General features: G+C 73.4%; 40 protein-coding genes, 1 rRNA gene and 1 other RNA gene (1 of these 42 running past the window's edge). 30 read left to right on the forward strand and 12 right to left on the reverse strand.

The window, feature by feature from the left end:
* A 5S ribosomal RNA gene (gene rrf, locus ACFPP6_RS36675) occupies nucleotides 1-68 on the forward strand; the annotation flags it as partial.
* A 141-nt stretch (nucleotides 69-209) separates the two neighbouring features.
* Here the strand turns inward: rrf and ACFPP6_RS33950 are convergent.
* Entirely contained in the window at nucleotides 210-1,484 is a 1,275-nt protein-coding gene (locus ACFPP6_RS33950; protein ID WP_382050470.1) for a DUF7847 domain-containing protein, read from the reverse strand.
* Nucleotides 1,485-1,644: 160 nt separating this feature from the next.
* Here ACFPP6_RS33950 and mtnA point away from each other — a divergent pair, with 160 nt between their 5' ends.
* From mtnA to ACFPP6_RS33985, 7 genes are all read left to right on the forward strand, one after another.
* A complete protein-coding gene (mtnA, locus tag ACFPP6_RS33955; RefSeq protein WP_382050472.1) occupies nucleotides 1,645-2,799 on the forward strand; it encodes an S-methyl-5-thioribose-1-phosphate isomerase in 1,155 nt (384 codons plus the stop codon).
* A 142-nt stretch (nucleotides 2,800-2,941) separates the two neighbouring features.
* Nucleotides 2,942-3,619 carry a two-component system response regulator MtrA gene (gene mtrA, locus ACFPP6_RS33960; protein ID WP_055539974.1) on the forward strand — a complete coding sequence of 226 codons (678 nt, stop codon included), beginning with the start codon at nucleotides 2,942-2,944 and terminating at the stop codon, nucleotides 3,617-3,619.
* 1 nt (nucleotide 3,620) lies between these two features.
* On the forward strand, nucleotides 3,621-5,648 hold the full coding sequence (mtrB, locus tag ACFPP6_RS33965) for an MtrAB system histidine kinase MtrB (RefSeq protein WP_382050475.1): 2,028 nt from the start codon (nucleotides 3,621-3,623) through the stop codon (nucleotides 5,646-5,648).
* Entirely contained in the window at nucleotides 5,638-7,476 is a 1,839-nt protein-coding gene (locus ACFPP6_RS33970) for an LpqB family beta-propeller domain-containing protein (protein ID WP_382050477.1), read from the forward strand. The genes mtrB and ACFPP6_RS33970 overlap by 11 nt, the downstream gene beginning before the upstream one ends.
* Nucleotides 7,477-7,919: 443 nt before the next feature.
* Nucleotides 7,920-8,324 (forward strand): ComF family protein, encoded by a 405-nt coding sequence (locus tag ACFPP6_RS33975; protein ID WP_382050480.1) that lies wholly within the window; start codon nucleotides 7,920-7,922, stop codon nucleotides 8,322-8,324.
* A gap of 316 nt (nucleotides 8,325-8,640) precedes the next feature.
* Nucleotides 8,641-9,330, forward strand: a complete 690-nt coding sequence (gene hpf, locus ACFPP6_RS33980) for a ribosome hibernation-promoting factor, HPF/YfiA family (protein ID WP_382050482.1) — start codon at nucleotides 8,641-8,643, stop codon at nucleotides 9,328-9,330.
* 243 nt (nucleotides 9,331-9,573) lie between these two features.
* On the forward strand, nucleotides 9,574-10,314 hold the full coding sequence (locus ACFPP6_RS33985; protein WP_058044204.1) for a response regulator: 741 nt from the start codon (nucleotides 9,574-9,576) through the stop codon (nucleotides 10,312-10,314).
* Here the strand turns inward: ACFPP6_RS33985 and ACFPP6_RS33990 are convergent, their stop codons facing one another.
* On the reverse strand, nucleotides 10,315-11,526 hold the full coding sequence (locus ACFPP6_RS33990; protein ID WP_382050485.1) for a winged helix-turn-helix domain-containing protein: 1,212 nt from the start codon (nucleotides 11,524-11,526) through the stop codon (nucleotides 10,315-10,317).
* A 45-nt stretch (nucleotides 11,527-11,571) separates the two neighbouring features.
* Nucleotides 11,572-12,165 carry a GNAT family N-acetyltransferase gene (locus ACFPP6_RS33995; protein ID WP_382050487.1) on the reverse strand — a complete coding sequence of 198 codons (594 nt, stop codon included), beginning with the start codon at nucleotides 12,163-12,165 and terminating at the stop codon, nucleotides 11,572-11,574.
* Nucleotides 12,166-12,400: 235 nt separating this feature from the next.
* Here ACFPP6_RS33995 and secA point away from each other — a divergent pair, with 235 nt between their 5' ends.
* Complete coding sequence (secA, locus tag ACFPP6_RS34000; protein ID WP_382050490.1) at nucleotides 12,401-15,217, forward strand: preprotein translocase subunit SecA; 2,817 nt, start codon at nucleotides 12,401-12,403, stop codon at nucleotides 15,215-15,217.
* A 108-nt stretch (nucleotides 15,218-15,325) separates the two neighbouring features.
* Here the strand turns inward: secA and ACFPP6_RS34005 are convergent, their stop codons facing one another.
* Entirely contained in the window at nucleotides 15,326-15,793 is a 468-nt protein-coding gene (locus ACFPP6_RS34005; RefSeq protein ID WP_382050492.1) for an Rv3235 family protein, read from the reverse strand.
* Nucleotides 15,794-16,095: 302 nt separating this feature from the next.
* Between ACFPP6_RS34005 and ACFPP6_RS34010 the strand changes: the two genes are divergently transcribed.
* The 4 genes from ACFPP6_RS34010 to ACFPP6_RS34025 all read left to right on the forward strand — a co-directional run bounded on the left by ACFPP6_RS34010 (nucleotide 16,096) and on the right by ACFPP6_RS34025 (nucleotide 24,002).
* On the forward strand, nucleotides 16,096-16,599 hold the full coding sequence (locus tag ACFPP6_RS34010) for a DUF6912 family protein (RefSeq protein WP_168096513.1): 504 nt from the start codon (nucleotides 16,096-16,098) through the stop codon (nucleotides 16,597-16,599).
* Nucleotides 16,600-16,652: 53 nt separating this feature from the next.
* A complete protein-coding gene (locus ACFPP6_RS34015; protein ID WP_382050494.1) occupies nucleotides 16,653-17,321 on the forward strand; it encodes an HAD family hydrolase in 669 nt (222 codons plus the stop codon).
* Nucleotides 17,322-17,647: 326 nt separating this feature from the next.
* On the forward strand, nucleotides 17,648-22,639 hold the full coding sequence (locus ACFPP6_RS34020; protein WP_382050496.1) for an NAD-glutamate dehydrogenase: 4,992 nt from the start codon (nucleotides 17,648-17,650) through the stop codon (nucleotides 22,637-22,639).
* Between the two features lie 145 nt (nucleotides 22,640-22,784).
* Nucleotides 22,785-24,002, forward strand: a complete 1,218-nt coding sequence (locus ACFPP6_RS34025; protein ID WP_382050498.1) for a hypothetical protein — start codon at nucleotides 22,785-22,787, stop codon at nucleotides 24,000-24,002.
* Here ACFPP6_RS34025 and ACFPP6_RS34030 read toward each other — a convergent pair.
* A complete protein-coding gene (locus tag ACFPP6_RS34030) occupies nucleotides 23,930-24,454 on the reverse strand; it encodes a GtrA family protein (protein WP_382050500.1) in 525 nt (174 codons plus the stop codon). The genes ACFPP6_RS34025 and ACFPP6_RS34030 overlap by 73 nt on opposite strands.
* 130 nt (nucleotides 24,455-24,584) lie before the next feature.
* Here ACFPP6_RS34030 and manB point away from each other — a divergent pair, with 130 nt between their 5' ends.
* The 6 genes from manB (at nucleotide 24,585) to ACFPP6_RS34060 (ending at nucleotide 33,338) form a co-directional block, all read left to right on the forward strand.
* Nucleotides 24,585-25,664 (forward strand): mannose-1-phosphate guanylyltransferase, encoded by a 1,080-nt coding sequence (gene manB / locus ACFPP6_RS34035; protein WP_382050502.1) that lies wholly within the window; start codon nucleotides 24,585-24,587, stop codon nucleotides 25,662-25,664.
* Between the two features lie 104 nt (nucleotides 25,665-25,768).
* A complete protein-coding gene (locus ACFPP6_RS34040; RefSeq protein ID WP_382050504.1) occupies nucleotides 25,769-26,578 on the forward strand; it encodes a polyprenol monophosphomannose synthase in 810 nt (269 codons plus the stop codon).
* Entirely contained in the window at nucleotides 26,553-28,088 is a 1,536-nt protein-coding gene (locus tag ACFPP6_RS34045; RefSeq protein ID WP_382050506.1) for a hypothetical protein, read from the forward strand. Before ACFPP6_RS34040 ends, ACFPP6_RS34045 begins: the two co-directional genes overlap by 26 nt.
* A complete protein-coding gene (locus ACFPP6_RS34050) occupies nucleotides 28,085-29,359 on the forward strand; it encodes a glycosyltransferase family 87 protein (RefSeq protein WP_382050508.1) in 1,275 nt (424 codons plus the stop codon). Before ACFPP6_RS34045 ends, ACFPP6_RS34050 begins: the two co-directional genes overlap by 4 nt.
* Nucleotides 29,360-29,361: 2 nt before the next feature.
* Nucleotides 29,362-32,199, forward strand: a complete 2,838-nt coding sequence (locus ACFPP6_RS34055) for a bifunctional glycosyltransferase/CDP-glycerol:glycerophosphate glycerophosphotransferase (RefSeq protein WP_382050510.1) — start codon at nucleotides 29,362-29,364, stop codon at nucleotides 32,197-32,199.
* Entirely contained in the window at nucleotides 32,196-33,338 is a 1,143-nt protein-coding gene (locus ACFPP6_RS34060; protein ID WP_382050512.1) for a glycosyltransferase, read from the forward strand. The genes ACFPP6_RS34055 and ACFPP6_RS34060 overlap by 4 nt, the downstream gene beginning before the upstream one ends.
* 105 nt (nucleotides 33,339-33,443) lie before the next feature.
* On the opposite strand, the gene ACFPP6_RS34065 is transcribed toward ACFPP6_RS34060, so the two are convergent.
* On the reverse strand, nucleotides 33,444-35,054 hold the full coding sequence (locus ACFPP6_RS34065) for a glycosyltransferase family 2 protein (RefSeq protein ID WP_382050514.1): 1,611 nt from the start codon (nucleotides 35,052-35,054) through the stop codon (nucleotides 33,444-33,446).
* A gap of 160 nt (nucleotides 35,055-35,214) precedes the next feature.
* On the opposite strand from ACFPP6_RS34065, the gene ACFPP6_RS34070 reads away from it, so the two are divergent.
* Nucleotides 35,215-37,041 carry a glycosyltransferase family 39 protein gene (locus tag ACFPP6_RS34070; protein ID WP_382050516.1) on the forward strand — a complete coding sequence of 609 codons (1,827 nt, stop codon included), beginning with the start codon at nucleotides 35,215-35,217 and terminating at the stop codon, nucleotides 37,039-37,041.
* Between the two features lie 220 nt (nucleotides 37,042-37,261).
* Here ACFPP6_RS34070 and ACFPP6_RS34075 read toward each other — a convergent pair whose 3' ends face one another.
* The 4 genes from ACFPP6_RS34075 to ACFPP6_RS34090 form a co-directional block, all read right to left on the reverse strand.
* Entirely contained in the window at nucleotides 37,262-38,143 is an 882-nt protein-coding gene (locus ACFPP6_RS34075) for a carbohydrate ABC transporter permease (RefSeq protein ID WP_382050519.1), read from the reverse strand.
* The gene (locus tag ACFPP6_RS34080) at nucleotides 38,140-39,549 is read right to left on the reverse strand and encodes a carbohydrate ABC transporter permease (protein WP_382050521.1); all 1,410 of its coding nucleotides are present in this window, start codon (nucleotides 39,547-39,549) and stop codon (nucleotides 38,140-38,142) included. Before ACFPP6_RS34080 ends, ACFPP6_RS34075 begins: the two co-directional genes overlap by 4 nt.
* 15 nt (nucleotides 39,550-39,564) lie before the next feature.
* Entirely contained in the window at nucleotides 39,565-40,968 is a 1,404-nt protein-coding gene (locus tag ACFPP6_RS34085; RefSeq protein ID WP_382050524.1) for an ABC transporter substrate-binding protein, read from the reverse strand.
* Between the two features lie 179 nt (nucleotides 40,969-41,147).
* A complete protein-coding gene (locus ACFPP6_RS34090) occupies nucleotides 41,148-45,164 on the reverse strand; it encodes an FtsK/SpoIIIE domain-containing protein (RefSeq protein ID WP_382050526.1) in 4,017 nt (1,338 codons plus the stop codon).
* Nucleotides 45,165-45,729: 565 nt separating this feature from the next.
* On the opposite strand from ACFPP6_RS34090, the gene ACFPP6_RS34095 reads away from it, so the two are divergent.
* The 4 genes from ACFPP6_RS34095 (at nucleotide 45,730) to ACFPP6_RS34110 (ending at nucleotide 51,680) form a co-directional block, all read left to right on the forward strand.
* Nucleotides 45,730-47,556 carry a serine/threonine-protein kinase gene (locus ACFPP6_RS34095; protein ID WP_382050528.1) on the forward strand — a complete coding sequence of 609 codons (1,827 nt, stop codon included), beginning with the start codon at nucleotides 45,730-45,732 and terminating at the stop codon, nucleotides 47,554-47,556.
* Between the two features lie 189 nt (nucleotides 47,557-47,745).
* Nucleotides 47,746-49,011, forward strand: a complete 1,266-nt coding sequence (locus ACFPP6_RS34100) for a serine/threonine-protein kinase (protein ID WP_382050530.1) — start codon at nucleotides 47,746-47,748, stop codon at nucleotides 49,009-49,011.
* Between the two features lie 183 nt (nucleotides 49,012-49,194).
* Complete coding sequence (gene prfB, locus ACFPP6_RS34105) at nucleotides 49,195-50,301, forward strand: peptide chain release factor 2 (RefSeq protein WP_168094863.1); 1,107 nt, start codon at nucleotides 49,195-49,197, stop codon at nucleotides 50,299-50,301.
* A gap of 242 nt (nucleotides 50,302-50,543) precedes the next feature.
* Nucleotides 50,544-51,680, forward strand: a complete 1,137-nt coding sequence (locus tag ACFPP6_RS34110; protein ID WP_382050533.1) for a hypothetical protein — start codon at nucleotides 50,544-50,546, stop codon at nucleotides 51,678-51,680.
* Nucleotides 51,681-51,787: 107 nt separating this feature from the next.
* Here ACFPP6_RS34110 and ACFPP6_RS34115 read toward each other — a convergent pair whose 3' ends face one another.
* Nucleotides 51,788-51,982 (reverse strand): hypothetical protein, encoded by a 195-nt coding sequence (locus tag ACFPP6_RS34115; RefSeq protein WP_382050535.1) that lies wholly within the window; start codon nucleotides 51,980-51,982, stop codon nucleotides 51,788-51,790.
* A gap of 256 nt (nucleotides 51,983-52,238) precedes the next feature.
* Between ACFPP6_RS34115 and ftsE the strand changes: the two genes are divergently transcribed.
* From ftsE to ACFPP6_RS34145, 6 genes are all read left to right on the forward strand, one after another.
* On the forward strand, nucleotides 52,239-52,928 hold the full coding sequence (ftsE, locus tag ACFPP6_RS34120; RefSeq protein ID WP_058044227.1) for a cell division ATP-binding protein FtsE: 690 nt from the start codon (nucleotides 52,239-52,241) through the stop codon (nucleotides 52,926-52,928).
* Nucleotides 52,929-52,937: 9 nt separating this feature from the next.
* Nucleotides 52,938-53,852: a permease-like cell division protein FtsX gene (ftsX, locus tag ACFPP6_RS34125; protein ID WP_382050537.1), complete on the forward strand. Its 915-nt coding sequence runs from the start codon at nucleotides 52,938-52,940 to the stop codon at nucleotides 53,850-53,852.
* A gap of 67 nt (nucleotides 53,853-53,919) precedes the next feature.
* Nucleotides 53,920-55,161 (forward strand): S41 family peptidase, encoded by a 1,242-nt coding sequence (locus ACFPP6_RS34130; RefSeq protein ID WP_382050539.1) that lies wholly within the window; start codon nucleotides 53,920-53,922, stop codon nucleotides 55,159-55,161.
* Between the two features lie 18 nt (nucleotides 55,162-55,179).
* Nucleotides 55,180-55,680 carry an SsrA-binding protein SmpB gene (gene smpB / locus ACFPP6_RS34135; RefSeq protein ID WP_382050541.1) on the forward strand — a complete coding sequence of 167 codons (501 nt, stop codon included), beginning with the start codon at nucleotides 55,180-55,182 and terminating at the stop codon, nucleotides 55,678-55,680.
* Nucleotides 55,681-55,811: 131 nt separating this feature from the next.
* Nucleotides 55,812-56,181, forward strand: a transfer-messenger RNA (tmRNA) gene (ssrA, locus tag ACFPP6_RS34140).
* 139 nt (nucleotides 56,182-56,320) lie between these two features.
* Nucleotides 56,321-57,502: a hypothetical protein gene (locus ACFPP6_RS34145; RefSeq protein WP_382050556.1), complete on the forward strand. Its 1,182-nt coding sequence runs from the start codon at nucleotides 56,321-56,323 to the stop codon at nucleotides 57,500-57,502.
* Here ACFPP6_RS34145 and ACFPP6_RS34150 read toward each other — a convergent pair.
* Nucleotides 57,480-57,671: the end of an MFS transporter gene (locus tag ACFPP6_RS34150; RefSeq protein WP_382050543.1), read on the reverse strand. Its footprint extends 1,038 nt past the window's final position; only the last 192 of its 1,230 coding nucleotides appear in the window; the start codon falls outside the window, past its right edge — the gene reads right to left on this strand; the stop codon is at nucleotides 57,480-57,482. The genes ACFPP6_RS34145 and ACFPP6_RS34150 overlap by 23 nt on opposite strands.

The raw sequence follows: 57,671 nt of genomic DNA on the forward strand, positions 1-57,671 counted from the left end.
AAGCTAAGCCTTTCAGCGCCGATGGTACTGCATGGGGGACCGTGTGGGAGAGTAGGACGCCGCCGAACAAATTTTAAGCCGCAGGCCCTGAGTGATATCACTCAGGGCCTGCGGCATTTTTGCGTTCAGGACACTTTCCTGGACCCCTCTCGCCTGCTCGGCTGTATTCCCTGGGAGGAAATACAGCCGAGCCTCGGCAGTAATTGCTCTTATTCGCCCGCCGCCCGTGCGAGCTCGATGTCGAGGGACTCGCGTCGAATGCGCTGGTCCATGTACAGCAGCGCCGTCATGCCGGCCGTGACCGGAAGAGTGATCGTGGCGCTGATAACCGCCGCTATACCGATGGAAATGAGAGAGGCCCAGTCGGTCGCATCGGCGGCCGACTGTTGTCCGTAACCGTGGATGAGGACGTCGAAGAAGATGACGACGGCCTGGGCCATGAGGCCGACCAGCAGCGTGATCATCACGGACATGAGCTGAATTCCGAAGACCCGCCACCAGGCGCCCTGCACCAGCTTCGCCGACCGCCGCATCGCTCCGAGCACGCTCTGCTTCTCCAGCATCAGCGCCGGGGCGGCGAGGCTGTAACGAATCCAGAGCCAGGTCGCCACGACCATGGACACCAGGCCGCCCAGCGCCATGAGCGACATCCCTGCCTGCTCGGCTCCGAGCGCGGCCGCCAGCAGGCCCCAGACGATACCGACGGCGAACACACCGACCAGGAGCATCGGCACCAGGACCAGCAGGCCCGCCATCCGCGCCAGCTGCGGCCTGGAGCTGCGCCATGCCTCCCGGGCGGTGACCGGGCGACCCAGCACCGCTCGGCTGACGATCACCGTGAGCAGGGCCGCGGCGGTGATGGAGCCGACCAGGCTGAGCAGCCAGGCCACTCCGAGGCTGCCGAGGCCGTTGCCTATGGCGTCGACCAGTTCCTTCGGCGTCTGCGGGGTCTCCCCGCTCAGTGCGTCGAGCTCCTTCGTGCCGCGCGGCCACAACCGCTCGATCACCGTCGCCACGGTCTGCGTACCCACGGCCACCGTCAGGGAGATGCCGACGACGGAGCGCCAGTGAAGGCGCATCGTGCGGATCGAGCCTTCCATGATCTCGCCGGTCTGCAGCGGGCGCAGCGGAATCACCCCGGGCTGGGGCGCCTGCGGCCGGCCCCCCGCCCACTGGTTCCAGCCCGGCTGAGGGCCCGCACCACCGCGGCCTGCCTGGCCGCCCGGGGCGCCCGGTGCGCCCGGCGCCCCGGACCTGCCCGTGGACGCGTTCGCTCGGGCGCGTGTGCGCTGCCGGGGCGGGCTCGGGGGAGAGGTCGACCAGTCACCCGGTGGAGGCTGTTCCTGTGCCCACTGGGTTCTTTCCCGGTCCTTCTCCTTTTCCTTCTCCTGCTCCGGCTGCTTCTGCTGGTCCTGCGTCGCAGCCGGGTCGCGCTCGTCGGACGGGGAGGATCCGGGCGAGGTCCGGCCCGGAGAGTCAGTCATGTGCGTCTCGCTCCTTCTCAGTGCCCGCCCGTCCGCCGGTTCGGCGGCGAGCGACTTCCGGCAATCGTGTCACGGTGATCCGTGCGGCCCGCGAGCTCGTACGAGGGAGTAATCCCAAGGCGACCTTCAATAGTCGGGGTACGAGCGGCAGACTGGATGGATGGCTGATCAGTTCGCGGCATCCATGGCGTCCGTCGAGCCCGGCTCCGTTCCGGCGCTGAGATGGGAGGAGCCGCCGGAGGGGCCCGTGCTCGTTGTTCTGGACCAGCGCCGGCTCCCCGCGGAGGAGGTCGAGCTGGTGTGCACGGACGTGCCGGCGCTGGTCGACGCGGTCCGTACGCTCGCCGTCCGGGGCGCCCCGCTGCTGGGGATCGCCGGGGCGTACGGGGTGGCGCTGGCAGCCGTCCGCGGTTTCGACGTCGTGGAGGCCGCCGATCTGCTCGCGCACGCACGCCCCACGGCCGTGAACCTCGCCTACGGGGTGCGGCGTGCGCTGGGGGCGTACGAGAAGGCCCTGAAGGACGGCAGCGGGCCTGCTCGCGCCGCCGCGGCCACGCTCGCGGAGGCGCGTGCCCTGCACCGTGAGGACGCCGAGGCCAGCGCGCGGATGGCGGCGCACGGGCTGGCTCTGCTGGAGGAGCTGGTGCCGGGCGGCGGGTTCCGGGTTCTCACGCACTGCAACACGGGGGCGCTGGTCTCCGGGGGCGAGGGCACGGCGCTGGCCGTGGCGGGCGCGGCGCACCGTGTGGGGCGGCTGAGGCGCCTGTGGGTGGACGAGACGCGTCCGCTGCTGCAGGGTGCGCGGCTCACGGCGTACGAGGCGGCCCGGGCGGGGATGGCGTACACGCTGCTCGCCGACAACGCGGCGGGTTCGCTGTTCGCCGCGGGCGAGGTGGACGCGGTGCTGATCGGTGCGGACCGGATAGCCGCGGACGGGTCCGTGGCGAACAAGGTCGGCAGCTATCCGCTGGCGGTGCTGGCCCGCTATCACCACGTGCCGTTCCTGGTTGTGGCCCCGGTGACCACCGTGGACCTCGATACGTCCGCGGGCTCGGAGATCGAGGTGGAGCAGCGCCCGGGGCACGAGATCACGGAGTTTACGGTGGTGCCGCCGGGGGCAGGCGCGGAGCCGGGCACGGGGGTGCCGGTGGCTCCCCTGGGGACGCAGGCGTACAACCCTGCGTTCGACGTCACACCACCGGAACTGGTGACTGCCATCGTCACGGAGAACGGAGTGGTCTCGCCGGTGACCCGGGCGGGGCTGGCGGAGCTCTGCGGCAGGTCACAGCGGGGATCCGGGAGTGAGCCGGCCTGATCCGCACGTGTACTGTCCACCCCTGGCGGCGAACGCTTCCGGAGTTCCGGGTCAACGGGACACACCGAAGTCTGTCAGTCGCGCCAGGTGAGCTCCGTCACCCGGCTCTATGGACCGGATGCGAAAATGGGATGATGTCGATATGAAGGGACGCGTCCTTGTCGTCGACGACGACACCGCACTGGCCGAGATGCTCGGCATTGTGCTGCGTGGTGAGGGTTTCGAGCCGTCGTTTGTAGCGGACGGCGACAAGGCACTTGCTGCTTTTCGTGAGGTCAAGCCCGATCTTGTGCTGCTCGATCTGATGCTGCCCGGCCGGGACGGCATCGAGGTCTGCCGGCTCATCCGCGCCGAGTCCGGCGTGCCGATCGTGATGCTGACGGCGAAGAGCGACACGGTCGACGTCGTCGTCGGCCTGGAATCGGGGGCCGACGACTACATCGTCAAGCCGTTCAAGCCGAAGGAGCTCGTGGCGCGGATCCGCGCCCGTCTGCGCCGCTCCGAGGAGCCCGCGCCGGAGCAGCTGGCGATAGGGGACCTGGTCATCGACGTGGCCGGGCACTCCGTCAAGCGCGACGGGCAGTCGATCGCGCTGACGCCGCTCGAGTTCGACCTGCTGGTCGCGCTCGCCCGCAAGCCGTGGCAGGTCTTCACCCGTGAGGTGCTCCTGGAGCAGGTGTGGGGCTACCGTCACGCGGCCGACACCCGCCTCGTCAACGTGCACGTGCAGCGGCTGCGCTCCAAGGTCGAGAAGGACCCGGAGCGGCCGGAGATCGTGGTGACCGTCCGTGGTGTGGGTTACAAGGCCGGGCCGAGCTGACATGTCGCGCAACGGTGCCGCCCCGGAGCGGGGCGTGGGGCGGCCCGTCGAGACGGCGGGCGGCATATCTTTCTTCCGGCGGCTGTGGCGGGCCGGGCGGATGCTGTCCGACGGCGCGGCCGCGGGGCCGGTCCACCCGGTGCTGAGGCTGTACGTGCGCTGGGTGCGCCGTCCGCTGCTGCCCGCGATGCGCCTGTGGCGGCGCAACATCCAGCTGCGCGTCGTCGCGACGACGCTGCTGATGTCGATGGGCGTGGTGCTGCTGCTCGGCGTCGTGGTCATCGGGCAGGTCCGCAACGGCCTGCTGGAGGCGAAGCGGCACGCGTCGCTGAGCCAGGCCGAGGGCGGTTTCAAGGCGGCGCGGGACGCCGCCGACACCGCGGGGGACACCCGCGCGCAGGACGCCCAGTCCGGCAGCCGCGGCGGCACGGACCCCGGGGCCTGGCTGACGGCCCAGGTGCAGCAGCTCTCCAGCGGCGGGCAGGGCGTCTACCACGTGGTGGCGCTCAGCTCCGGCGGCGGCGACCTCGTCTACGGCGACCTGGGGTACAACGACATGACGTCCGCCGGGGCGCGCGGCCCGCGCGCCTCCGGTGACATCGACCCCGAGGCCAGCATCCCCGCCGACCTGCGCAAACAGGTGGACTCCAAGACCGGTGCGCTGTGGAAGTCGGCGTCGGTCAAGCACAACTCCTCCGACGAGGGCGAGCCGGCGCTGGTCGTCGGCAAGCGGATGTACGACCCCAACGGCAAGGCGTACCAGCTGTACTACCTCTTCCCGTACACCCAGGAGGAGAAGTCGCTGAGCCTGGTCAAGGGCACGCTCGCGACGGCCGGGGTGTTCGTGGTCGTGCTGCTCGGGGCCATCGCCTGGCTCGTGGTGCGGCAGATCGTCACGCCCGTGCGGATGGCCGCGAGCATCTCCGAGCGGCTGGCGGCGGGCGTCCTGCAGGAGCGCATGAAGGTCACCGGCGAGGACGACATCGCGCGCCTCGGTGAGGCCTTCAACAAGATGGCGCAGAACCTTCAGGTCAAGATCCAGCAGCTGGAGCAGCTGTCGCGGATGCAGCGCAGGTTCGTCTCGGACGTCTCGCACGAGCTGCGGACGCCGCTGACGACCGTGCGCATGGCCGCCGAGGTCATCCACGAGGCCCGTGAGGACTTCGACCCGGTCACCGCGCGCTCGGCGGAGCTGCTGTACGGGCAGGTCGACCGCTTCGAGTCGCTGCTGGCCGACCTGCTGGAGATCAGCCGGTTCGACGCGGGCGCCGCGGCCCTGGAGGCCGAGCCGGTCGATCTGCGGGACGTCGTCAACCGCGTGATCGAAGGGGCCCTGCCGCTCGCGGAGCGCAAGGGCAGCAAGCTGCTGGTGCAGGGCGCCGAGCAGCCGGTGATCGCGGAGGCGGACTCGCGGCGCGTGGAGCGCGTGCTGCGCAACCTGGTCGTCAACGCGGTGGAGCACGGCGAGGGCCGGGACGTGGTCGTGCGGCTTGCGGCGGCCGGCGGTGCGGTCGCGGTGGCCGTCCGCGACTACGGCGTGGGTCTCAAGCCCGGCGAGGCGGTCCGGGTGTTCAACCGCTTCTGGCGGGCCGATCCCGCGCGCGCCCGCACCACGGGCGGTACGGGTCTGGGCCTGTCGATCGCCGTGGAGGACGCGCGGCTGCACGGTGGCTGGCTGCAGGCCTGGGGCGAGCCGGGCGGCGGCTCGCAGTTCCGGCTGACGCTGCCGGGCACGGCCGGTGAGACCCTGCGCGGATCGCCGATCCCGCTGGAGCCGGAGGACTCCCGGCGCAACCGCGGGCTGAGCGAGGCCGGGGTGCCGGTGGCCGTGGCCGGCCGGTCCGGCGGCGTGCCGCCGCAGGGCGCCGGGCTGACGCCCGTACCCCCGCAGAACAAGAACGTGCCCGCCGTGGATCCCGCGGCGCTGCCGGGCAGTGGTGCCCGTGTGGTGCGCCCGGGGAGCCAGGACGGCGGCAAGCCCGCGGCCGGGGCCGCAGGAGAACGTGAGGGGCGGGCGCGTGGGCGCTGAACGCAATCGTCGCAGACGGGCGAGCAGCCCGCGGCGGCGGACCGCGGGGTTCGGCGCGCTCGCCGTCAGCGCCGCGCTGCTGGCCGGGTGCGCCTCGATGCCGGACAGCGGCGAGGTGACGGCGGTCGACTCGTCGCAGCGCGCCGACGCGGACTCGCAGGTGCGCGTCTACGGCGTGCCGCCGCACAAGGGCGAGCGGCCGCAGGAGCTGGTGACGGGCTTCCTGGAGGCCACCACCAGCGACGATCCGGACTACGGCACGGCCCGCATGTACCTGGCCAAGGGCAAGCAGCGGGAGTGGGACCCCTCGTGGGGGACGGTCGTGCTGGCGGAGCCGCCGCAGGTGCAGGTGGAGCACTCCGGCGACCGGGACCGCGACTACACGATCACCCTGACCGGCAAGCAGGTCGCGAGGATCGACGCCAAGCACGCCTACAAGCCCGAAGAGGGTGCGTACAAGGAGCGGATCCACGTCGCGCGCGAGAGTGGCGAGTGGCGCATCGACAGGCTGCCGGCCGGGCTGGTGCTCGGCCTCGCCGACTTCCAGCGGATCTACCGGTCCGTCAACAAGTACTACTTCGCGGAGCTGGGCACGTCCGGCTCCGGCAAGGGCCGGGACGTGCTCGTCGCCGACCCCGTCTATCTGCGCAAGCGCATAGACCCCGTGACGTCCACGGTCAACGCCCTGCTGGACGGGCCGACCAACTGGCTGGACCCGGTGGCCGCGACGGCGTTCCCGACGGGCACCAAGGTCGTGGACCGGCGGCTGTCCGTGGACGACTCCAACGCCCTCAGGATCCGGCTCAACGGGAAGGCCGCGGGCACCAACCAGGCGCAGTGCCTGCGCATGGCCGCGCAGCTCCTGTACACCGTCCAGGACCAGTCGGCGAAGGTCGGCCAGGTGGTGCTGCAGCGGGACGACGGCTCGCAGCTGTGCTCGCTGGGACGGGAGGACGCCCGCAAGTACGCGCCCGACCAGGCCGCCGGCCGCGGCGCCGACCAGCAGTACTTCGTGGACGCGCAGCACCGGATGGTGAGCCTGGCCGACGGCGACGAGGAGCCGCGGCGGGTGCCGGGGCCCTTCGGGGCCGACGGGGCCGTGCAGCTGAGGTCGGTGGGCGTGGACCGCAGCGAGCACCACGCCGCGGGCGTGGCGGCCAACGGCCAGGGGCTGTACGTCACCCGCCTGGAGACCGGATCGGCGCTGGGCGAGCCCCGGGTGACGGCGCGCGGTGGGGCGAAGGCCGGGCTGACGGCCCCGAGCTGGGACGGTCTCGGCGACCTGTGGGTGGCCGACCAGGACCCGGAGCGGCCGCGGCTGCTGCGGCTGCCCGGCGGAACGGGCAGCCCTGAGGAGGTCCAGGTGCCCCGCCTCGACGGGCGCATCACCGGGCTGCGGGTGGCGGCCGACGGCGTGCGGATCGCGCTGCTGGTGACCAAGGACGACCGTACGAGCCTGAAGCTGGGGCGGGTCGAACGGCACGCGGGCGCGGGGCGGCTGAGCCTGTCGGTGCAGGAACTGCGCTCGGTGGCGCCGCGGTTGGAGCAGGTCGACGCGGTGTCGTGGGCCGGCGGGAGCCGGCTGCTGGTCGCGGGGAACGAGCAGGGCGGGCTGCAGCAGCTGCAGTACATCGACACGGACGGCTCGCTGTCGAACACCTCCGCGCTGCCGGGCATCACGGGAGTGCGGGGCGTAGCGGCCTCGGAGAGCACGGCGAAGGCGCCGGCGCTGGTGGCCGAGCGGGACGGCGGGATCGTACGCCTGCTGCCGGACAGCAACTGGAAGCTGGTGACCAAGGAAGGCTCCGCCCCGGTCTACCCCGGCTAGCCGCCGGGCGCCGGTTGCGCGGCGCAGGGTTTTCCACAGGGGTGGCGGGGTGCCGCGGCCGGCGGGACAGTGGATCTGTGCGCGGGTGGTGGCAGGAGATCACGGGCCTGGTGCTGCCGGGCGAGTGCGCGGGGTGCGGGCGGCCGCGGTCCGTGCTGTGCGCAGCGTGCCGGGCTGCGCTGGGCGGAGGCGCGGTGCCGGGCGCGGGTGCGGCATGGCGCGTCAGGCCGGATCCTGTGCCGGCCGGGCTGCCGCCGGTCCATGCCGCCGCGCGGTACGAGGGCCCGGTGCGCTCGGCCCTGCTCGCGCACAAGGAGCGCGGGGCGCTGGGGCTGGCGGGGCCGCTGGGGGCTGCCCTGGCGGGTGCGGTGCGTGCTGCGGCCAGTTGTCCAGGGGGTGGCGGGTGGGGCGGGGGAGGGGCCCTGGAGGCCGGTGAAAGACCCTTGCTGCTCGTTCCCGTCCCCTCGGCCCGCCGTGCTGTCGCAGCCCGGGGTCACGACGCCGGCCGGCGCCTGGCCCTCGCCGCCGCGCGTGCCCTGCGCGCCGCCGGCCTCCCCGCCCGTGCGGTTCCCGTGCTGCGCCAGTGCAGGGCCGTCGCCGACCAGGCCGGGCTGGGCGCCCGGCAGCGCAGGGCGAATGTGGCCGGTGCACTGGGGGTACGTATGGGAGGAGAGAGGCTCTTGATGCGCGAGGGGCCGGTGGTGCTGGTAGACGATCTGATGACCACGGGGGCTTCGCTCGCCGAGGCCGCCCGTGCCGTCTCCCTCGCGGGCGGAAGCCTGCTGGGCGCCGCCGTCGTGGCCGCGTCCGGAGTTCCCCCGCGCGAGGCCGAAAAGAAGCGGAACTGAAGGGCAACGTCATTCGTTGCTGATGGTAACGGCAGGGAAACACCTGAATGGAGGTACGTCCCGGTAGGGGCTACCGACAGGCGTCCGAGCGAGATATGTTCGGTTGTGAGGAATGGCAGGGGCTATGCCTTGCATTTCCGAATGGCGCGCTTTGCTCGCTTTCACGGAAGCTTGAAGTCGATGGGGTGCAGACCTTGCCGATGGGGGAGGAGGAGGTGAAAACCGCCAAGTCGGTGGCTCCGGGTATCCCCGGAGTCTGATGCAAGAGGGATGCGCTCCGCACCTTCGGCGGGGCGATCCGGGAACGGAGTTCTGCGTGGACATCGTCGTCAAAGGCCGCAAGACCGAGGTGCCCGAGCGCTTTCGCAAGCACGTGGCCGAGAAGCTGAAGCTGGACAAGATCCAGAAGCTCGACGGCAAGGTGATCAGCCTCGACGTCGAGGTGTCCAAGGAGCCCAACCCCAGGCAGGCCGACCGCTCCGACCGGGTGGAGATCACGGTGCGTTCCCGTGGACCGGTGATCCGGGCGGAGGCCGCAGCAACCGACCCGTACGTCGCACTGGACCTGGCCACCAGCAAGCTCGAAGCACGGCTGCGCAAGCAGAACGACAAGCGCCACACCCGGCGGGGCAACGGCCGCATCCCCGCGAGCGATGTCGCGGCGACCGTCATCGGCGCCGCGGAGCTCACCGACAGCGGTGAACTCGCCGTCGAGCAGGCGGCGGACGGGGTGCCGGTCACCCGCATGGGATCCCTGGAGATCCGTGGCGAAGGCCCTCTGGTGGTCCGCGAGAAGACCCACTCCGCAGCGCCCATGACCCTCGACCAGGCGCTCTACGAAATGGAGTTGGTCGGGCACGACTTCTACCTGTTCGTCGACTCCGACACCAAACAACCCAGTGTCGTCTACCGGCGGCACGCCTATGACTACGGCGTCATCCACCTCAATGCCGACCCGCTCTTCGAAGGAGAGCCCGGTGGTGCGGGCGGGGAGCTGGGCGGCTGAGCCGGGAGGCTCCGGCCTCCCGCGCCATCTGCCGTAACCGTCGGTCCGGTGCCCTCGGGGCGCGCCCCCCGCGCCCCCGGGGCGCCGTCGCGCGACGACGGAAGCAGCGCCCGGCCCCCCGGCATGAAATCATGGCCCGGCGACCAACCACCGGCGCCGGGGAACCGGTTGGGCGGCGCAGCACGCAGCACAGTGCAACCGCGAGGGGCTCTGGGCCTTCAGGGGTCTTCAGGGGGAGGAACAATGGCGGACAGGTTCGGGCCCGTACTCGAGCCCGGCGAGGACGACGACGAGGCCTGCACGGGCAGGGGCGCGGCGCGCGAGGAGCCCATCCGGGTCCTGGTCGTGGACGACCACGCGCTCTTCCGCCGGGGCCTGGAGATCGTCCTGGCGCAGGAGGAGGACATCCAGGTCGTAGGCGAGGCCGGGGACGGTGCGGAGGCCGTGGACAAAGCCGCGGACCTGCTGCCCGACATCGTGCTGATGGACGTCCGCATGCCCAAGCGCGGCGGCATCGAGGCGTGCACCTCCATCAAGGAGGTGGCCCCCAGTGCGAAAATCATCATGCTGACGATCAGCGATGAGGAAGCCGACCTCTACGACGCCATCAAGGCCGGGGCGACCGGCTATCTCCTCAAGGAGATCTCCACCGACGAAGTGGCGACCGCCATCCGGGCCGTTGCCGACGGGCAGTCGCAGATCAGCCCGTCGATGGCGTCCAAGCTGCTCACCGAGTTCAAGTCGATGATCCAGCGCACGGACGAGCGCCGGCTGGTGCCGGCGCCCCGGCTGACGGACCGCGAGCTGGAGGTCCTCAAGCTCGTCGCCACGGGGATGAACAACCGCGATATCGCCAAGGAGTTGTTCATCTCCGAGAACACCGTCAAGAACCACGTGCGCAACATCCTGGAGAAGCTGCAGCTGCACTCCAGGATGGAGGCGGTGGTGTACGCGATGCGCGAGAAGATCCTGGAGATCCGTTAGCTAATCCAGGGCGGTGATGAGCGCTGCGGCCAGCTTCGCGTCGTCGCAGCGCTCGATCCGGACGGCGTCGCAGCCCACCCACTCCGCCGCCTCCCGCAGCGCCGCGGCCATGGGGGCCACGGCCTTGGGCCCGTCGAGGGAGACCTGGCGGGCCACCAGCGTGGATCCGTCGCGCGCCGGGTCGACGCGGCCGAGCAGCCGGCCGCCCGACAGCAGGGGCATCGCGAAATAGCCGTGCATCCGCTTCTCCCTCGGGACGTATGCCTCCAGGCGGTGCGTGAAGCCGAAGATCCGCTCCGTGCGGGGGCGGTCCCAGACCAGCGAGTCGAACGGCGACAGCAGCGTCGTGCGGTGCCGGCCGCGCGGCTGCCCGGCCAGGGCCGCGGGGTCGGCCCACGCGGGCTTCGACCAGCCCGCCACCTCGACCGGCACCAGGCCGGTCCCGTCGATGACGGCGTCCACCTGCTCGCCCTTGAGGCGGTGGTAGTCCGCGAGGTCCGCCCGGGTGGCCACGCCCATCGCGGCACCGGCCTGCGCCACCAGGCGCCGGACGCACGCGGCGTCGTCCAGGTCGTCGTGGAAGAGGGCGGTGGGCACGGCGCGCTCCGCCAGGTCGTACACGCGCTTCCAGCCGCGCCGGCGGGTGCACACCACCTCGCCGGTGTCCAGCAGCCACTCCACCGCGATCTTCGTCTCGGACCAGTCGTACCACTCTCCCCCAGCTACCGCTGGGAGGTGCCCCCAGCCGTTCTTGGCGCCGCCCAGCTCCGTGGCCGTCAGCGGGCCGTCGGCCTTGAGCCGGTCGCGGACCGCCGCGCACGAGCGCTCCGCGTCCTCCATGACGTGCCAGCGGTGCCCGCGGGCCTGGAAGGCCCGGCGGCGGAAGGCGAACAGCGGCCACTCCTCGACGGGCAGGATGCACGCGGCGTGCGACCAGTATTCGAAGGCGTGGTCCCCCGACCAGTACGCCTCCTCGACCGCGGACCGGCCCACCGCGCCCAGCCGGGCGTACGGCACCAGCTCGTGCGAGCGGGCCAGCACCGAGATCGTGTCCAGCTGGACGGCCCCCAGGTGCCGCAGCACGCCGCGCGCGCCCGCCCGCCGGTCCGGCGCGCCCAGCAGGCCCTGGGCGCGCAGCGCCAGCCGGCGCGCGTCATCGGCGGACAGGTGGTGCTCGGGCTTACGGGCCTTGGCGGAGGCGGCAGTTGTCATGGCGGCCACCTTAGGCGGGGGCACTGACAACGGCCGGGGAGCCGGTCAGCCGCGCTCGGGAAACGGCAGGTAGGGGGCGGCGGTGGGCAGGCCCAGGTCCGAGGGGAGCAGGGAGCCGGTCCACGCGTCGCGGCGCGTGCCCCCGTACACGATCTTCGACCGCATGACGCCCTCCATCCGGAATCCGGTCTTCAGGGCCACCGCGCGCGAGCCCTCGTTGCCGGCCTCCGCGTACCACTCCATGCGCTCGACGCCGAGGGTCCCGAAGGCCCAGCGGGCCACCGCGCGGGCCGCCTCCGCGGTGTACCCGCGGCCGCGCTGCTCCTTGGCGGTCCAGTAGCCGAGCTCGGCCTGGCGTTCGGGGGAGCGCAGCTGTGCGAGCCGCACCAGGCACATCGAGCCGGCGAGCCGGCCGCCCTCCCGGGTGAAGGCGCCCCAGGTGTAGAGGGTGTCGTCGCGCCAGCCGGCCGGGCAGGTCTCCTCGATGAAGATCCGGGCGTCCTCGGGCGTGTACGGAGAGGGCACGCTCGTGTACCGGGGGATGTCCGGGTCCTGGCAGGCCGCGTGCACCGCGTCCGCGTCGGAGGGGGCGAAGGGACGCAGCAGCAGACGGTCGGTCGTGAGCTCCATGGGGTCCATGGGCGGAGTGTAAAGAGCCTCAGCCCGGCACCTTCGGGATTATTCGCTCGTTCCATAACCGGGTGACACCGCGGGTGACACCCGGCCCGGGTGATGACGGACCTCCCGGCGCAGCGGGGTCCTCGCTTACGATGGCCGTTGCGGCGGGGACTGTCCCGTCGTGCCCGCGTACCCGCCCCCTGCCCACGGCGGGGGAGAACCGGTGCCAGGCCCGACCGGCAAGGAGCTAGCCTACGTGTCCGTCTTCGGCAAGATCATGCGTGCAGGAGAAGGCAAGATCCTGCGCAAGCTGCACCGCATCGCGGACCAGGTCAATTCCATCGAAGAGGACTTCCTCAACCTCTCCGACGCCGAGCTGCGCGCCCTGACCGACGAGTACAAGCAGCGTTACGCCGACGGGGAGAGCCTGGACGACCTGCTCCCCGAGGCCTTCGCGACCGTCCGCGAGGGCGCCAAGCGCGTCCTCGGCCAGCGCCACTACGACGTCCAGCTCATGGGCGGCGCCGCCCTGCACATGGGCTACGTGGCGGAGATGAAGACCGGCGAGGGCAAGACCCTGGTCGGCACGCTGCCCGCGTACCTGAACGCCCTGTCGGGCAAGGGCGTCCACCTGATCACGGTCAACGACTACCTGGCCGAGCGCGACTCCGAGCTGATGGGCCGGGTGCACAAGTTCCTGGGCCTGTCGGTCGGCTGCATCCTGGCGAACATGACGCCGGCGCAGCGCCGCGAGCAGTACGGCTGCGACATCACGTACGGCACGAACAACGAGTTCGGCTTCGACTACCTGCGCGACAACATGGCGTGGTCGCAGGAGGAGCTGGTCCAGCGCGGGCACAACTTCGCCGTGGTCGACGAGGTCGACTCGATCCTGGTCGACGAGGCCCGTACGCCGCTGATCATCTCCGGCCCGGCCGACCAGGCCACCAAGTGGTACGGCGACTTCGCCAAGCTGGTCACGCGCCTGAAGAAGGGCGAGCCGGCCAACCCGCAGAAGGGCGTCGAGGAGACCGGCGACTACGAGGTCGACGAGAAGAAGCGCACGGTCGCCATCCACGAGGCAGGCGTCGCCAAGGTCGAGGACTGGCTGGGCATCGACAACCTCTACGAGTCGGTCAACACCCCGCTGGTGGGCTACCTCAACAACGCCATCAAGGCGAAGGAGCTCTTCAAGCGGGACAAGGACTACGTCGTCATGGACGGCGAAGTCATGATCGTCGACGAGCACACCGGCCGTATCCTCGCGGGCCGCCGCTACAACGAGGGCATGCACCAGGCCATCGAGGCGAAGGAAGGGGTGGAGATCAAGGACGAGAACCAGACCCTCGCCACGATCACCCTCCAGAACTTCTTCCGCCTCTACAGCAAGCTGTCCGGCATGACCGGTACGGCCATGACCGAGGCCGCCGAGTTCCACCAGATCTACAAGCTCGGCGTGGTGCCGATCCCGACCAACCGGCCGATGGTCCGCATGGACCAGTCCGACCTCATCTACCGCACCGAGGTCGCCAAGTTCGACGCCGTGGTGAAGGACATCGCCGAGAAGCACGAGAAGGGGCAGCCGATCCTGGTCGGCACCACTTCCGTGGAGAAGTCGGAGTACCTCTCCCAGCAGCTCTCCAAGCGCGGCATCCAGCACGAGGTGCTCAACGCCAAGCACCACGAGCGCGAGGCCTCGATCGTCGCGCAGGCCGGCCGCAAGGGCGCCGTCACCGTCGCCACGAACATGGCCGGCCGCGGCACCGACATCAAGCTCGGCGGCAACCCGGACGACCTCGCCGAGGCGGAGCTGCGCCAGATGGGTCTCGACCCGGTGGAGCATGTCGAGGAGTGGGCGGCCGCGCTGCCCGGCGCCCTGGAGCGGGCCGAGGCCGCGGTCAAGGCCGAGTTCGAGGAGGTCAAGGAGCTCGGCGGCCTCTACGTGCTCGGCACCGAGCGCCACGAGTCGCGCCGCATCGACAACCAGCTGCGCGGTCGTTCCGGCCGTCAGGGCGACCCGGGCGAGTCCCGCTTCTACCTGTCCCTGGGCGACGACCTGATGCGCCTGTTCAAGGCCCAGATGGTCGAGCGCGTGATGGCCATGGCCAACGTGCCCGACGACGTGCCGATCGAGAACAAGATGGTCACCCGGGCCATCGCCTCCGCGCAGTCCCAGGTCGAGCAGCAGAACTTCGAGACGCGTAAGAACGTCCTGAAGTACGACGAGGTGCTCAACCGCCAGCGCGAGGTCATCTACGGCGAGCGCCGCCGCGTCCTGGAGGGCGAGGACCTGCAGGAGCAGATCCAGCACTTCATGGACGACACCATCGACGACTACATCCGCCAGGAGACCGTCGAGGGCTTCGCCGAGGAGTGGGACCTGGAGCGGCTGTGGGGCGCCTTCAAGCAGCTCTACCCGGTGAAGGTCACCATCGAGGAGCTGGAGGAGGCGGCGGGCGACCGCGCGGGCATCACGGCCGAGTTCATCGCCGAGTCCATCAAGGACGACATCAACGAGCAGTACGCGGCGCGCGAGGAGCAGCTGGGCTCCGACATCATGCGCGAGCTGGAGCGCCGCGTGGTGCTCTCGGTGCTGGACCGCAAGTGGCGTGAGCACCTCTACGAGATGGACTACCTGCAGGAGGGCATCGGCCTGCGGGCCATGGCCCAGAAGGACCCGCTGGTGGAGTACCAGCGCGAGGGCTTCGACATGTTCCAGGCCATGATGGAGGGCATCAAGGAGGAGTCCGTCGGCTACCTGTTCAACCTGGAGGTCCAGGTCGACCAGCAGCTGGAGGAGGTCCCGGTCGAGGAGACCGCGCCGTCCCTGGACAAGGTCCAGGACACCATCCCCGCGGCCCGTCCCGAGATCCGTGCGAAGGGTCTCGCGCAGCCGCAGCGGCCGGACCGGCTGCACTTCTCGGCCCCGACGGTCGACGGTGCGGGCGGCACGATCGAGACCGACTACGCCAGCGACGACACCGGCGAGTTCCGCTCGGCGGCGGACGGCATGACCCGCGCCGAGCGCCGCAAGGCGCAGAAGAACAGCGGCGGCCGTCGCCGCAAGAAGTGATTCCGGCGGTTCGCCGGGCTTGAGCCTTCGGGCGTGAGCCTTCGGGCGTGAGCCTTCGGGCGTGAGGCGGGGCGGGACACCCAGGTGTCCCGCCCCGCCTCACGCGTGTCAGCGGCGGGTGCCGCCGAGCTCCACGGCCGAGCACCGCCAGCGCTGGTCGGCGCAGCGCTCCAGGCGGAAGGCGAGCGCGAGCAGCCGGTCCCCGGAGGTGATCCGGGCGAAGGCCTCGATGACGCCCGGGGAGGGCCGGAACTCGTCGCAGTGCCTGACGGCGGGGCTGCGGCCCGGCGGGGCGGGCAGCAGCGGCGCGTGGGGCGCCAGGGCGGCCAGCTGGTCGTACGCCGCGCCCAGGGTGTGGCCGAGCATCCAGTGGACGGGGCGCTGGCCGCTGAGGGTGAGCAGGAGCCGCTCGGCGAACCAGTAGCGCGGCAGGCGCTCGCGTTCGCGGCGGCGCGCGGCGGGGTCCGGGGCCGGGCGGCGGGAGTCGGTGCGCCGCGCGGGTGCGGTCCGGGCGGCGGGCCTGCCGGTGCGGCCGGTCGTCCTCCCGCCGGTGGTCCTGTTGATGCCGGTCCTCATACTGGCCGCCCCCTCGCGGTGCCGGGCCCGGTGGGATTACCGGGCGGTAGCTTCCGTCGGGTGATCTTCTATCGGGGGCGACGGAGGGCGGCAAGGACGGAGCCCGGGCCCGCGCCGCCCGCGGCTCCTTCACCTATTCGGGGGACCCGGGGGCGGTGCGGGGCGGCCGGGTGCCGCACGGCGCGACACAAGGCGCCGCCGAGCCGCCCGTAAGCGGCTCACCTGCACTTCGAAGGGGGACGCGCGCCCGTATGCTGACCTCACAACCGAAACGTCCCCAGGATCGAAGGAAAGCGGCGGTCATGCGCGTCTACGTCCCCTTGACCCTCCCCGGTCTCGCCGAGGCGCACAAGGCGGGAGTGCTGGGTCCGGCCCCGCTGGACGCCTTCGCCATCACCCCGGCCCTGCGCGAGTGGTACCGCTCCGACGACGTGGAGGAGCTGGAGTACGCGGCCCTGGGGCGCGCCGCCCAGGGCTCCCTGCGCCTGCTCGCCGCCGACCCGGAGGCGCCCCGCCGCCGCGTGGTCGTCGCGGTCGACGTGCCCGAGGGCGCCGTGGCCACCGACCCCGAGCGCGGGCTGGACCAGTCCGCGTACGGCGAGGTGCGGCTCTCGGAGGCGGTGCCGCTGGCGAAGGCCGCGGCCGTGCACGTCGACTCCGGCGACGCCGAGGAGGACGTCGCGGCGGCCGCCGCGGCGCTGGGCGCCGCCGACCGCGGTGACGACGACGCGCAGTTCACGGTCGACGGGGCCGAGGACCACGAGCTGATGTGGTTCGGCGTGCAGGAGATCCCCAACCTGATCTAGGGCCGGCTCCGACCGGGGGCGGCGTTGTCACAGCCGCCCCGTACAGTTTTCGCATGGGGAAGCACGCGGCCCACATCGTGTGGGACTGGAACGGCACGCTCTTTCACGACGTCGACGCGGTGATAACGGCGACCAACGCCGCCTTCGCGGAGATCGGCCTGGAGCCGATCACCCTGGAGCGCTACCGCGCGCTGTACTGCGTCCCCATCCCGCGCTTCTACGAGCGGCTGATGGGCCGCCTCCCCACCGCCGCCGAGTGGGAGCACATGGACGGGGCCTTCCAGCGGCACTACCACGACCACCACCTCCGCTGCGGCCTCGCGGAGGGCGCCGAGAAGCTGCTGGAGCGCTGGCAGGAGACCGGCGGCACCCAGTCGATCATGTCGATGTACGGGCACGAGGACCTGATGCCGCTCGTGCGCACGTTCGGCATCGAGCGGAGGTTCGTCCGGGTGGACGGGCGGACGGGCCCCTCCGGCGGCAGCAAGGCCGAGCACATGGCCCGCCACGTCGCCGGCCTGACGGCCGAGGGCATACCCGCGGCGCGCACGGTCGTCATCGGCGACGCCCTCGACGACGCGGTGGCGGCGGCCCACGTGGGTGCGCACGCGGTGCTGTACACGGGCGGCTCGCACGACCGGGCCGGGCTCGCCGGGGCCGGGGTGCCCGTCGTGGACACGCTGGTGGAGGCCGTCGCGGAGGCGGAGCGGCTTACCCGCTGACCGCGCTGTCCATATCGTCAAAGATGGGCCCCGGGTTTTGTACACAAACCGCTCGTGACGCCTCCCGGGGGAAGAGCGATAGCCTTACGGGGTGATCAGCGCGATATCCAGCGGGGGCGACGGCGCCCCTGTCCTGCGCCCGGAGTGCCACGGCACCCGGGAAGCCGCTGGTCGCCCGGGCGGAGCGCATTCGGCCGAATCGGCCCGGACCGCTCCGGTCATCCCTCATTCCGGCATACCGTCGAAGACGACCGGAGACCCCGCGTCGCGGCGTGATGCCTTCACCACCTATGTCACGCAACGGCGCGCGACAGGAGCCAGAGGACATGCAGACCAAGCTGGACGAAGCCAAGGCAGAGCTGCTCGAGAGGGCGGCCCGCGTCGCTGAGAACAGCCCTGCCGGGGGGCCACAACCGACCGGGCCGAAGGGCGAGGCGGGACTCGACCAGGAGACCCTGACCGCGTACCTCCAGCGCTACTACCTGCACACGGCGCCGGAGGACCTCACGGGCCGCGATCCGGTCGACGTCTACGGCGCCGCGGTCTCGCACTACCGCCTCGCCGAGAACCGCCCGCAGGGCACGGCCAACGTCCGGGTGCACACCCCGACCGTCGAGGAGAACGGCTGGACCTGCAGCCACTCCGTCGTCGAGGTCGTCACCGACGACATGCCCTTCCTGGTCGACTCGGTCACCAACGAGCTCTCCCGCCAGGGCCGCGGCATCCACGTCGTGATCCACCCGCAGGTCATCGTGCGCCGTGACGTCACCGGCCGCCTGCTCGAGGTCCTCGGCTCCAACTGCGAAGCCCACGGCAGCGGCAAGGACGCCGTCCTGCCGCACGACGCGCTCACCGAGTCCTGGATCCACGTCGAGATCGACCGCGAGACCGACCGCGGCGACCTCAAGCAGATCACCGCCGACCTGCTGCGCGTCCTCTCCGACGTCCGCGAGGCCGTCGAGGACTGGTCCAAGATGCGCGACGCCGCCCTGCGCATCGCCGACGGCCTCCCCGGGGAGCCCCTCCCCGGCGACGTCGCCCCGTCGGACACCTCCGAGGCCGGCGAGCTGCTGCGCTGGCTGGCCGCGGACCACTTCACCTTCCTCGGCTACCGCGAGTACGAGCTGACGAAGGTCGCCACCGAAGGCGGCGAGGAGGACATGCTCAGCGCCGTCCCCGGCACCGGCCTCGGCATCCTGCGCTCCGACCCCCACCACGACGAGCAGCAGCGGGCGGGCGGCCCGCACTCGCACCTGCCCCGCCCGGCGTCCCCCTCGTTCAACCGGCTGCCCGCCGACGCCCGCGCCAAGGCCCGCGAGCACAAGCTGCTCGTCCTCACCAAGGCCAACAGCCGCGCCACCGTCCACCGGCCCTCCTACCTCGACTACGTCGGGGTGAAGAAGTTCGACGCCGACGGCAACGTGGTCGGCGAGCGCCGCTTCCTCGGCCTGTTCTCCTCCGCCGCGTACACCGAGTCCGTGCGCCGCGTGCCCGTCGTCCGCCGCAAGGTCCAGCAGGTCCTCGCCGACGCCGGCTTCACGCCCGACAGCCACGACGGCCGCGACCTCCTCCAGATCCTGGAGACCTACCCGCGCGACGAGCTCTTCCAGATCGCCGCCGAGCAGCTGCGCTCCATCGCCACCAGCGTCCTCTACCTCCAGGAGCGCCGCCGGCTGCGGCTGTACCTGCGCCAGGAGGAGTACGGGCGCTACTACTCGGCGCTGGTCTACCTCCCGCGCGACCGCTACACCACCGGTGTGCGGCTGCGCCTGATCGACATCCTCAAGGAGGAGCTCGGCGGCTCCAGCGTCGACTTCACCGCCTGGAACACCGAATCGGTCCTCTCCCGGCTGCACTTCGTCGTCCGCGTCGAGCCGGGCGCGACCCTGCGCGAGCTGACCGACGCCGACGCCGACCGCATCGAGGCCCGCCTGGTCGAGGCCGCCCGCTCCTGGGCGGACGGCTTCGCCGAGACGCTGACCGCCGAGGTCGGCGAGGAGCGCGCCGCCGAGCTGCTGCGCCGCTACGGCCAGGCCTTCCCCGAGGGCTACAAGGCCGACCACAACCCCCGCAGCGCCGTCTCCGACCTCGGTCACCTGGAGAAGCTCACGGTGGCCGGCGGCGACCGCGACTTCGAGCTCAGCCTGTACGAGCCGGTCGGCGCCGCCCCCGGCGAGCGCCGCTTCAAGATCTACCGCACGGGCGAGCCGGTCTCGCTGTCCGCCGTGCTGCCGGTGCTCCACCGCCTCGGCGTCGAGGTCGTCGACGAGCGCCCGTACGAGCTGCGCTGCTCGGACCGCACCACCGCCTGGATCTACGACTTCGGTCTGCGGATGCCCGAGCGGATCGAGGGCGACGACGCCCGCATCCGCTTCCAGGAGGCCTTCGCGGCCGTGTGGACCGGCGCCGCGGAGAACGACAACTTCAACAACCTGGTCCTGCGCGCCGGCCTGGACTGGCGGCAGGCCATGGTGCTGCGGGCCTACGCCAAGTACCTCCGGCAGGCCGCCTGGCCGTTCAGCCAGGCGTACATGGAGGACACCCTCAGCAACAACGTCCACACCACCCGCCTGCTGGTCAACCTCTTCGAGGCCCGGATGTCGCCCGCGCTCCAGCGCGCCGGCAACGAGCTCATCGACGGCCTGCTGGAGGAGCTGGACGGCGCCCTGGACCAGGTCGCCAGCCTGGACGAGGACCGCATCCTGCGGGCCTTCCTCACCGTCATCAAGGCCACGCTGCGCACCAACCACTTCCAGCGCAACGCCGACGGCACGCCGCGCCCCTACCTGTCCCTCAAGCTCGACCCGCAGGCCATCCCCGAGCTGCCGGCGCCCCGCCCGGCCTTCGAGATCTGGGTGTACTCGCCGCGGGTGGAGGGCGTGCACCTGCGCTTCGGCAAGGTCGCGCGCGGCGGTCTGCGCTGGTCCGACCGGCGCGAGGACTTCCGCACCGAGATCCTCGGCCTGGTCAAGGCCCAGATGGTGAAGAACACCGTCATCGTGCCGGTGGGCGCCAAGGGCGGTTTCGTCGGCAAGCGCCTGCCCGACCCGTCGGTGGACCGCGACGCGTGGCTGGCCGAGGGCATCGCCTCGTACAAGACGTTCATCTCCGGCCTCCTCGACATCACCGACAACATGGTCGGCGGCGAGGTCGTGCCCCCGAAGGACGTCGTCCGCCACGACGAGGACGACACCTACCTCGTCGTCGCCGCCGACAAGGGCACCGCGACGTTCTCCGACATCGCCAACGAGGTCGCCCAGTCCTACGGCTTCTGGCTCGGCGACGCCTTCGCCTCCGGCGGCTCGGCCGGCTACGACCACAAGGGCATGGGCATCACCGCCCGCGGCGCCTGGGAGTCGGTCAAGCGCCACTTCCGCGAGCTGGGCCACAACACCCAGACGCAGGACTTCACTGTCGTCGGCGTCGGCGACATGTCCGGTGACGTCTTCGGCAACGGCATGCTGCTCTCCGAGCACATCCGCCTGGTGGCCGCCTTCGACCACCGCCACATCTTCATCGACCCGGCCCCGGACGCGGCCGTCTCCTACGCCGAGCGCCGCCGCCTGTTCGAGCTGCCGCGCTCGTCCTGGGCCGACTACAACACCGAGCTGCTCTCCCAGGGCGGCGGCATCCACCCGCGCACCGCCAAGTCGATCCCGGTCAACGCCCACGTGCGGCAGGCCCTCGGCATCGAGCAGGGCATCACCAAGATGACCCCCGCCGAGCTGATGAAGGCCATCCTGCGCGCCCAGGTCGACCTGCTGTGGAACGGCGGCATCGGCACGTACGTCAAGGCCTCGGCCGAGTCCCACGCGGACGTCGGCGACAAGGCCAACGACGCCATCCGCGTCGACGGCCAGGACCTGCGCGTCAAGGTCGTCGGCGAGGGCGGCAACCTGGGCCTGACCCAGCTCGGCCGGATCGAGTTCGCTTCCAACGGCGGCCGGATCAACACCGACGCCATCGACAACAGCGCCGGCGTGGACACCTCCGACCACGAGGTGAACATCAAGATCCTGCTCAACTCGCTCGTGATCGACGGCGACATGACCGTCAAGCAGCGCAACAAGCTCCTCGCCGAGATGACCGACGAGGTCGGCGAGCTGGTCCTGCGCAACAACTACGCGCAGAACGTGGCCCTGGCCAACGCCGTGGAACAGGCCCCCAGCCTGCTCCACGCCCACCAGCGGATCATGCGCCGCCTCGGCCGGGACGGCCACCTGGACCGGGCCCTGGAGTTCCTGCCCAGCGACCGGCTGATCCGCGAGCGGCTCTCCGCGGGCCGCGGGCTGACCCAGCCGGAGCTGGCCGTCCTGCTGGCCTACATCAAGATCACCACGGCCGAGGAGCTGCTCGCCACCGGGCTGCCGGACGACCCGTACCTGGAGCGGCTGCTGCACGCCTACTTCCCGCAGGCGCTGCGCACCGGCTTCGCCGAGCAGGTCGACGCCCACGCCCTTCGCCGGGAGATCATCACCACCGTCCTGGTCAACGACACCGTCAACAGCGGCGGCTCGACCTTCCTGCACCGCCTGCGGGAGGAGACCGGGGCCTCGCTGGAGGAGATCGTCCGGGCGCAGGCCGCGGCCCGCGCCATCTTCGAGCTGGGCTCCGTGTGGGACGCCGTCGAGGGCCTGGACAACGTGGTCGCGGCCGACGTGCAGACCCGCATCCGGCTGCACTCGCGGCGTCTGGTCGAGCGCGGCACCCGCTGGCTGCTCAACAACCGGCCGCAGCCGCTGGAGCTGGCCGGGACGATCGAGTTCTTCCACGACGGCGTCGCCAAGGTCTGGGCCGAGCTGCCCAAGCTGCTCAAGGGCGCCGACATGGAGTGGTGGCAGTCCATCCGCGACGAGCTGGTGGACGCCGGGGTGCCGGACGAGCTGGCCGTGCGCGTGGCGGGCTTCTCCTCCGTCTTCCCGGCCCTGGACGTCGTCGCGGTCGCCGACCGCGCCGGCAAGGAGCCGCTGGACGTGGCCGAGGTCTACTACGACCTCGGGGACCGGCTGCACATCACCCAGCTGATGGACCGGATCATCGAGCTGCCGCGCGCGGACCGCTGGCAGTCCATGGCCCGCGCCTCCATCCGCGAGGACCTGTACGCGGCCCACGCCGCGCTGACGGCCGACATCCTCTCGGTGGGCAACGGCTCCTCGACGCCGGAGCAGCGCTTCCAGGCCTGGGAGGAGAAGAACGCGGCGATCCTCAGCCGGGCGCGCACCACGCTGGACGAGATCCACGGCTCGGACGCGTTCGACCTGGCCAACCTGTCGGTGGCCATGCGGACGATGCGCACCCTGCTGCGGACGCACACCTGAGCCGTGTGCCGGAGCGCGCGCCCGGGCAGCCCGCCCGGGCCGCGCGCCGCGTCGAATTGACGCACGGCTGACGCCGGAGTGAACAAGGGACGGCCTTGGGGACAAACCCCCCGGGGCCGTCCTTTTGCCGTGCTATGAGGGACGGATGAAGGCCGTTTCCCGGTTGACGTCCGGGCCCTCCCCCGATGCCCTGTCCGTCGGCGCGCGCCGCGCCGCACCGCCCTCGCCGCCCGTGCCCCCGCGCCACGGGACGGCCCGCGCGGTGGCCCTCTACCTGGCGGTGTCGGCGGTCGGCTTCGCGGTGCTCCTGCTGGTGAGCCGCCATCTCGGGCGGGGCCCGGAGGCACTGCTGCACCGGTGGGACAGCGGCAACTACCTGCACATCGCCGAGCGCGGCTATCCGGGAGAGATCCCCTACGGTCCGGACGGGGAGCCGAAGTTCAGCAGGCTGGCGTTCTTCCCGCTGGTGCCCGGGCTGATCCGGTCGGTGCGGCTGGTGACGGGGCTGTCCCTGGCGTGGTCCGGGGTGGTGGTGTCGTGGACGGGCGCCGCGGTGGCCGCCGCGGGGGTGTTCCGGCTGGTGCGCGCCGTGGGCGGCCGGCCGGGCGCCGGGTTCGCGTGCGTGGCGCTGTGGGCCTGCTCGCCGTACGCGTTCGCGCTGTGGGTGCCGTACTCGGAGGGCGTGTTCAGTGCGGCCCTGATCTGGGCGCTGGTGGCCATACTGGCGCGGCGCTGGCTGACGGCGGCCGCGCTGTGCGTCGTGGCGGGGACGGTGCGGCCGAGCGCGACGGTGCTGGTCGGCACGGTCGTGCTGGCCGCGGGGTGGGAGGTGGTGCAGCGCCGGGGCGGATGGCGGGCCTGGGTGGCGCTGCTGACGGCGCCTCTGGGGCTGCTGGGGAGCTGGCTGTACCTGGGGAGCAAGGTGGGCCGGGTGGACGGCTGGTTCGAGGCGGAGCGCGCGTGGGGCCAGTCCTTCGACTTCGGCGCGGGCACCGTGCAGGTGCTCAAGGGGATGCTGCTCTACCGGCACGCGGGCCGGATAGGCGATCTGCGGTCGGCCGCTGTGATCGCGGTGGTGGTGCTGGGGGCGATCGGGGTGCTGGCGCTGGCGCGGGACCGGAAGGTGCCGTGGCAGCTGGTCGTGGCGGTCGCGGGGGCGTGGGTGCTGATGGTGGGAACGCCGGGTTCGCCGTTGTCCAAGCCGCGCTTCATGCTGCCGTTCCTGCCGGTTCTGCTGCTGTTGGCGGCCAGGCCGCTCGCCCGTGCTCCGCTTGGGGTGCGGGTGTGTCTCTACGGTGGGGGTGCGGTGGTCTCGGGGTGGTACGCGGCGGGGTTGCTGGTGCTGTTCGAGGGGTCGCCGTGAGAGGCGGGGTCGCCGGGCGCCAGGGCCCTGAACACCCAGGCGCGGTAGGACCAGAAGCGGAAGAGCGTGGCGGCGCCGATGCCCAGGAACTTGAAGAGGTTGTTCTGGAACGGGGTGTCCCAGCCGAAGGAGTACGTGGCGACGTAGAGGACCCCGTTCTCGATGACCAGCCCGATGGCGCTGAAGGCGGCGAAGAGGGCGACCTGGCGGCTGCGCCGGCTCCGGTCGCGGTCGCGGTAGGCGAAGTGACGCAGGCCCAGGTAGTTGAAGGCGATGGCGACCACGGTCGCGATCACGCTGCAGCGCACGACCGGGAGGCCGGTGACCGTACGGCAGAGGTTGAAGACCGCGAGGTTGACGACGATGCCGAGACCGCCGACGGCGCCGAACTTGGCGAATTCCCGCCCGAGGGCCGCGAGCCCCGACGTCGCCGCTGGTCGCAAGGGTCGCAAGGGCCTCTCCCATTACGGTCGTCCCGGTATGGCCGCCACGCAAAGCAGACAATTTGCCGCAGAGAACTGATTGTAGTGTAAATTGCCGCAAAAACTGACACAGTGCGAAGACGACGGCGAGGACAGTGGCATGACAGAGGCGGTACTGCTCGTCGGCGGCAAGGGGACCCGGCTCCGGCCGCTCACCCTCAACACGCCGAAGCCGATGGTCCCGGCCGCCGGAGTGCCCTTCATCGCCCACCAGCTGGCCCGCGCCCGGGCCGCCGGCGTCGGCCACGTCGTCCTCGCCACCTCCTACCTCGCCGAGGTCTTCGAGCCCTACTTCGGCGACGGGTCCGCCCACGGCCTGCGCCTGACGTACGTCACCGAGAAGGAGCCGCTCGGCACCGGCGGCGCCATCCGCAGCGCGGCGGAGGCCCTCACCACCGGCCCGCGCGGCCCCGTCCTCGTCTTCAACGGCGACATCCTCACCGGACTGGACATCAGGGGCCTGCTGCGCCGCCACGAGCGGGCCCGGGCCGACGTCACCCTGCATCTGACCAGGGTGGCCGATCCCAGGGCCTTCGGGCTCGTCCCCACCGACGCCGACGGGCGCGTCCTGGCCTTCACGGAGAAGCCCGGCCGCCCCGAGGAGATCGTCACCGACCAGATCAACGCCGGCGCCTACGTCTTCCGCCGCGACGTCATCGACACCATCCCCGCCGGCCGCCCGGTCTCCGTCGAGCGCGAGACCTTCCCCGGCCTGCTGGCCTCCGGCGCGCTGCTGCACGGAGTGGTCGACACCTCGTACTGGCTGGACCTCGGCCGCCCCGCCTCCTTCGTCCAGGCGTCGGCCGACCTCGTCCGCGGGGTCGTCCGCTCGCCCGCCGTCCCCGGCGAACCGGGCGAACACCTCGTGCTGCCCGGCGCCCGCGTCGAGGAAGGGGCCCGCCTGTCCGGCGGGACCGTCGTCGGCGCCGGAGCGCACGTCGAGGCCGGTGCGGACATCGAGGGGTCCGTCGTGCTGGACGGCGCGCGCATCGCGGCGGGCGCCCGGATCCGCGCCAGCATGATCGGCAGAGACGCCCGGGTCGGCCCGCGCACCGCCCTCGACGGCGTGGTGATCGGCGACCGGGCCGAGGTCGGCGCCGACAACGAACTGTGCGACGGCGCCCGCGTCTGGTGCGGCACGGTCATCCCCGACGCCGCCATCCGCTTCTCCGCCGCCTGACGCCGGTCCTGCCCGGCGCCCTCCGGCTCCCCGATGTCTCAGACGTCTCCGACGCCCTCCGTCCACCGCAGTCCCCCTGCCGACGAACCCACGAGGACCGAGCCATGAGCGCACCACACACCCCCGCCGCGGCGCCCCCGCTGCCCGCCGAGTGGGGCGGCACCGCGACGACCGTCGTCATGCCCACGTACAACGAGGCGGCGAACCTGGCCACCATGGCGGAGGCGCTCATGGCCCTGCCGCTGGAGGGCCTGCGGCTGCTGGTGGTCGACGACAACAGCCCCGACGGCACCGGGGCCATCGCCGAACAGCTGGCCGAGAAGTACAACGAACCCGGCCGGACCCGGGTGGGCGTCCTGCACCGCACCACCAAGGACGGGCTCGGCCGCGCCTACGCCGCCGGCATGGCCCGGGCCGTCGCCGAAGGCGCTTCCTACGTCCTGCAGATGGACGCCGACGGCAGCCACCCCGCGGAGAAGATCCCCGAGCTGCTCGGCGTCGCCCTCGCCACCGGCGCGGACGTCGTCGTCGGCAGCCGCTACGTGCCAGGCGGCTCCCTCTCCGACGCATGGGGCGCCCACAGAAAGGCCCTCTCCCGCTGGGCCAACGCCTACGCCAGCACGATCCTGGGCACCCGCGTGCGCGACATCACCGGCGGCTTCAACCTCTGGTCCGCCACCGCCCTGGACGCCATCGACCTGGAGACCGTCGACAGCGCCGGCTACAGCTTCCAGGTGGAGATGAAGTACCGCGCGCTCAAGGCCGGGTACACGGTCATGGAGGTGCCCATCCACTTCGAGGACCGCACCGCCGGCGAGTCGAAGATGAACCTGGCCGTCCAGCTCGAATCGGTGGTCATGCCGTGGCGGCTGCGCACGAGGTCGGCCCGTGCTTCCGGCCACCGTCCCCGCTGAGCGGGCGGCCCCGCCCGGGGCCGCCCGCCCGGCCCGCGCGGCGGCGGCCCGCGGGCCCGCTGCCGTCGCCGTCCTGCTGCTGGCCGTCCTCCTGCTGCTGATGACCGTACGGCTGCCGTGGTCCGGTGACCTCGGCATGCACGCGGCCGTCCTCGAACGGCTGCGCGCCGACCCCCTCCACCCCGGCAACCCCCTGGTCGACGCCCGGACTCCGAGCCCCTACTACTCGCCGTGGACGCTCCTGCTCGCCCTCACCGGATCGGCCACCGGCTGGGGCACCTTCACCGTGCTGCGCCTGGGAGCGCTCGCCGGACTCGTCCTGCTCGGCACGGGCGTCCACGCCTTCGTACGGACGTTCACGCGCAGCAGGACGGCGGTGCTGCTGGCGGTGCTGTGCCTGCTCCTGCTGTACGGAGTGAGGCTTTTCGCGTGGAGCGGCGCCCTCGGGCTCACCTCGATTTCGCTCACTCTCGCCTACCCGAGCACGTTCGCCTTCGGCATGGCCTTCCATCTGTGGGCGCTGCTGCGGCGGGCCCTGGCCGCCGCGTGGGGGACGGCGGCCTTCCTGGGGCTCGGGCTGCTGCTCGCCGGGATCCTGCTCACCCATCAGTTCACGGGCGCCGTCGCGGTGCTCGGGGCCGCCGCGGTGCTGCTCGGCGCGCGGCCGTGGCCCGGACGGGCCGTGCGGATGCGGGTGGCCGCCGCGTGCGCCCTGGCCGCGGCGGTGCTCGCCTGCTGGCCGTACTACGCGTTCTTCTCCCTGCTCGGGACGGGCGGCCTGGACGACATCCACCGGCCGCTCTACGACCACCTCGCGACGAAGTTCTGCCTGACCGGCCTCGGCACGGCCGCGCTCGTGCTGCGGGCCCGGCGCGACCGCCGCGACCCGCTGGTGATCTTCTTCTTGCTGGGGCTCGCCGTCTTCGCGGCCGGCGGCCTGAGCGGCCATCAGGCGTGGGGCAGGATCCTGCCCGCCGTCCTCGTCCCCGCACAGCTCGCCCTCGCCCTGGAAGCGGCCACCGGCGGCCGCCGCACACGGACGGCGCTCGTCCCGCTGACGGCCGTCGCCCTGTTGGCGGGCGCGTGGACGCAAGCGGGGGTGCTCACGTACGTCCTGCGCCCCCAGGCCATTCCGCCGGTCCTGCGCCACATCCACACCGTCGCGCTCTGGCCGCGCTTCACCTGGGCGGCGCGTGAGGTGCCCGCGCGGCAGACGGTGATGACCGACAACTACTACGCGCTGCGGATGCTGCCCGCCTACGGGCCGTACACCGTCGCCCCCGCCTATCCCGACGTCTTCCTCCGCGACGCGGCACGCCGCCGCGACGCGACCCGCCGCTACTTCGCCCCGGCCACCTCCCGGGCCGAGCGGCTCGGCATCCTCAAGGAGTACCGCGTGCGCTGGGTCCTGCAGAAGAACGGCGGGCCGGGCCTGGACCGGGGCGATCCGGCGCTGCGCCGGACCGTCCGGGGCCCGGCCGGCTTCCTCCTCGCCGAGGTCGCGCCGTGAGCGCCGCGAAGGCCGCGAGCCGCCCCGACGCCCTCGGGCGGTGGCTGCGCGGACGGGCCCCGTGGCCGGTGCTCCTCGCAGCCCTGCTGGTGCTCGCCCTGGACGTCGTGCGCGTGGTGCAGGGGCCGCGGATGCCCGGGATGGACAACGCGGTGGTCGTGCGGGCGGCGCGGGCGCTGCTCGACGGCGGCTCGCCGTACGCGGACAAGCGGTTCCTCTACCTGCCGGGCGCGGTGTTCGCCGCCGTCCCCGAGACCGTGTTCGGCAACGAAGCGCTGGCCAGGGCGGTGCCCGTCGTCACCGCGCTGCTCGTCCTCGCCGGGGTCGTCCTGGCCCTGCGGATCTTCGGGGTGCGGGCCGACAGCCGGCTCGCGGCGGGCGTCGTCGCGGCGCTCGGCGTCTTCGAGCCCTTCCACGGCGTGGTCTACCTCGGCAACTGGACGGCCCTGTCGGCCGTCGCCTTCCCCGCCGCCCTGCTGCTCGCCCGCCGCGGGCGCTGGTGCGCGGCCGGGGCGGCCGTGGGGGCGGCGATAGCGCTGAAGCCGATGCTCGTGCCGCTGCTGCTGCTGTTCGTGCTCGCCCGGCGGTGGCGGGCGCTGGCCTGGGCCGTGGGCGTTCCCGCGGCCGTGTCGCTGGCGGCGGCCCTGGCCATGCCGCGGCCCGGACTGTTCTTCACCCGGACGCTGCCGTTCCTGCTGCGCGGGCAGGACGCGTACGCCCGCCCGTTCGACGCCGCGTGGCCGTCCGTGCTGCCCCGGCTCGGCGTGCCGCAGCCCCTGGCCCTCGCGCTCGCGGCCGGCGCCGCGGTCGCGGTCCTGCTGTGCGCCCGCCTGCGGTGGCGGGCCGGCGGCGACCCGGCCCTGCGGCTGGTGGAGTGCGCGTCGCTCTTGATGCTCGCGGCGTTCCTGGTGTCACGGCCGTCGTTCCAGCACTACATGCTGGTGGTGCTCCCCTCGCTCGCCGCGTCGCTGGTGGTGCGCGCCGCCGCGGCGCGCTCGGTGTGGCTGTGGCTGCCGCTGCTGCCGGAGGTCGCCGGGGTCTCGTGGCCGCACCTGGAGACGGCCCGCAGGCACGCCTTCCGCGACGTCGTACTGATCACCGGGGTGGCCGCGGCCCTGGCCGTGCACGCCTGGCGCACCCGCTCGGACCCCTCGGGGGAGGTGACTGTCAGTGCTCGCGTCTACGCTTTGAGTAATCGCGAATCCGTCCGTGCGGATGGCGGGCCGCCCGAGCGTGCCCGCGATGCGCCGGACCGCACCGAGACGAGGTGACCGTGACCGCCGCACATCCCGCCCCCGGCCCCGATGTCAGCGTCGTCGTGATCGTCCACAACGACGCCGACCGCCTGCCGCGCGCCGTGCGGTCGGTCCTCGCACAGTCCCTGCGCAACCTCGAAGTGATCATCGTCGACGACTGCTCGACGGACGGCACCTTCGCGGCCGCCGAGCGCCTGACCACCACCGATCCCCGCGTGCGGCTCATCCGGCTGCCCGTCAACAGCGGCGGCTGCGGCGCCCCGCGCAACGCCGGGATCGACGCGGCCCGCGCGCCCCACCTCATGTTCCTCGACAGCGACGACGAACTGCCGTACCACGCCTGCAAGTCCCTGCTGCTCACCGCCGAGGAGACCGGCGCCGACCTCGTCACCGGCGAGGTCACCCGCCTCTTCGAGGAGTCCGGCACCACCGGCCTGTGGTATCCCGAGCTCTTCGAGGACGTGCGCCTGGTCCACGGCATCCGCTCCGCCCCCGAGTTCTTCCTCGACCACCTCTCCACCAACAAGCTCTACCGCGCGGACTTCCTCGCCCGCCACGGCCTCCGCTTCCCGGAGGACATGCACTACGAGGACCAGCTCTTCACCGCCCGGGCCCTCACCCTCGCCCGCACCTTCGCCGTCGTCCCCTGGCCCGTCTACACCTGGCGGCTCGCCGCCGACCCCGCCACGCTCTCCATCTCCTCCAGCCGCCACAAGCTGCGCAACGCCGTCGACCGCATCAAGGCCGCCCGGCTCATCGACGCCTTCCTCGAGGAGTCCGGCAACGCCGCCCTGCGCCCCGCGAAGGACGAGAAGTTCCTCCGCCACGACTTCCGCCTCTACCTCGGCGACCTCCCCTTCCGCGACCCCGAGTGGATCGCCGGCTTCGCCGCCGCCGTCACCCCCTACCTCGCGGAGATCGCCCCCGAGGCCCTCGCCGCCATGCCCCGCGAACAGCAGATCTGCCAGTTCCTGCTGTGCGCCGGGCGGTACGGGGAGGCCGCCGAGTGCGCCCGCACCCTCGACCGGCCCCGGCTGGCCCCGCGCCACGTCGTCCGCGAAGCCGGCCGCACGTACTGGGGCCTGTCCCTGCCGCTGAACGCCGAGGAGGCCGCCGGCCTCGACATCACCGCCTGGCGCCTGGACGACCAGCCCTTCACCGCCGGCCCCCTGCGCCACGAAGTGGCCGAAGTCGTCCCCGACGGGCCCCTCCTGCGGATCCGGCTGCGCACCTACGACCCCGCCCTGCTGCTCACCGCACCGAGCCCGGTCGCCACCGAGCTGCGCATCGCCACCACCGGCGAGCCGCTGGCCGTGCCCTTCGTCTACGACGCCGCCGCGCCCGGCGAGGACGGCCGCTTCGCCTACCGCACCGCCGAGGCCGTCCTCGACCTGCGCCGCATCCCCGTCGGCCCCAAGGGCTTCCGCGGCCGCAGGCACCCCGTCGTCGTCCTCGAACGCCTCGGCCTCACCCGCACCGACCCGCTGCTGGCCCCCGCGGACCTCACCCCGCTGCGGGCTAGGATCCCCCAGCGCGGCCCGCTCGCGGCCCACACCGTGCGCGTGGCCTGCGAGGGGCACGGGGCCGGCCGGCTGGAGCTGTCCTGGGAGCGCGCCGGCGCCCTCGGCCGGGCCGAGGCCGCGGCCGGCCGGCTGGAGCCCGTCCGGCGCGGCGTCCACCGGCTCACCCGCCGCGTCACGGGCCCCCGCATCAAGGCCCTCACCTACCACGAGCTGCAGAAACTGCCCGTCGACGAGGGCCTCGTCGTCTTCGAGGCCCTGGAGGGCCGCGGCTATGCCGACAGCCCCCGCGCCGTCCACGAGGAGCTGCAGCGCCGCGACCTTCCCCTGCACGCCGTCTGGTCCTACTCCGGCAACCGCTCCTCCTATCCCGAGGGGCTCCCGCTGGTCCGCCGCGGCAGCTGGGAGTACGTCCACGCCCTCGCCCGCGCCCGCTACTGGGTGGACTCCCACGGCTTCCCCACGCTCTACGGCAAGCGCCCCGCCACCCGCTATCTGCAGACCTGGCACGGCCAGGCCTTCAAGCACATGGGTTTCGACGTGCCCGAGCTGCGGCTGGCCGGCCCCGAACGGCGGCGGCGCCACCGCGAGACGATCGCCCGCTGGGACGCCCTCATCGCCCCCAGCGAGGAGTTCGAGCGCACGTTCGTCCGCGCCAACGGCTACACGGGCGAGCTCCTGCGCACCGGCCTGCCCCGCAACGACGACCTCGTCCGCTGGGACGACCCCGCCCGCCGCGAGCGCGCCGCCGCCACCCGCGAGCGCCTGCAGATCCCCGACGGCCGCCGCGTCCTGCTCTACGCCCCCACCTTCCGCGACGGCGCGCGCGGCAGCGGCGAGTCCGTCCGGGCCGACCTGGCCGAGCTCGTGCGCTACCTCGGCGAGGAGTGGACGATCGTCGTCCGGCCGCACTACTACGAGCGGTACACCGTCCCCCGCGAGCTCGGCCACGCCGTGCGCGACGGACGCGACTTCGCCGACCTCAACGACCTCCTGCTCGCCTCCGACGCCCTCCTCACGGACTACTCGTCCCTGATGTTCGACTACGCCAACCTCGGCCGCCCCATCCTCTTCTTCACCGACGACTACGAGCACTACCGCGCAACCGCCCGCGGCACCTACTACGACCTGCCCGACATCGCACCCGGCCCGATGCTCACCACGACCGACCAGCTCATCGCCGCCCTGCGGGACCTGAAGGCGGTCCAGGAGGAGTGGGCCGGGGCCTACGCCCGCTTCCGCGAGCGGTTCAACCCCTACGAGACGGGGAAGTCGAGCGAGACCGTGGTGGACCTGTTCTTCGCAGGCGCCCTCGCAGGGGGCGGGGCCCGGTGAAGCGGCGCAACCTCTTCCTCCTCGGGATCGACGTCGACTCCATGGGCGGCTCGCAGCGCGTCCTGCACACGCTCGCCCAGGGCTTCGCCGAGCGCGGCCACCGCGTCGAACTCATCGGCATCCGCCCCAGCCCGGAGCCCCACACCTTCCAGGCCGCCCCCGCCTACCGCCGCACCACCCTCTACCGCACCCCGGCCCGGCCCGCCTGGCGCGCCGCCTCCTTCGCCGAGCGACTGAACCCCGAGCGGCTGCGGGCGGCGCGCGCCGAACGGCAGGAGCGGGAGCGGGCGCGGGAGCGGCTGGCCCGCCGCTTCGCCGCCGTCCGCGACGGCATGGTCGTCATCGGCTCGCCCTGGGCGGCGGCGTGGCTGCAGGCGGTCGAGTGGTCCCACCTGAAGGGCATCGGGCAGTACCACGAGTCCTTCCACCAGGCGTGCACCTCCGAGAACCTCCAGCTGATCCTTCGCCACTACCCGGCCCTGGAGAAGGCGGTGTTCCTCAGCGAGCCGGACGCCGCCGAATTCCGGCGCCGCCGGCTGCCCAACGCCACCGTTCTGCCCAACCCGCTGCCCTTCGCCCCCACGGGCCGGGCCTCCCTGGACACCCGGCGCGTCGGCGCAGTCGGCCGCCTGGAGGCCGTCAAGCGCCTGGACCGGCTGCTCGACGCCTTCGCCGCGGCCACCGCCGCCCAGCCGGAGTGGGAGCTGCACCTCTTCGGCGACGGCCCGCTGGAGCAGGAGCTGCGCGCCCGGGCCGGCAGCCTGGGCATCGCCGGGCGCGTCCACTTCCGCGGCAGCGTGCGGGACATGGCCGCGGCCTACCGCGAGCTCTCCGTCGTCGCCCTCACCAGCGAGCGCGAAGGCCGCCCCATGGCGCTCGCCGAGGCCTCCGCGCTCGGCGTCCCCTGCGTGAGCTTCGACCTGTCGGGCGGCGTTCGCGAGCTGGTCCGCCACGGCCGCACGGGCACGCTCGTGCCACCCGGCGAGGTCGGGGCCTTCGCCGCCGCGCTCGGGGAGCTCATGGCGGACGGCGCCCTCCGCGAGCGTTACGGCTGCGCTGCGCGCGAGCACGTCTCGCCGCTGCAGTTGCCTGCCGTGCTCGACCGGTGGGAGGCGTTGTTCGAGGAAATCGACCGTTAGCCGATGGCAGGGGGGAACATGGGTATGAAGCTCGACTGCGGGTTGTCCGTGGCTGGTCGCGCAGTTCCCCGCGCCCCTTTCGGGGCGCGATGCCGCCCCGGCCTGTCAGCGGCGCGCCACCGCCCACGCGCCGCGCACGCCCGACGCCAGGCGCAGCGCCAGCGAGCCGTTCACCGTGGCGTAGGGCCGGGCCAGCAGGACGCCGTGACGGAGGCTCGGCAGGGCCGCGCGGTGCAGCCCGCCGCCCACGGCCCGGACGGTCGTGCGGAACGCCCCGCCCGCGCACTGCACGCGCACGCGCACGTCCCACGTCTGCGGCGGGGCCGCGCCGTCGCGGCGGTCGCGGCCCGCAAGCACCGACAGGGGCAGGACGACCCGCGCGGTCCACGCCGTGCCCTCGTCCGCCAGCGGCACGGCGCGCCGCAGCACCGGCCCGCCGTCCCTGCGGCGCAGCTCGACCTCCGCGGCCTCCGGCCGGATGGTGGCCAGCCGCCCGTAGAGGTCGTGGACGCGCAGCCGCAACCGGGCGCGGGCCCGGGCCGCGAGGCGCAGTTCGGCGTCCACGGTCACCGGCAGGTGGTGCGGCGGCACGGCCTCCGGCCCGAGGACGCCGTCCAGCGCGGCCCCCGGCAGGTCCGCCGACCAGACGGGGACGGCGTCGTCCTCCGCGTACGGCGGCAGCAGCCGTGCGGGCCGGGCGGCGAGCTGGGCCAGCCGCCCCAGGTCCCGCGGTGCCTCCGCGGCCAGCACGACCCGGGCGATCCACCGGGCCGGCGGCCGGGCGGCGCTCAGCTCGGCCTCCTCGTAGCCGGCGAGGTAGCCGCGGGTCACGCGCCACCACGCGTGCCGGTATCCGGCGCTGCGCAACGGCAGTTCGCGCACGTACATCCGCAGGTCGTGGTCGAGGAACTTCACCCGGGCGGCGCGGGCGAGGGGCTTGCTGCCCGCGTCGAGGAAGACGTCCACGCTGCGCCGGTGGGCGGCCACGCGCGCCTGCCAGTTGGCGATGCGCTCGCGGTCCAGGGACATCGACGGCGCGGCGGCGTCGCGCCGCACGTGCCAGACGTAGACGGTGTCGGTGACGGTCGCCACGCGCGGCGCGGCCGCCATGACCCGGGCCGTGAAGACGAAGTCCTCGTAGAGGAAGCGGCCTTCGGGGAAGGCGATGCCGTGCTCGGTGAGGAAGTCCCGCGCGTAGAGCTTGTTGACGCACAGGGTGTCGCGCAGGAGCGCCGGGCGGGCCTCGGGGCTGCTGTGCACGGCGGCCCGCCGGTAGAGGGCGGGCTGCCAGCCGGTGTCGCGCCGCTGGGGGAGTTCGCGGCGCACGCACAGGCCGGCGGCCACGGGGGCGCGGTGGCGCAGGGCGGCGGCGAGAAGGGCGTCGACGGCGCCCTCGGGGAGGGTGTCGTCGCTGTCGAGGAACATCACGTACGGGGCCGTCGCGGCCCGTACGCCGTCGTTGCGGGGGGTGCCGCAGCCGCCGCTGTTGGCCGCGCGGTGGATGACGCGCAGGCGCGGGTCGCCGTCGGCCAGCTCGTCGAGGATCGCGGCGGTGCCGTCGGTGGAGGCGTCGTCGACGGCGATGACCTCGGCGACGGCCGGCCCCTGGGCGAGTGCGGAGCGGACGGCGTCGCGGATGTGGCCGGCGTCGTTGAACCCGATGACGATGACGCCGACCTGCGCGGTGGGCAGGGTTCCGCTCTCGTTCACTGTCACGAAAGACAGTTTTACCGATGAATATGTATAAAGCGGGGCATTGGGAATTCCGGGTGTGGCCGGGTCTCCGGCGGGGGCCCGGCCGGGGCAGGGAGGGGCAGTGGCCGTGGGAGTGACGGGATCGGTGGGACCGACGGGGCCGACAGGATCGGTGGGGCCGGTGGGACCGGCCTGGCCGGCGGCGGAGTGCGCGGAGGCGGGGCGGGCGCCGGGCGAGCCTGCCGGGAACGGGGCGGGGGCGCCGTCGCCCGGCGATCCGGGCAGCGGGCCGCGCGGTGGCTCGTCCGACGGCTCGCCCGATGGTTCGTCCGGCGGGTCGCCCTCCGCCTCCGCGCAGGCCGCTGCAGGCGCCGCGCAAGACCCGGACGACCCGGACCGCCGGGCGGCCGGGCTGCGCGGCCTGTGGCTGATCCCCCGTCAGGCAGAGCCCGGCGCCGGGCCCCGCGCCGCCGCCCGCCGCCCCGCCCGCCCCCACCCCGTACGCCGCCCCACCCGTGCCGCCGTCCTCGCCGTGTCCGTCCCCGCCGCCGTCATGCTCGTCCTCGGCCTGTGGGGGCTGGACCGCGGGACGATGTGGCGGGACGAGAGCGCCACCTTCCAGGTGGCCCGCCGGTCCCTGCCGGAGCTGTGGCACGTGCTCGGCACGATCGACGCCGTGCACGGCCTGTACTACGCGCTGATGCACGCCGTCCTCGCCGTGCGCCCCGACGAGATCGCGCTGCGGCTGCCGTCCGTCGCCGCGTCCGCCGCCACCGCCGCGCTCGTCGGCGCCCTGGGCTGCCGGCTGGCCCGCCCCCGCGTCGGCCTGTGGGCCGGGCTGCTCTACGCCGTCACCCCGTTCGTCAGCCACTACGCGCAGGAGGGCCGCTCGTACGCCCTCGTCGCCACGGGTGCCGCGCTCGCCACCTGGCTGCTGGTCCGCGCGGCCGAGCACGGCTCGTACGGGCGGTGGGCCGGCTACGGCGCGGTGGCCGCCGGCACGGCGCTCCTGCACGAGTTCGCGGTCCTGCTCCTGGCGGCCCACGCCGTGACCCTGCTGCTCTCCCGGGTCCCCTGGAGGACCTGGCGCCGCTGGGGGTGCGCCGCGTCCGCCGCCTGCCTGCCGCTCGTACCGCTGGTGATCGTCTCCCGGGGGCAGAGCGCCCAGGTCTCCTGGATCCGCACCCCGGGCCGTCCCGAGGCCGAGGCGCTCGTGAAGGCGTTCGCGGGCCCCGGGCAGCCCGTCCTGGGCGCCGTGCTCCTCCTGGCCGCGGTCGCGCTCCTCGCCTCCGCGCGCGGGTGGCGACAGGCACTGTCGTCCTCCTCGCCGCGCCGCGGGGCCCTCGGCCTCACCGCGGTCGCCCTGCCCTGGGCCCTCGTCCCGCCCGTCCTGCTCTACGCCGCCGCCCAGTACCAGCCGCTCTTCCTCGACCGCTATCTGCTGTTCTGCCTGGCCGGCATACCCCTGCTCGCCGCGGCCGGCGCCGACCGGCTCCTGGGGCTCGCCCCGTGGCGGCGGACCGTGACGGCCGCCGGCGCCGTGGCCGTCCTGGCCGCCTTCGTGGTGCAGCTGCCGCTGCAGGAGCGCGAGCGCCTGCCCACCAGCCGGGGCGACGAGCTGGCCCCGGTCGCCGCGGCGGCAGCGCAGCGGGCCCGGCCGGGGGACGCGGTGCTGTTCCTGCCGCTGTACGAGCGCCGCGTGGCCCTCGCCTATCCGCGCGACTTCACCGGCCTGCGCGATCTCACCCTCAAGCGGTCACCGGCCGCCTCCGGCACGCTCTTCGGCCAGGAGGTCACCACCGCCGTGCTGCGCGACCGGCTTTCCCGGCTGCCGTCCGGAAGCCGGGTGTGGGTGGTGGGGGACACCAACACCGTCGGCACCCGGTGGTTCCGCGCGCAGCGGGAGGAGTACGCGAAGACGACCGCACTGGAGGAGTTCTGCCGGGAGGAGCGGGAAGCGGCGGTGTTCGTCCGCGGCGGCTCGGTGCAGCTGTACGTGCGCCGTTAGGACGGCGGGACGCCCGGTGGTGGTGACGCTGCCCGCGGATTCCGCCGGACTCCCGCCGCGGTGGTGGAGCGCCGCGGCGGAGGCAGGGCTTGCCGGAGGTCGTGCCGTGCCGGGCCGGGCACGGGCACGGGCACAGGCACGCGCAAGGGCAAGGACACCGGCAGCGGCCGTCCGCCGGCAGACGCCCACGTGCCGGAGCCCCGCTCGGAGAGCCGTCCGCTCACTTCACCGCCCCCGCCATCACCCCGCTCACGAACTGCCGCTGGAAGGCGAAGAAGACCGCGAGCGGTACGGCCATCGAGAGGAAGGCTCCCGAGGCGAGGATGTCGATGTTGTCGCCGAACTGGCGCACCTGCTGCTGCAGGGCGACCGTGACCGGCGGGTGCCCGCTGTCCGCGAAGATCAGCGCGATCAGCATGTCGTTCCACACCCACAGGAACTGGAAGATCCCCAGCGAGGCGATGGCCGGCCCGCCCAGCGGCAGCACCACCCGCAGGAACAGCCGCAGTTCGCCCGCCCCGTCCAGCCGGGCGGCCTCCAGCAGCTCCCGGGGGATCTCCGCGAAGAAGTTCCGCAGCAGGAAGACGGCGAAGGGCAGCCCGAACGCGGTGTGGAAGAGCACCACGCCCGGCGTGCTCTCGAAGATGCCGAGGCTGTTGAAGAGCTTGGCCACGGGGATCAGCGCCACCTGCACCGGCACCACCAGCAGCCCCACCACCGCCATGAACCACCAGTCCCGGCCCGGGAAGTCGAGCCAGGCGAAGGCGTATCCGGCGAACGCGCCGATGAGGATCACCAGCGCCGTCGCCGGCACGGTGATCAGGGCGGTGGTGCCGAGGGACTCCATCACCGTGTCGTTGCCGAAGAGGTTGCTGTAGCTCTGCGTGGTCAGCTGCGCCGGGTGGGAGAAGACCTCCCACCAGCCCGACGCCGCGATGTCTCTCTTGTCCCGCAGCGAGGACAGGAGCAGCCCCACCGTCGGCGTCAGCCAGAACAGCCCGACCACGACGAGGAGGACCCGCGTCACCCCGCCGCCCAGCCGCGAGGCGATCCGCGCGGGAAGCGACTGCCTGGCCCGTACGCCCGTGTCCACCGTGGTCATCGCTGCCGCTCCCTTCGGATCCGCCGGAGGTTGACGTACATCACCGGCAGGACGAGCACGAGCAGGAAGACCGCGATCGCGCTGCCCACGCCCTGGTTGACGTCCGTGCCGAAGGACGACTGGTACAGCTGCAGGGCCAGCACGTTCGCCTTGTCGAGGCTCGCGCCCGGCGCGATGATGTACACGAGGTCGAAGATCTTCAGCACGTTGATCATCAGTGTGATCAGCACGACCGCGAGCACCGGCGCCAGCAGCGGCACCGTCACCCTCCGGAAGACCTGCCACTCGTTCGCGCCGTCCACGCGCGCCGCCTCCAGCAGCTCCCGCGGCACGCTCGCGAGCCCCGCCGCGATCAGCACCATGGCGAAGCCCGCCCACATCCAGATGTACGCCCCGATGATGGCCGGGGTGACGAGCGAGGGGCCCAGCCAGTCGACGCCGTTGTAGGGCGCGGCGAAGTTCGAGGCGGGCAGGCGCAGCAGGGCGCCGTCGGCCGCGGCGGGCAGGGTGAAGGTGCCGTCGGCGCCCGAGGTGGCCGAGGCGACGGTCCGGCCGTCCTTGACCGCCTCCACCGTCACGCCCTCCAGGGCCTTCTCGCCCTGGTCGATCCGGCCCGCCGTGCCCCCGCCGCCGCGCGTGAAGTCGCGCCACACCGTCCCGGTGACCTTCCCGGCGACGTCCCGCGCCGGAACGGCGTCCTTCGCGCCCTTCATGTCCGCGGGCTTCGCGCCCACGAGCGGAAGCCCGGTCGCACCGCCCGCCTTCACCACCGCCTTGGTCGTGAACGCCCCGCGGCTCTCCGTCAGCAGCCCGTCGTCCCTGGGGTGCGCGCCCGGGAACGGCGCGGGCGGCGAGAAGGTGTCGTGAACGCCCACCCACACCGCGTTCGCGACGCCGCGGTCGGGATTCTGCTCGTAGACCAGCCGGAAGATGATGCCGGAGGCCAGCATCGAGATCGCCATCGGCATGAAGACGACGAGCTTGAACGCCGTTCCCCAGCGCACCCGTTCGGTGAGCACCGCGAAGATCAGGCCCAGGGCGGTGGCCACCGACGGCGCGACGACCACCCAGATGATGTTGTTCTTCAGGGCCGTACGGATCCGGTCGTCGGTGAAGACCTCGTGGTAGTTGTCCACGCCCACGAAGCCGTCGCCGCTCGCGTCGAAGAGGCTGCGCCAGACCGAGTAGCCGATGGGGTAGACGACGAGCGCGCCGAGCAGGACCAGCGCGGGCAGGAGGAACAGGGCGGCCACCCAGAGCCGGGTGCCGGCCACGCTCCGGGACTTCTTCGGCGGGAGGCTCGCGGAAGAGCTCGCCGAGGGGCCCGCCGAGGGGCTTGCGGAGGAGTTGCCGGAGGGGCGGGGCGGCCCGGAGGCCGCGTCGCCGCCCGCGTTCGCGGTCGACATGGTGCGGGGCTCCCGTCAGCTCTTGAACGCCTTGGCCGCGTCGGACTCCAGCCGCTGCTGGGTGCCCGCCACGTCGCCGGGGTTCTTCAGGAAATCCTGGAGGTGCTTCCACTCGCCCTGGCCCGGCTTGCCGCCGAAGGAGGCGGGGGCCAGGTCGGACATGTCGAAGCGGAAGTCGTCGCCCGCGGCGACCACGGCCCTGGCGATGGAGCGGAGCACGTCGTCGGGATAGGCGTCGAGGGCGAGGTTCCTGTTGGCGGACAGGAAGCCGCCCTGCCCGGCCCACACCCGTGCCGCGTCGGCCGAGGCGAGGAAGGTCAGCAGCGCCTGCGCGGCCGGGCCGTCCTTCAGTGCCACGCCCACGTCGCCGCCGGTCACCACCGGCGCCTTCGCCCCCACCGCGGGGAAGGGGAAGACCTTGGCCTCCTTGCCGATCCGCGCCCCGGCCCCGGTGACGTTGGCCGCCGCGAAGTCGCCCTCGAAGACCATGGCGGCCTTCGGCTCCTCCCCGCCGGTGAACGTCTGGGTGACCGAGGTGGGGAACTGCGTCTGGACGGCCCCCGCGTTGCCGTCCGCCAGCAGGCCCTTCCCGCCGAAGAGCCGGCCGAGCGCCGTCAGGGCGTCCTTCACGGACGGGTCCGTCCACGGGATCCGGTGCTGCGCGAGCCGGTCGTACTTCTCCGGGCCGGCCTGGGAGAGGTAGATGTTCTCGAACCAGTCGGTGAGCGTCCAGCCGTCCGCCCCGCCCACCGAGACCGGCGGGATGCCGTAGTCCGCGATCAGCTGCGCGGTGCTCAGGAACTCCGGCCAGGTCTTCGGCTCCTTGGCCCCGGCCCCGTCGAAGACCTTCGTGTTGTACCAGACCAGGGACTTGTTGCTGACCTTGAAGTAGACGCCGTAGCGCTTGCCCCCGGACGAGCCGAGCTCCTGCCACCCCTTGGTGAAGTTCTTGTCCAGCTCGGCCACCGCCTCGCCGCCGAGCGGCTTGAGCCAGCCCTTCTGCGCGAACTCCCGCAGCGCCCCGGGCTGTTGCAGCATGGCCACGTCCGGCGGGTCGCCGCCCGCGATCTTCGAGCCGACGAAGGCGGACATGTCGTCGCCGCTGGGCACGTAGGCCACCTGGGCGCCCGTGCGGCGGGAGAACTCCTCCAGGACCTTCGTGAAGCCCTTCTGCTCGGCGCCCGTCCAGACCGCCGTCACCTTGAGCTTCTGCCCGTTCAGCCTGGGCAGTCGCACGGTGTGCCCGATCGCGTCCGACGTCGGTCTGCCGCTGTCCGGCGGAGCACCGCCGTCGTCACTGCACCCGGCGGCCGACAGGGCGAGGGTCCCGGCCGCGAGGAGCGCCAGAGCGCTGCGCGCCCTGCCCACCGAACGAAGCGAGCTGCGCGCCCCGCGCACCGAACGAAGCGAAGTCCGCATTGCCGCCCCTCCCGTACGAGCTCCCCGCCGACGGTCCGCGCCGCACGTCACCGCGGCCCGCGGTCGTCTCCCGTGCGACAGGTCTACGCCCGGTCACCGGCCGCCGCAATACCGTCTTCGCTGTCAACCCGGTGATCGTGACCGGGCTGTGATGGGCCGTCACGGGCGCACGGGAGCACTCAGAGCAGCGGTGGCGCCGCCTCCGCTCCCGCCGACTGCGCGGCGCGCTGCAACGCGCTCGCGAGCAACGCCAGGTCCGTCGGGCCGTTGCCCAGCTCGCGCACGGGGCGGCGGGTGGGCGGGTCGCCCATGCGCTGCCAGTCCACCGTCACGACCGTCGGGCGCAGCGTCGCCGTCCGCGGGATGCGGCCCGTCACCCGGCCCGCCTGGAACGGCGTCGTCACGTCGTCGTCCGGCCGCATCAGCCGGCCGCGGCCCGGAGCGGGATCGCCCGCGCCGCTCCCGTCGCCCGGCGTGCCGTCCACCGACGGCGGCGCGATCTCCAGCGTCGCGCGCAGCCCGGCCCGCTCGACCGCCGCCGTGTCGGCCGTACGGTCCGGGCGGCCCGACGCCGCCACCAGGTGGACGCCCAGCCGCTCGCCGTCCCGGGCCACCGCCTCCAGCGCCCGTACGACCGAACCCGCCGCCGGGCGGCCCGTACTGCCCAGGGCCGGGGCGACCAGGGCGTCGAAGTCGTCCACCAGCACCACCAGGCGCGGCAGGGCCGTCCGGGCCGTGAGCGACGGGCCGTCCTTCTGCGTGCGCAGCTTGAGCGTCCCCGTCGGCAGGGAGTCCAGGTCGCCGGAGCCCTCCGCCGGGCGGCGGGGCGTGACCGCCTGCACGGCGGACGCGGCGGCCTGCTGGGTGTGCCACGCGGTGAAGTCCAGCCGCCCCAGCAGCTCCGCGCGGCGCTTGAGCTCCGACGTGAGCGCCTGGGCGAACTCCCGCATGCGCACCGGGTCCGCGGCCGCCAGGTACGTCGAGACGTGCGGCAGGTCCGTGCACAGCCGCAGGCCCTCGCCCCGCTCCGCGCCCGCGCCGTCCACCAGGACGAGCGAGAGCCGGTCGGGCCGGTCGGCCGCCGCCAGCGACGCGGCCAGCGAGCGCAGCAGCTCGGTCTTGCCGCTGCCCGCACAGCCCTCCACCAGCAGGTGCGGGCCGTCCGCCGCCAGGTCCACCGACAGCGGGCCGTGCGGGCCCGCGCCGAGCACGGCCACGGCGCGGCCGCCGGGGCGCGTGCCGCGGTCCGTGGCCGCCGCCCAGCGGGCCGTCAGCGAGGCCGGCGTCGCGCGCGCCAGACCCAGTTCGTCCAGCAGGCGCGCGCTCCGCGGGAGCGCCGCCGCCACCCGTGCGGCAGCGCCGTGCAGCGCGCCGTCCGCCATCCGCAGCGGCGCCAGCGCCCGCGCGAACCGCTCGGCCCACGCGCGTGAGACGGCGTCGACTGCCGCGATCACGGCCGGACCGGCCGGCGCCTCGCCCTCGCCCGCGGCCCCGCCTCCGCCCCCGGCCGGCGCCCGGTGGATCACCTGCACCACCGTGGCGACGTCACCGCTCAGCAGGGCCACCGCACCGCAGTACGGGAACGCCGGGGAGGCCGTACGGGCCGTGGCCAGCGTCGACGGCACCGGGGACGCCGGCGTCGTCGCCGGGGCGTCCGCCAGGCACACCAGGTGGATGCCCGCCGCGGGACCGCCCGCCGCCAGCCGCCCGACCGTCTCCCGCAGCTCCGCCGAACCGGGGTCGCCGTCCACGATCACCACCGTGTACGGGCCCGCGTGGCGCTCGGCCGCGGCCGCCACCGCAGCCGGGGCCGCCGCCGGCCAGTGCGGGCCCAGCGGGCCCTCGTCCAGGCGGCGCACCAGCTCCGCGGTGCGGGCCGCGGCCTGCTCGCGGTCGTAGGCGACCAGCAGCCGGCAGTCCTGCCCCCGCACCGGGCGCAGCTGCGGCAGCCAGCCCAGCCAGGACCACTCCGCCAGCCGCTCCTCGACCGGGCGCGCCCGGTCCGCGCTGATCAGCACGAACTCCAGGGACGCGGGGGCGTGCAGCGCCGCCAGCTGGGCCAGCACGGAGCGGGCCAGCGCGGACAGCCGCCCGCGCGGCCCGGCGAGCCCCAGCGAACCGGCCTCGCGCAGCCCGACCGTCACCGGCACGGAGGGCAGCAGGGCGCCGCTCTCCGGCGCGTGCCGGTCGGCCGTGCCCAGCCGTACGGTCAGCAGGTCCGGGTGGTCGGGGCCGCGCTCCCACAGGCGGGGGCCCGGACCCAGCGCCGTCAGCAGCACCGACGCGGGGTCGGGCCAGCGCTCGCGCAGCGCGGCGGCCTCGGCGCGGGCCCGGTCCGCGGCGCCGGGATCGTCACGGCCGTCACCCCACTCGTCCTCGCCCGCTCCCCGGCCTCCGCCCAGCCCGCCGGTGAGCCGCCGGGCCCATGCGCCTATGCCGCGGCCCCGGGGGCGCTTGCCGGCTTCGCCGGGCTGCCCGGTTCCGGCGCTGCCGTGGCCGCCGTGTCCGGCGTGACCGTCGTGGACAGCCGGCCCGCCCGCGGGACCGCCTTCGTATGAGCTGCCGGTACGACCCGGGGCGTGAGGGCCGGCCTCGCCGGACCGGTTCGCGTGACCGGCGGCGGAGTACCCGTCAGGGTGTCCGGAACCATCGGGCTGACCGGGCCGACCCGGCTGTCCGTACGGGTCGGTCTCCCCGGCCAGGCCGGAGCCGCCCGCCGGGCCCGGGTACGCACGCTGCCCGGGCAGCCCGCCGCCGAAACCGCCGGGCGCGCCGGACTGCCCCGTCTGCCCCGCCGCCCCGGCTCCGTCGCCGACGCCGTACGGGTTCGCGCCCGGCTGTCCCGCCGCACCGGCTCCGCTTCCCGTTCCGTACGGGTGCGCGCCGCCGTCCTGGCCGGCCCACCCGGCCCCACCCGCCCGGCCCGGCTGTCCTGCCGCGCCGGCTCCGCTTCCCGTGCCGTACGCGCGCGTGCCGGAGTCCTGGGCCGTTCCGCCCGTCTGACCCGTCCAGCCCGGCCCGCCCGCCTCGCCGTCCCGGGCCGTGCCGCCGGTCTCGCCGGGCCGGTTCGGCTGTCCCGCCGCACCGGTTCCGCTTCCCGTTCCGTACGGGTCCGTGCCGCCGTCGTAGGACGTCCTGCGGGGCTCGCCCGCCCAGCCCGGCCGGGCCGTCGTCCCCGCCGGTCCGCCGGTCTCGCCGGGCCGCGCTGCCGCGCCTCTCGGGCCGTAGGCGTCCGTGCCGCCGGCCTCTGCCGTCCCGCCCGCCCGGGAGGGACGGCCCGGCACCGGCGCTCCCGACGGACCCGGCTGGGCCGGGACGCGGACCGACAGGCCGCCCGCGCTCGCGTCCCGCAGTGCGAAACCGCGGCCCCCGTGCGTCACCGGCTCCTCGGGGCCGGGGGACGAGTCGGCCGCCAGGCCGGCCGGCGCGCCCAGCCAGGCGCCGCGGACCGGCGGGGCGACCGTGCCCGTCGGGGTCGCGGGGCCCGCGGACGGCAGGCCGCCGCCGACGCGCAGGTGGCCCTCGCCGTCGGGGGCGGCCGGAAGGACGCGCGGGGAGGCGTCGTCCGCGGCGTGCAGGCTCAGCACCGACTCGCCCACCCGCAGCAGCTCCCCGGCGGGGAACCGCACCGGCTCCCCGCCGACCGGTTCGCCCGCGAGGACGGTGCCGTTGGTGGAGCCGAGGTCGCGCAGGGTGACCGTGCCGTCGTCGTGGAGGACGACGGCGCAGTGCAGCCGGGAGACGTCGGGGTCGTCGAGGGGGATGTCGGCTGTGGCGGAGCGCCCGACGTGCGCCTCGCCGCCGTGCAGCAGGTGCACGCCGCCCGCGTCGGGACCGGAGACGACGTGCAGCCGCGCCGCGGCCTCCGGCACGCCGGACATCAGCACGCCCGCGTGCTCCTCCGGGTCGGCCGGGGCGCACAGGGACAGCACGGCGCCGTCGATCAGGGGCGGCTCGCCGAGCGCGCTGCGCTGCGGGTCGAGCCGCTCGGCCCCGGCGTAGACCACGACGGCCCCGGTGCCGAGGTCGGAGCCGGCCGCGGCCACGGCGGCGGCCAGGCCGCTGGTCACCCCGGCCAGCGCGGTCCCCGCGGGGGCGGTCACCAGCACGTCGCAGGCGCACTTCGCGGTGGGCGCGGCGGGCGCGGTGGTGTGGTGGCCGCTGAGCGGCCCGAGGACGGTCAGCCTGATCTGCATCGCCGTCAACGGTCCCTTCTGCCCCGGTGCGCGGGCGGGGGACAGGAGGCTTCACGCGCGGCCTTCCCCCACCGTGCACGGGCGCGTCGGCACGTACAGGTCACCACGTCACGCGGGACGTACCGGAAGCACCGGCCCCGCCCCTCCGCATCGTGCTGCGAGCATCCTCGCACCTGCCGGCGACGACGCGCCCGGCGACGGTCAATTCGTGATCTTGAACGACCGCCGGAGAGTGCGAAGGAAGCGGAAGGTGATCGAATCCTTCCGTGGTCATCTCATGATCTGTTCGTAGGGCGTCCGTTTTCGAACGCGTCGTACAGACTTTCTTTCGCGCCGGAGGTCCGGAGGACGCGCCGCCCCAGGCCTTCCGCACGCCCCCGAGCAGCCCGTACGCGGCGCCCGGGCGCCGCGTGGCAACCAACCGCCCGCTCCCCGCGTCTTCCCATCAGCCCCTCGGATTCGGCAAACCGGAGGTCCGTACGGCGGCACTACAGTGGGCGGAAGGCCGGGCACGACGGAGGCCATCGCAAAGCATGACGACGATGACGATCAGGGAGCGCATGACGTGCGGCCGGTAGGCAGCAAGTACCTGCTCGAGGAGGTGCTCGGTCGCGGAGCGACCGGCACCGTCTGGCGAGCGCGCCAGCGGGAGGCCGCGGGCGCCGAGGCCGCCGTGGCCGGGCAGCCCGGCGAGACCGTCGCGATCAAGGTGCTCAAGGAGGAGCTCGCCAACGACGCCGACGTCGTGATGCGCTTCCTGCGCGAGCGCTCCGTCCTCCTGCGGCTCACCCACCCCAACATCGTCCGCACCCGCGACCTGGTCGTCGAGGGCGATCTGCTCGCCCTGGTCATGGACCTCGTCGACGGCCCGGACCTGCACCGCTACCTGCGCGACAACGGGCCCTTCACCCCGGTCGCCGCGGCGCTCCTCACCGCCCAGATCGCCGACGCGCTCGCGGTGAGCCACGCCGACGGCATCGTCCACCGGGACCTCAAGCCCGCCAACGTCCTCCTGCGGAGCGACGGCGGCCAGATGCACCCGATGCTCACCGACTTCGGCATCGCGCGCCTCGCGGACTCCCCGGGCCTCACCCGCACCCACGAATTCGTCGGCACGCCCGCCTACGTGGCGCCCGAGTCCGCCGAGGGCCGCCCGCAGACCTCCGCCGTCGACATCTACGGCGCCGGCATCCTGCTCTACGAGCTGGTCACCGGACGCCCGCCGTTCGCGGGCGCGACCGCGCTCGAAGTGCTCCACCAGCACCTCAGCTCCGAGCCACGCCGCCCCACCACCGTTCCCGAGCCGCTGTGGACGGTCATCGAGCGCTGCCTGCGCAAGCGGCCCGAGGAGCGCCCGAGCGCGGAGAACCTGGCCCGGGCCCTGCGCGTCGTCGCCGCGGGCGTCGGCGTGCACGCCTCCCCGGCGCAGGCCGAGGCCGCCCTCGGCGTCGCCGCGCTGCTCGCGCCCGACCCGGAGCCGGCCCTCGTGCCCGGCACCGGCCAGGGCTCCGGCCCCGGCGCGGGCGACGCCGACCCCACCCAGGTGCTGCCGTCGACGGCGGGCTCCCCGGGGGCCCCGGGCTCCTACGACCCGAACGCCGCCACCAGCCTCCTGCCGAGCACCTCCGCCGGCGGCAACGGCCCCGACGCCGACGCCACCCGCGTCATGCCCGCGGGCTCCGGCCCGGGCCCCGGCGGCTCCGCCGACCCGACCCGCGCCATGCCGCCCGTGCCGCCGCTGCCCCCCGAGGGCGACGGCGCCCACCCCTGGCAGACCCAGCTGCGGGCCGCCCGCGACCGCAACGACCAGACCCAGGTGCAGTACCTCGACCCGAGCGAGGACCCGCTGCGCCGCCGCCCCCAGCGGCGGCCCGGACAGCCGCAGCCGCAGCAGCCCCAGCAGCCGCCGCGGGGCGGACAGGGCTACGGGCAGCAGGGTTACGGCGGGCAGTACGCCCCTCAGCCGCACCAGGGGCACCAGCCCCCGGCCCCGCAGCACTACACCCCGCCGCCGCAGTCGTACGCGCCGCAGCAGCCGCAGCAGCCCCAGCAGCCTGCGCCCCGCAGACGGCAGCAGCGGCAGCAGCCCCAGCCGCGCTACCAGCAGCCCCCGGCGCCCCAGCCGCAGCCGTACGCCCCCGAGCCGCCGGCCCCGCGCCGGGAGCCGCGGCCGCCGCGGCAGCGCAGTGCGAACCCGATGCGGATCCCCGGGCTCGGCTGCCTCAAGGGCTGCCTGTTCCTCATCGTCATCCTGGTGATCGGTTCCTGGTGCATCTGGGAATTCACCCCCTTGAAGGACTGGGTCGCCGACGGCAAGAGCTTCTGGGACGCGACCTGGGACTGGGTCACCGACGTCAAGGACTGGATCTCGGGGCTCGCCTCCAGCAAGTGACGACGGCATCGGTGCGGTGGTGGCACTGCCGCACCGATGCCGCTGCCGCACCGATGGCACTGCTGCGCCGATACTGCCGATGCCATCGATTTGTCGACACCCGAGGGGCGTTTTGCGCCTCGGGGGTGAGCGTTGGCAGTAGCTTGGTCGCCAGCGCGCCTGTCGGAGACGAGGAGTCGGGGAACAGTCTTGGCACGGAAGATCGGCAGCCGGTACACCGCCCACCAGGTCCTCGGCCGCGGCAGCGCGGGCACGGTCTGGCTCGGCGAGGGGCCCGAGGGCCCGGTCGCCATCAAGCTCCTGCGGGAGGATCTCGCCTCCGACCAGGAGCTCGTCGGCCGGTTCGTCCAGGAGCGCGCCGCGCTCCTCGGACTCGACCACCCGCACGTGGTCGGCGTCCGCGACCTCGTGGTCGACGGCGCCGACCTCGCGCTCGTCATGGACCTCATCCGGGGCACGGACCTGCGCACCCGGCTCGACCGCGAGCGGCGGCTCGCGCCCGAGGCCGCGGTCGCCGTCGTCGCCGACGTCGCCGAGGGCCTCGCCGCCGCCCACGCGGCCGGCATCGTCCACCGCGACGTCAAGCCCGAGAACGTCCTGCTCGACATGCAGGGCCCCCTCGGGCCCGGCGGCGCGCACCCCGCGCTGCTCACCGACTTCGGCATCGCCCGCCTCGTGGACGCCCCCCGGCCCGCCCGGGAAGGCCGCGCGCCCGGCCCGCGCAGCGTCATCGGCACGCCCGACTACCTCGCCCCCGAGATCATCGAGGGGCTGCCGCCGCGCGCCTCCGTCGACGTCTACGCCCTCGCCACGGTCCTCTACGAGCTGCTGGCCGGCTTCACGCCCTTCGGCGGCGGGCACCCCGGCGCCGTGCTCCGGCGGCACGTCACGGAGACCGTGGCGCCGCTGCCCGGCATCCCCGACGAGCTGTGGCAGCTCATCGTCCAGTGCCTCGCCAAGGGCCCCGCGTCCCGGCTGCGCGCCTCCGAGCTCGCGGCGCGGCTGCGGGAGCTGCTCCCCGGGCTCGCCGGCATACCGCCCCTCGACATCGACGAGCCCGACGACGCCGCCGCGGCGGCCGCCGAGGGCGCGGAGGCGCCGCAGGACGGGGCCGCGGCGCCGGTCGCCGCACGGCGGCGCGGGGTCGTGCCGCTCGTGCCGGGCGCCGTCGCGGACTCCAGCAGGGACACCCACACGAGCATGCGCGTGCCCACGCCGGCCGAGCTCGCGGGCGGCGCCCACGGGACCGCCCGCGCGCCCCGCGCGGCCGGCCAGCGCCGCGCCGGCTCGGCCCGCCACCGCTCCGCCGCCGAACAGCGCCGCCGCCGCATCCGCCTCGGAGCGGCGGCGGTGGCCCTGGCGGCGGCCGCGGGCGTAGGCGGCTGGTTCGCCACGGCGGACCACGACGCCCCCGACGCAAAACCGGGCATCCACCACCCGGACTCGAAGCGCTGACCCCTCCCGGGCGGGCCTTGCACTTCAGCAGGGTGCCGCATCCCCTCCGCCGCAACGGCGCCCGGCCACCGCGACGCGGCCCGGAGGTGACGGACCCGCCCCCGGCCGGGCCGGGGGCGGTGATAAAGGCCCCTTCGGGGCCTTGAGGGCGGGGAAGCGCGGCGCAGCCGTTAGGCTGGGTGCGTGGCAGTCGTTGATGTATCCGAAGAGCTGAAGTCCCTCTCCTCGACCATGGGGTCGATCGAGGCCGTCCTGGACCTCGACAGGATGAGGGCTGACATCGCCGTGCTCGAGGAGCAGGCGGCCGCCCCGTCCCTGTGGGACGACCCGGAGGCGGCGCAGAAGATCACCAGTCAGCTGTCGCACCTCCAGGCGGAGCTGCGCAAGACCGAGACCCTGCGCGGCCGCATCGACGACCTCGGGGTGCTCTTCGAGCTCGCCGAGGCCGAGGACGACGCCGACGCCCAGGCCGAGGCCGAGGCCGAGCTCGCCTCGGTCCGCAAGGCGCTGGACGAGATGGAGGTCCGCACCCTCCTCTCCGGCGAGTACGACGCGCGCGAGGCCCTCGTCAACATCCGCGCCGAGGCCGGCGGCGTCGACGCCTCCGACTTCGCGGAGCGCCTGCAGCGCATGTACCTGCGCTGGGCCGAGCGCCACGGCTACTCCTCCGAGATCTACGAGACCTCGTACGCGGAAGAGGCCGGCATCAAGTCGACCACCTTCGTCGTCAAGGCCCCGTACGCCTACGGCACGCTCTCCGTCGAGCAGGGCACCCACCGCCTCGTGCGCATCTCGCCCTTCGACAACCAGGGCCGCCGCCAGACCTCCTTCGCGGGCGTCGAGGTGCTCCCGGTCGTCGAGCAGTCCGACCACGTGGAGATCGACGAGTCCGAGCTGCGCGTCGACGTGTACCGCGCGTCGGGCCCCGGCGGCCAGGGCGTCAACACGACCGACTCCGCGGTCCGGATCACGCACATCCCGACCGGCATCGTCGTCTCCTGCCAGAACGAGCGCTCCCAGATCCAGAACAAGGCGAGCGCCATGAACGTCCTCCAGGCCAAGCTCCTCGAGCGCCGCCGCCAGGAGGAGCAGGCCAAGATGGACGCGCTCAAGGGCGACGGCGGCAACTCCTGGGGCAACCAGATGCGTTCGTACGTCCTGCACCCGTACCAGATGGTCAAGGACCTCCGTACCGAGTTCGAGGTCGGCAACCCGACCGCCGTCCTCGACGGTGACATCGACGGGTTCCTCGAGGCCGGCATCCGCTGGCGCAAGCAGCAGGAGAAGTAACCCCAAGCGCCCCCATAGCCGGACATCATGCCCGTAACCGGCTTGACGCTACGTCAAAAACTGGAAAGGCTGGCGCGCGGCACGCGTAGCACCGGGGCGCGTGTGGCGGGGGCAAGCGGACCGGTCGACAGTGCCGCCGATTTCGTGCGGCAGGCCGGCCGGCTGTGCCAGGCCTTTCGGAGCGCCACCGCCCCGTGCAGAGCTGCTCCAATGACGAGTTAGCTACTGGGGGTAGCAGGCATATGACGAAGAAGACGCGACTGCGTGTCGCGCGCATAGCCGCCGGCGCGGTCGTCGCCGCGGGCGCTTCGCTGACTGCCGCCGGCGCGGCATCAGCCGCCGGCGTCAACGTCCAGGTCGCGGGTGTCGGTGTGAAGGCGGGCGTCCACAGCGTCGCCTCCCCCGACGACCCCGACCAGATCCCGCAGCCGCCCACCTCGGGCGGCAGCACCACGGGCACCACCGGTTCCACCGGCACCACCGGCACCACGGGTGAGACCGGCACTACCGGTTCCACCGGCACCACGGGTTCCACCGGTACGACCGGCAGCACCGGTTCCACGGGCACCACCGGCTCTACGGGCACCACCGGCAGCGTCGGCGGCGGCTCGGGCGAGACCACCGGCAGCTCGGGCACCACGGGCACCACCGGGTCCACCGGCACCACGGGTTCCACGGGTACGACCGGCAGCACCGGCTCGACCGGCACCACGGGCTCGACGGGCTCCACCGGCACCACCGGCGAGACGGGCAGCACCGGCTCCACTGGCAGCACGGGTTCCACCGGCTCCACCGGCTCCACGGGCTCGACCGGTTCCACGGGTTCCACCGGCAGCACCGGTTCCACGGGTTCCACCGGCAGCACCGGCTCCACGGGCTCGACCGGCAGCACCGGCTCCACTGGCAGCACGGGTTCCACCGGCTCGACCGGTTCCACGGGCAGCACCGGTTCCACCGGTAGCACGGGCTCCACCGGCAGCACCGGCTCCACCGGCGAGACCGGGAACACCGGCGGTTCCTCCTCCGGCTCCGGTTCCACCGGCTCCGGCTCCTCCTCCACCGGCGGTGGCGAGGGCAGCACGGGCGGCGACCAGAGCGGCACCGCCGCCACGGGCGGTTCCGGCAGCGGCGGCAGCGACTCCGGCGACCAGGGCAAGGTCTGCCCGGTCGACACCAGCAGCAACTGCGGCAACAACGCCGACCCGGACAGCGCGGGCAGCAAGCCCGTGCAGCAGGCCAAGCCGAAGGAGCAGCTGGCCGAGACCGGTGCTTCGCAGACCGGCTTCCTGGTGATCGGTGCCGCGACGATGATCGCGGGCGGCGTCGGCTTCCGGCTGCTGCCCCGCCTCATGACCCGCGGCGCGGGCGCGGCGGCCTGACCTCAGGCCTGAACGACGCCGGCTACGCAGGCGTGCAAAGGGCCCGGAGCGCTCAGCGCTCCGGGCCCTCGTGCATCCTTCCGGCGCGTACGCACGTGAGCGTGCGACTACCCGGCGAATCCGTGTGCGAGCACGGCCACCGCCACCAGCGCCACCAGCAGGGCGATCAGCGCCGCAGGGGTCAGGCCGGCGAAAAGGCCTTCCTGGTGCTGCAGCCGCTCCCTGCTGGCCCGGCACACCGGGCAGCGGCCCTCACTGACGGGGCCCGCGCAGTTGGCGCACACCAGTCGGTCGCATGTCATGCGATCTCCTCCTCCGGTACGTCCAACGCGCTGGGGAGCCGTCCGGTTCCCCCTACCACTGTGCCAGCTCCCGCGCCGAACGGCGCGTGCGGGCCGATTGTCCTCGTTTTGTCCCCGAACATGTCGGTAATAAACGCGCCGACCCCCTGCGCTGCCTGCGCGTGCACGGCTCGTTCGCGTATGGTCACGCACACCGAACGGAAGCGCCCCCGCGGGCGGTCCGTGCCCCCTATCCAGGTCGACGCGTGGTGCACTCGTGATCCGATTCGACAACGTCTCCAAGTCCTACCCGAAGCAGAACCGTCCGGCGCTCCGTGACGTCTCGCTCGAGATCGAGAAAGGCGAGTTCGTCTTCCTGGTCGGGTCCTCGGGTTCCGGCAAGTCCACCTTCCTGAGACTGCTGCTCCGCGAGGAGCGCGCGAGCACCGGGCAGGTGCACGTGCTGGGCAAGGACCTGGCCCGGCTGTCCAACTGGAAGGTGCCCCAGATGCGCCGCCAGCTGGGCACGGTCTTCCAGGACTTCCGGCTGCTGCCCAACAAGACCGTCAGCGAGAACGTCGCCTTCGCGCTGGAGGTGATCGGCAAGCCGCGCGGGGAGATCCGGAAGGCCGTCCCGCAGGTGCTGGAGCTGGTGGGGCTGGGCGGCAAGGAGGACCGCAGGCCGGGCGAGCTCTCCGGCGGTGAGCAGCAGCGCGTGGCGATCGCCCGGGCGTTCGTCAACCGCCCGATGCTGCTGATCGCCGACGAGCCGACGGGCAACCTCGACCCGCAGACCTCGGTGGGCATCATGAAGCTGCTCGACCGGATCAACCGGACCGGGACCACGGTCATCATGGCCACCCACGACCAGCAGATCGTGGACCAGATGCGCAAGCGCGTCATCGAATTGGAAAAGGGACGCCTCGTACGCGACCAGTCGCGCGGCGTGTACGGCTACCAGCACTGAAAGGACGCCATGCGCGCCCAGTTCGTCCTCTCGGAGATCGGCGTCGGTCTCCGCCGCAATCTCACGATGACCTTCGCGGTGATCGTCTCCGTGGCCCTCTCCCTGGCCCTCTTCGGCGGGTCCCTGCTCATGCGCGAGCAGGCGAGCACGATGAAGGGCTACTGGTACGACAAGGTCAACGTCTCCATCTACCTCTGCAACAAGACCGACGCGGAGTCCTTCCCCTCCTGTGCCAAGGGAGCGGCCACGGAGGACCAGAAGAAGGAGATCCGCGCCGATCTGGAGAAGATGGGCGTCGTCCAGAAGGTCGAGTTCGAGACGGCCGACGAGGCGTACAAGCACTACAAGGAGCAGTTCGACAAGAAGTCGCCGATCGCGGGCTTCGTCACGCCGGACCAGATGCAGGAGTCCTTCCGCGTCAAGCTCAAGGACCCCACCAAGTTCGAGGTCATCTCGACCGCCTTCTCGCAGCGCCCGGGCGTGCAGATGGTGCAGGACCAGAAGGACGTCCTGTCGAACCTGTTCAACCTGGTCAACGGCATGAACTACGCGGCGCTCGGGGTGATGGCCCTGATGCTGGTCGTGGCGCTGATGCTGATCGTCAACACCGTCCGGGTGTCCGCGTTCAGCCGCCGCCGGGAGACCGGGATCATGCGGCTGGTCGGTGCGTCCAGCTTCTACATCCAGATCCCGTTCATCATGGAGGCGGCCTTCGCCGGGCTGCTGGGCGCGGGTCTCGCGTGCGTGCTGCTGGTCAGCGGGCACTACTTCCTGGTGAACAACTGGCTGGTCGACCAGATCGACCTCATCCAGTTCATCGGCTGGGACGCGGTGCTGGCCAAGCTCCCGCTGGTGCTCGCGATCGGGCTGCTGATGCCCGCGCTGGCGGCGTTCGCGGCGCTGCGTAAGTACCTCAAGGTGTGACGTGCGCCAAGGGTGCCGTACGGTCAACTCCCCGTACGGCGCGCCTTGGTGTCCTAGACTCACGCGCATGCCCGGCCCGTCGATGTTCCATCCGCAGCGCCGCGCCCGCCGGGGTGCCGCGCTGACGCTGGTCTTCGCGGGCGTGCTGGCCACCGGCGCCGCGGCCGGCTCCTGGACCCCGCAGGGACAGGACGGCCGGAAGGCGACGGAGGCCCGCGCGGCCGCGCGCACCGCGGCGAGACCCGCGGACCGCGCCGTCGCGGATCCGGGCGGCGGCGCGGGCGCCCCCGTGGACCACGCGGAGGTCGAGGCCGCCGCGGCGCGGGCCGTCGAGGACGGCCGGTCCGGCACCGAAGCCGCCGCCGAGGTCGTCGGCCGCAGCGGCGACCGCTGGAGCGCCGTCTACAGCGCCCGCGAGTACGAGGGCCTGGAGCGCGCCCTGGACGGCGCCTACATCGGGGTGGGCCTCTCCGCGCGGCGCCGCGGCGACGGCCGCACCGAGGTCGACAGCGTGCGCCCCGGCAGCCCCGCGGACCGCGCCGGCCTCCGCTCCGGCGACCGGCTGCGCACCGTCGACGGAGCGCCCGCCGACGACCGTCCCGTCACCGACGTCGTCGCCCTGCTGCGGGGCGACGGCACGGCCCGCTCCGCCCCCGGCACGCCCGTGCGGATCGAGGTCGAGCGCGCCGGCCGCAGCTGGACGCGCACGCTGTACCGGGAGCGGCTGGCCACCGAGAGCGTGGCGGCCGAGCACCTCCTGCGGGGAGAGGTCGCGGCCCTGAGGATCAAGGTCGGTTCGTTCACCCGGGGCACCGGCGACCAGGTGCGCGCCGCGGCCGCCGCGGCCCGGCCCGGCGAGGGCATCCTGCTGGACCTGCGGGGGAACTCGGGCGGCCTGGTCGGCGAGGCGGTGCGGGCCGCCTCCGCCTTCCTCGACGGCGGGCTCGTCGCCACCTACGACGTGCACGGCAGCCAGCGCTCCCTGGAGGCGCGGGCCGGCACGGTGACCGCCCTGCCGCTCGTCGTCCTGGTCGACGGCGGCACGATGAGCGCGGCCGAGCTGCTGGCGGGCGCCCTGCAGGACCGCGGCCGCGCCGTCGTCGTCGGCTCGCGGACCTTCGGCAAGGGCTCCGTGCAGATGCCGAGCCGCCTCGCGGACGGCTCGGTCGCCGAGCTCACCGTGGGCCACTACCGCACCCCCGCCGGCCGCGCCGTCGACGGCCTGGGCATCGCCCCGGACCTGCTGGTCCACGGCGATGCCGAGGAGCGGGCCCGCACAGTATTGAGTGGCCTCGGGGGCGGGTCCTAGTGCGAGAATGGCTGCGCTATGGCTAAAGAGAAGAAAGAGACACGCAAGTTCGTCGCGCAGAACAAGAAGGCGCGGCACGATTACCACATTCTGGACACCTACGAGTGCGGCATGGTGCTGACCGGCACCGAGGTGAAGTCGCTGCGCCAGGGGCGCTCCTCGCTGGTGGACGGCTTCGTGCAGATCGACGGCGGTGAGGCGTGGCTGCACAACGCCCACATCCCCGAGTACACCCAGGGCACGTGGACCAACCACAGCGCGCGCCGCAAGCGCAAGCTCCTGATGCATCGGGCCGAGATCGACAAGCTCGCCTCCAAGTCGCAGGAGACGGGGCACACCATCGTGCCCCTGGCCATCTACTTCAAGGACGGCCGGGCCAAGGTCGAGATCGCCCTCGCCAAGGGCAAGAAGGAGTACGACAAGCGGCAGACCCTGCGCGAGAAGCAGGACACGCGCGAGTCGAACCGGGCGATCGCCGCGGCGCGCCGCCGGCAGCGGGCCTCCGCCGCGCGGCACTAGCGGACCGTGCGGGTCCGGCGGCGGTAATACGCTGGCACGGTCGTACGTCGGTCGCGTACGATGAAGACAGCACACGGGGTGGTACCCGGTGCGCAGATTGAACTGTGCTTGATAATTAAACACAGCAACATGGGGATGATCGGTTTCGACAGCGGATGTCGAAGCAGGGGAAGCGTGTCGAGGAAGCGGCAATGATCTCGTAAACCATATGTCGCAACCAATAATCGCCAACACCAAGCGCGATTCCTTCGCCCTCGCTGCCTAAGTAGCGACTTGCGAAGTGTCAGCCCGGGGCTGTTCCCGACCCGGATCCTGGCATCAGCTAGGGAACTAAACCACTAGGCCCGGTCACGGGGCCTGGTGGGAAATCAAACAGTGACTGAGCCCGTCGGAGACTTGTTCGCGTGATCTCCGGGGCCGAGAAAATCGCAGCGGACTGCACACGGAGAAGCCCTGATTCTGCACCGTTGGACGCGGGTTCGATTCCCGCCATCTCCACTCATCCCATGTGGGCGAAAGCCCCCGGTCCTCGGACCGGGGGCTTTCGTCATGTTTGGCGCCGACGGGCAACCGATGGGCCCGCGAGGCCCTCTTTGTCGGTGACGCTCCATGGCGAGGGGGTGGTGGCCCGGTGAACCGGATGCGCACGGCGGTGGCCGCCGTGCTGGCTGCGGGGGCCCTGTGGCTCGCCGGCGGTGCCGGCCCGGCTCTCGCCGACGAGGGTGACGACGGCGACGGCGGGGTGCACCTGCTGCTCAACAGCGCCTACGACAACCGTCCGGGCGAGCTCGTCGACATAGAGGTGCAGGGGATCCGCACGCGGGGCGACGTCACCGTCTCCTCGCCCGTCTTCCCGCGCCCCGTCCGGCTCGCCCTCCGCGACGACGGCCACCACGCCCGCCCGGCCATCGCGATGACCACCGAGCCGGGCACGTACCCGCTGACGGTCCGGGCCGGCGGCCGGGTCGTGGCGGAGGAGCGCGTCGAGGTGAAGCCGTCGGAGCGGCCGAGCTTCTCGGTGACGTCGCCCGGCGAGGTGCTGCGGCCGGGGGAGCGGCTGTGGATGTCGTACGACGGCCTGTACCCGGGCGAGACCGGGCGCTCCTTCGCCGTCTCCTCGCGCGCCTTCCGCGCGCCGGTCCGCCTCGCGCACGATCCGTCGAGCACGGACTGGAACAACCCGCGGCTGTTCTCCGGCGCCGCCGAGCTGCCGCCGGGCACCCGCGACGGGACGTACAAGGTCACGCTGTACGGGCCGGGCGGCCGCGTCGTCGACGAGAAGCCGCTGGTCGTCCGTGCCGCGCGGCCCGGTGACCGCGACTACGTGGGGCGGGCCCGCGGGCCCGCGTTCTTCGGCGCCTCGGCCGGGACCGGCCCGGAGGCCGCCCGCACCCGCGGGCACCGGGTCCCGGCGGGCGGCACCGTGAACGTCCTGTGGCGCGACCGCTCGCCCGATCCGGGGGAGGAGGAGCGGCTGACGGCCACCTCTCCGGCCTTCGAGCGGCCGGTGCGGCTGCGGCGCGACGACAGCAAGGCGGCGGACGGGGACGACCCCCGCTACTTCGCGCCCGCGCGGATCCGGCGGGGGCTCGCCCCGGGGAGCTACGCGGTCACCGTCGCCAGCCACCACGGGCGGGTGACCAAGGTCGCGAAGCTGCAGGTCACCGCGGCGGCCGCGGGCCCGTCCGGCCGGGGCGCCGGGGGCCCGGGAGGCTCCGGGACCTCCGGGACGACCGTGGCGTACGTGGCGGGCGGCACGACGGCCGGGGTGCTCGCGGCCGCGGGCCTGGGCGTGCTGCTCAGGCGGCGGGCCGCACGGTGAGGGCGGGCCGCCCCGCGAGCGCCCGCCGTCCCGCCGTCGCCGCGAGCAGCGCGGTCGCCGCCGCCCCCGCCGGCACCGCGTAGCCCGTGGCCCCCAGGTGCTCGACGGCCCAGCCGCCGGCCGCCGAACCCGCCGCTATGCCCGTGAGCAGGCCCGTCACGGCCAGCGT

It is taken from the genome of Streptomyces aureoversilis (assembly GCF_042657885.1).
Lineage (GTDB): Bacteria > Actinomycetota > Actinomycetes > Streptomycetales > Streptomycetaceae > Streptomyces > Streptomyces aureoversilis.

Bases quoted from the DNA above. Each gene is read 5' to 3' on its own strand.
- ACFPP6_RS34110 (WP_382050533.1), top strand. From the start codon at position 50,544: ATGACGAAGAAGACGCGACTGCGTGTCGCGCGCATAGCCGCCGGCGCG.
- mtnA (WP_382050472.1), top strand. From the start codon at position 1,645: ATGGCTGATCAGTTCGCGGCATCCATGGCGTCCGTCGAGCCCGGCTCC.
- ACFPP6_RS34080 (WP_382050521.1), bottom strand. From the start codon at position 39,549: ATGTCGACCGCGAACGCGGGCGGCGACGCGGCCTCCGGGCCGCCCCGC.
- ACFPP6_RS34075 (WP_382050519.1), bottom strand. From the start codon at position 38,143: ATGACCACGGTGGACACGGGCGTACGGGCCAGGCAGTCGCTTCCCGCG.
- ACFPP6_RS34085 (WP_382050524.1), bottom strand. From the start codon at position 40,968: ATGCGGACTTCGCTTCGTTCGGTGCGCGGGGCGCGCAGCTCGCTTCGT.
- smpB (WP_382050541.1), top strand. From the start codon at position 55,180: ATGGCTAAAGAGAAGAAAGAGACACGCAAGTTCGTCGCGCAGAACAAG.
- ACFPP6_RS34115 (WP_382050535.1), bottom strand. From the start codon at position 51,982: ATGACATGCGACCGACTGGTGTGCGCCAACTGCGCGGGCCCCGTCAGT.
- ACFPP6_RS33995 (WP_382050487.1), bottom strand. From the start codon at position 12,165: ATGGACCCCATGGAGCTCACGACCGACCGTCTGCTGCTGCGTCCCTTC.
- ACFPP6_RS34130 (WP_382050539.1), top strand. From the start codon at position 53,920: ATGCCCGGCCCGTCGATGTTCCATCCGCAGCGCCGCGCCCGCCGGGGT.
- ACFPP6_RS34040 (WP_382050504.1), top strand. From the start codon at position 25,769: ATGAGCGCACCACACACCCCCGCCGCGGCGCCCCCGCTGCCCGCCGAG.
- ACFPP6_RS34005 (WP_382050492.1), bottom strand. From the start codon at position 15,793: ATGAGGACCGGCATCAACAGGACCACCGGCGGGAGGACGACCGGCCGC.
- ACFPP6_RS33950 (WP_382050470.1), bottom strand. From the start codon at position 1,484: ATGACTGACTCTCCGGGCCGGACCTCGCCCGGATCCTCCCCGTCCGAC.
- ACFPP6_RS33985 (WP_058044204.1), top strand. From the start codon at position 9,574: ATGGCGGACAGGTTCGGGCCCGTACTCGAGCCCGGCGAGGACGACGAC.
- manB (WP_382050502.1), top strand. From the start codon at position 24,585: ATGACAGAGGCGGTACTGCTCGTCGGCGGCAAGGGGACCCGGCTCCGG.
- ACFPP6_RS34025 (WP_382050498.1), top strand. From the start codon at position 22,785: ATGAAGGCCGTTTCCCGGTTGACGTCCGGGCCCTCCCCCGATGCCCTG.
- ACFPP6_RS33990 (WP_382050485.1), bottom strand. From the start codon at position 11,526: ATGACAACTGCCGCCTCCGCCAAGGCCCGTAAGCCCGAGCACCACCTG.
- ACFPP6_RS34145 (WP_382050556.1), top strand. From the start codon at position 56,321: ATGCGCACGGCGGTGGCCGCCGTGCTGGCTGCGGGGGCCCTGTGGCTC.
- mtrB (WP_382050475.1), top strand. From the start codon at position 3,621: ATGTCGCGCAACGGTGCCGCCCCGGAGCGGGGCGTGGGGCGGCCCGTC.
- ACFPP6_RS34020 (WP_382050496.1), top strand. From the start codon at position 17,648: ATGCAGACCAAGCTGGACGAAGCCAAGGCAGAGCTGCTCGAGAGGGCG.
- ACFPP6_RS34090 (WP_382050526.1), bottom strand. From the start codon at position 45,164: ATGCAGATCAGGCTGACCGTCCTCGGGCCGCTCAGCGGCCACCACACC.
- ACFPP6_RS34010 (WP_168096513.1), top strand. From the start codon at position 16,096: ATGCGCGTCTACGTCCCCTTGACCCTCCCCGGTCTCGCCGAGGCGCAC.
- ACFPP6_RS34015 (WP_382050494.1), top strand. From the start codon at position 16,653: ATGGGGAAGCACGCGGCCCACATCGTGTGGGACTGGAACGGCACGCTC.
- ftsX (WP_382050537.1), top strand. From the start codon at position 52,938: ATGCGCGCCCAGTTCGTCCTCTCGGAGATCGGCGTCGGTCTCCGCCGC.
- mtrA (WP_055539974.1), top strand. From the start codon at position 2,942: ATGAAGGGACGCGTCCTTGTCGTCGACGACGACACCGCACTGGCCGAG.